General features: G+C 46.1%; 54 protein-coding genes and 1 pseudogene (1 of these 55 running past the window's edge). 28 read left to right on the top strand and 27 right to left on the bottom strand.

Going from position 1 to position 57,671, the window contains the following annotated elements; all coding sequences use genetic code 11:
* The 12 genes from ACFSVM_RS16640 to ACFSVM_RS16585 form a co-directional block, all read right to left on the bottom strand.
* Window positions 1-1,556: the 5' portion of a YIP1 family protein gene (locus ACFSVM_RS16640; protein WP_379263499.1), read on the bottom strand. Its footprint begins 610 nt before the window's first position; only the first 1,556 of its 2,166 coding nucleotides appear in the window; its start codon is at window positions 1,554-1,556; the stop codon falls past the left edge of the window.
* Window positions 1,557-1,576: 20 nt separating this feature from the next.
* Complete coding sequence (locus ACFSVM_RS16635; protein WP_076313362.1) at window positions 1,577-2,491, bottom strand: carbohydrate ABC transporter permease; 915 nt, start codon at window positions 2,489-2,491, stop codon at window positions 1,577-1,579.
* 2 nt (window positions 2,492-2,493) lie between these two features.
* Window positions 2,494-3,474: a carbohydrate ABC transporter permease gene (locus ACFSVM_RS16630; protein WP_090725220.1), complete on the bottom strand. Its 981-nt coding sequence runs from the start codon at window positions 3,472-3,474 to the stop codon at window positions 2,494-2,496.
* Window positions 3,461-6,448, bottom strand: coding sequence for an extracellular solute-binding protein (locus ACFSVM_RS16625; protein ID WP_379263496.1), 2,988 nt, complete (start codon window positions 6,446-6,448; stop codon window positions 3,461-3,463). The genes ACFSVM_RS16630 and ACFSVM_RS16625 overlap by 14 nt, the downstream gene beginning before the upstream one ends.
* Before the next feature lie 24 nt (window positions 6,449-6,472).
* On the bottom strand, window positions 6,473-7,588 hold the full coding sequence (locus tag ACFSVM_RS16620) for an ABC transporter ATP-binding protein (protein WP_379263494.1): 1,116 nt from the start codon (window positions 7,586-7,588) through the stop codon (window positions 6,473-6,475).
* Between the two features lie 237 nt (window positions 7,589-7,825).
* Window positions 7,826-8,506, bottom strand: a complete 681-nt coding sequence (locus ACFSVM_RS16615) for a DUF4166 domain-containing protein (protein WP_090725216.1) — start codon at window positions 8,504-8,506, stop codon at window positions 7,826-7,828.
* A gap of 16 nt (window positions 8,507-8,522) precedes the next feature.
* Entirely contained in the window at window positions 8,523-9,428 is a 906-nt protein-coding gene (locus tag ACFSVM_RS16610) for a DoxX-like family protein (RefSeq protein ID WP_379263491.1), read from the bottom strand.
* 262 nt (window positions 9,429-9,690) lie between these two features.
* Window positions 9,691-13,563: an S-layer homology domain-containing protein gene (locus ACFSVM_RS16605; protein WP_379263489.1), complete on the bottom strand. Its 3,873-nt coding sequence runs from the start codon at window positions 13,561-13,563 to the stop codon at window positions 9,691-9,693.
* A 136-nt stretch (window positions 13,564-13,699) separates the two neighbouring features.
* Complete coding sequence (locus tag ACFSVM_RS16600; RefSeq protein ID WP_379263487.1) at window positions 13,700-14,815, bottom strand: response regulator; 1,116 nt, start codon at window positions 14,813-14,815, stop codon at window positions 13,700-13,702.
* A gap of 21 nt (window positions 14,816-14,836) precedes the next feature.
* Complete coding sequence (locus ACFSVM_RS16595; protein WP_379263485.1) at window positions 14,837-17,944, bottom strand: sensor histidine kinase; 3,108 nt, start codon at window positions 17,942-17,944, stop codon at window positions 14,837-14,839.
* Between the two features lie 148 nt (window positions 17,945-18,092).
* Entirely contained in the window at window positions 18,093-18,383 is a 291-nt protein-coding gene (locus ACFSVM_RS16590; RefSeq protein WP_076313371.1) for a DUF6509 family protein, read from the bottom strand.
* Between the two features lie 77 nt (window positions 18,384-18,460).
* The gene (locus tag ACFSVM_RS16585) at window positions 18,461-18,637 is read right to left on the bottom strand and encodes a hypothetical protein (protein ID WP_177178740.1); all 177 of its coding nucleotides are present in this window, start codon (window positions 18,635-18,637) and stop codon (window positions 18,461-18,463) included.
* Window positions 18,638-18,829: 192 nt separating this feature from the next.
* Here ACFSVM_RS16585 and ACFSVM_RS16580 point away from each other — a divergent pair, with 192 nt between their 5' ends.
* The 5 genes from ACFSVM_RS16580 to ACFSVM_RS16560 all read left to right on the top strand — a co-directional run bounded on the left by ACFSVM_RS16580 (window position 18,830) and on the right by ACFSVM_RS16560 (window position 23,758).
* On the top strand, window positions 18,830-19,363 hold the full coding sequence (locus ACFSVM_RS16580) for a GNAT family N-acetyltransferase (RefSeq protein WP_379263482.1): 534 nt from the start codon (window positions 18,830-18,832) through the stop codon (window positions 19,361-19,363).
* Window positions 19,353-20,405: a hypothetical protein gene (locus tag ACFSVM_RS16575; RefSeq protein ID WP_379263480.1), complete on the top strand. Its 1,053-nt coding sequence runs from the start codon at window positions 19,353-19,355 to the stop codon at window positions 20,403-20,405. The genes ACFSVM_RS16580 and ACFSVM_RS16575 overlap by 11 nt, the downstream gene beginning before the upstream one ends.
* Before the next feature lie 129 nt (window positions 20,406-20,534).
* Window positions 20,535-21,617, top strand: a complete 1,083-nt coding sequence (locus ACFSVM_RS16570) for a Gfo/Idh/MocA family protein (protein ID WP_047913214.1) — start codon at window positions 20,535-20,537, stop codon at window positions 21,615-21,617.
* A gap of 49 nt (window positions 21,618-21,666) precedes the next feature.
* Window positions 21,667-22,674, top strand: a complete 1,008-nt coding sequence (locus ACFSVM_RS16565) for a Gfo/Idh/MocA family protein (RefSeq protein WP_379263836.1) — start codon at window positions 21,667-21,669, stop codon at window positions 22,672-22,674.
* A 25-nt stretch (window positions 22,675-22,699) separates the two neighbouring features.
* Window positions 22,700-23,758: a helix-turn-helix domain-containing protein gene (locus ACFSVM_RS16560; protein ID WP_379263477.1), complete on the top strand. Its 1,059-nt coding sequence runs from the start codon at window positions 22,700-22,702 to the stop codon at window positions 23,756-23,758.
* 89 nt (window positions 23,759-23,847) lie between these two features.
* On the opposite strand, the gene ACFSVM_RS16555 is transcribed toward ACFSVM_RS16560, so the two are convergent.
* From ACFSVM_RS16555 to ACFSVM_RS16535, 5 genes are all read right to left on the bottom strand, one after another.
* Window positions 23,848-24,459 carry a flavin reductase family protein gene (locus tag ACFSVM_RS16555; protein ID WP_076313375.1) on the bottom strand — a complete coding sequence of 204 codons (612 nt, stop codon included), beginning with the start codon at window positions 24,457-24,459 and terminating at the stop codon, window positions 23,848-23,850.
* A 33-nt stretch (window positions 24,460-24,492) separates the two neighbouring features.
* The gene (locus ACFSVM_RS16550) at window positions 24,493-24,672 is read right to left on the bottom strand and encodes a hypothetical protein (RefSeq protein ID WP_091158752.1); all 180 of its coding nucleotides are present in this window, start codon (window positions 24,670-24,672) and stop codon (window positions 24,493-24,495) included.
* Between the two features lie 135 nt (window positions 24,673-24,807).
* Complete coding sequence (locus ACFSVM_RS16545) at window positions 24,808-25,068, bottom strand: hypothetical protein (RefSeq protein WP_076313377.1); 261 nt, start codon at window positions 25,066-25,068, stop codon at window positions 24,808-24,810.
* A gap of 56 nt (window positions 25,069-25,124) precedes the next feature.
* Complete coding sequence (locus ACFSVM_RS16540; RefSeq protein ID WP_379263474.1) at window positions 25,125-25,685, bottom strand: shikimate kinase; 561 nt, start codon at window positions 25,683-25,685, stop codon at window positions 25,125-25,127.
* 193 nt (window positions 25,686-25,878) lie between these two features.
* Complete coding sequence (locus ACFSVM_RS16535; RefSeq protein ID WP_379263472.1) at window positions 25,879-26,319, bottom strand: hypothetical protein; 441 nt, start codon at window positions 26,317-26,319, stop codon at window positions 25,879-25,881.
* Window positions 26,320-26,509: 190 nt separating this feature from the next.
* Here ACFSVM_RS16535 and ACFSVM_RS16530 point away from each other — a divergent pair, with 190 nt between their 5' ends.
* Window positions 26,510-27,451: a DMT family transporter gene (locus tag ACFSVM_RS16530; RefSeq protein WP_090725195.1), complete on the top strand. Its 942-nt coding sequence runs from the start codon at window positions 26,510-26,512 to the stop codon at window positions 27,449-27,451.
* Between the two features lie 192 nt (window positions 27,452-27,643).
* Window positions 27,644-28,756 carry a VanZ family protein gene (locus ACFSVM_RS16525; protein ID WP_090725194.1) on the top strand — a complete coding sequence of 371 codons (1,113 nt, stop codon included), beginning with the start codon at window positions 27,644-27,646 and terminating at the stop codon, window positions 28,754-28,756.
* Between the two features lie 84 nt (window positions 28,757-28,840).
* On the opposite strand, the gene ACFSVM_RS16520 is transcribed toward ACFSVM_RS16525, so the two are convergent.
* The 3 genes from ACFSVM_RS16520 to ACFSVM_RS16510 are packed head-to-tail and all read right to left on the bottom strand — an operon-like array spanning window position 28,841 to window position 30,246.
* Window positions 28,841-29,494, bottom strand: coding sequence for a DUF2625 family protein (locus ACFSVM_RS16520; protein WP_076313382.1), 654 nt, complete (start codon window positions 29,492-29,494; stop codon window positions 28,841-28,843).
* A 43-nt stretch (window positions 29,495-29,537) separates the two neighbouring features.
* Window positions 29,538-29,957: a hypothetical protein gene (locus ACFSVM_RS16515; protein ID WP_379263469.1), complete on the bottom strand. Its 420-nt coding sequence runs from the start codon at window positions 29,955-29,957 to the stop codon at window positions 29,538-29,540.
* Window positions 29,866-30,246 carry a suppressor of fused domain protein gene (locus tag ACFSVM_RS16510; protein ID WP_379263467.1) on the bottom strand — a complete coding sequence of 127 codons (381 nt, stop codon included), beginning with the start codon at window positions 30,244-30,246 and terminating at the stop codon, window positions 29,866-29,868. The genes ACFSVM_RS16515 and ACFSVM_RS16510 overlap by 92 nt, the downstream gene beginning before the upstream one ends.
* A 520-nt stretch (window positions 30,247-30,766) precedes the next feature.
* Between ACFSVM_RS16510 and ACFSVM_RS16505 the strand changes: the two genes are divergently transcribed.
* Entirely contained in the window at window positions 30,767-31,612 is an 846-nt protein-coding gene (locus ACFSVM_RS16505) for a sulfurtransferase (protein ID WP_076313384.1), read from the top strand.
* Window positions 31,613-31,666: 54 nt separating this feature from the next.
* On the opposite strand, the gene ACFSVM_RS16500 is transcribed toward ACFSVM_RS16505, so the two are convergent.
* Window positions 31,667-33,283 carry a hypothetical protein gene (locus ACFSVM_RS16500; protein WP_379263464.1) on the bottom strand — a complete coding sequence of 539 codons (1,617 nt, stop codon included), beginning with the start codon at window positions 33,281-33,283 and terminating at the stop codon, window positions 31,667-31,669.
* Window positions 33,267-34,001 (bottom strand): ABC transporter ATP-binding protein, encoded by a 735-nt coding sequence (locus ACFSVM_RS16495; RefSeq protein WP_379263462.1) that lies wholly within the window; start codon window positions 33,999-34,001, stop codon window positions 33,267-33,269. Before ACFSVM_RS16495 ends, ACFSVM_RS16500 begins: the two co-directional genes overlap by 17 nt.
* 173 nt (window positions 34,002-34,174) lie before the next feature.
* Here ACFSVM_RS16495 and ACFSVM_RS16490 point away from each other — a divergent pair, with 173 nt between their 5' ends.
* Window positions 34,175-35,095 carry an aminoglycoside phosphotransferase family protein gene (locus tag ACFSVM_RS16490; RefSeq protein WP_076313387.1) on the top strand — a complete coding sequence of 307 codons (921 nt, stop codon included), beginning with the start codon at window positions 34,175-34,177 and terminating at the stop codon, window positions 35,093-35,095.
* A gap of 50 nt (window positions 35,096-35,145) precedes the next feature.
* Window positions 35,146-35,439 (top strand): RNA polymerase alpha subunit C-terminal domain-containing protein, encoded by a 294-nt coding sequence (locus ACFSVM_RS16485; protein ID WP_076313388.1) that lies wholly within the window; start codon window positions 35,146-35,148, stop codon window positions 35,437-35,439.
* Between the two features lie 43 nt (window positions 35,440-35,482).
* Here the strand turns inward: ACFSVM_RS16485 and ACFSVM_RS16480 are convergent, their stop codons facing one another.
* Both ACFSVM_RS16480 and ACFSVM_RS16475 read right to left on the bottom strand, forming a co-directional pair.
* Window positions 35,483-36,715 carry a molybdopterin-dependent oxidoreductase gene (locus ACFSVM_RS16480; protein ID WP_379263459.1) on the bottom strand — a complete coding sequence of 411 codons (1,233 nt, stop codon included), beginning with the start codon at window positions 36,713-36,715 and terminating at the stop codon, window positions 35,483-35,485.
* 135 nt (window positions 36,716-36,850) lie between these two features.
* The gene (locus tag ACFSVM_RS16475; protein ID WP_090725184.1) at window positions 36,851-37,744 is read right to left on the bottom strand and encodes a LysR family transcriptional regulator; all 894 of its coding nucleotides are present in this window, start codon (window positions 37,742-37,744) and stop codon (window positions 36,851-36,853) included.
* Between the two features lie 107 nt (window positions 37,745-37,851).
* On the opposite strand from ACFSVM_RS16475, the gene ACFSVM_RS16470 reads away from it, so the two are divergent.
* Entirely contained in the window at window positions 37,852-39,135 is a 1,284-nt protein-coding gene (locus ACFSVM_RS16470; protein WP_379263456.1) for an adenylosuccinate synthase, read from the top strand.
* A gap of 70 nt (window positions 39,136-39,205) precedes the next feature.
* On the opposite strand, the gene dapA is transcribed toward ACFSVM_RS16470, so the two are convergent.
* A complete protein-coding gene (gene dapA / locus ACFSVM_RS16465) occupies window positions 39,206-40,084 on the bottom strand; it encodes a 4-hydroxy-tetrahydrodipicolinate synthase (protein WP_076313392.1) in 879 nt (292 codons plus the stop codon).
* Between the two features lie 112 nt (window positions 40,085-40,196).
* Here dapA and ACFSVM_RS16460 point away from each other — a divergent pair, with 112 nt between their 5' ends.
* From ACFSVM_RS16460 to ACFSVM_RS16430, 7 genes are all read left to right on the top strand, one after another.
* Entirely contained in the window at window positions 40,197-41,087 is an 891-nt protein-coding gene (locus tag ACFSVM_RS16460) for a LysR family transcriptional regulator (protein ID WP_076313393.1), read from the top strand.
* A gap of 121 nt (window positions 41,088-41,208) precedes the next feature.
* Window positions 41,209-41,340 (top strand): hypothetical protein, encoded by a 132-nt coding sequence (locus tag ACFSVM_RS16455; protein WP_256209754.1) that lies wholly within the window; start codon window positions 41,209-41,211, stop codon window positions 41,338-41,340.
* Window positions 41,333-43,339, top strand: a complete 2,007-nt coding sequence (locus ACFSVM_RS16450) for an acyltransferase family protein (RefSeq protein ID WP_379263453.1) — start codon at window positions 41,333-41,335, stop codon at window positions 43,337-43,339. The genes ACFSVM_RS16455 and ACFSVM_RS16450 overlap by 8 nt, the downstream gene beginning before the upstream one ends.
* A gap of 248 nt (window positions 43,340-43,587) precedes the next feature.
* A complete protein-coding gene (locus tag ACFSVM_RS16445) occupies window positions 43,588-44,424 on the top strand; it encodes a YitT family protein (protein ID WP_076313395.1) in 837 nt (278 codons plus the stop codon).
* Between the two features lie 226 nt (window positions 44,425-44,650).
* Window positions 44,651-44,986, top strand: a complete 336-nt coding sequence (locus ACFSVM_RS16440) for a PadR family transcriptional regulator (protein ID WP_076313396.1) — start codon at window positions 44,651-44,653, stop codon at window positions 44,984-44,986.
* Between the two features lie 13 nt (window positions 44,987-44,999).
* Window positions 45,000-46,028: a hypothetical protein gene (locus tag ACFSVM_RS16435; RefSeq protein WP_076313397.1), complete on the top strand. Its 1,029-nt coding sequence runs from the start codon at window positions 45,000-45,002 to the stop codon at window positions 46,026-46,028.
* A 215-nt stretch (window positions 46,029-46,243) separates the two neighbouring features.
* A complete protein-coding gene (locus tag ACFSVM_RS16430; RefSeq protein WP_083655899.1) occupies window positions 46,244-47,053 on the top strand; it encodes a VOC family protein in 810 nt (269 codons plus the stop codon).
* Window positions 47,054-47,131: 78 nt separating this feature from the next.
* On the opposite strand, the gene ACFSVM_RS16425 is transcribed toward ACFSVM_RS16430, so the two are convergent.
* Complete coding sequence (locus tag ACFSVM_RS16425; RefSeq protein ID WP_076313398.1) at window positions 47,132-47,899, bottom strand: SDR family NAD(P)-dependent oxidoreductase; 768 nt, start codon at window positions 47,897-47,899, stop codon at window positions 47,132-47,134.
* 360 nt (window positions 47,900-48,259) lie between these two features.
* On the opposite strand from ACFSVM_RS16425, the gene ACFSVM_RS16420 reads away from it, so the two are divergent.
* The 7 genes from ACFSVM_RS16420 (at window position 48,260) to ACFSVM_RS16390 (ending at window position 56,161) form a co-directional block, all read left to right on the top strand.
* Window positions 48,260-48,850 (top strand): TetR/AcrR family transcriptional regulator, encoded by a 591-nt coding sequence (locus ACFSVM_RS16420; protein WP_090725179.1) that lies wholly within the window; start codon window positions 48,260-48,262, stop codon window positions 48,848-48,850.
* 103 nt (window positions 48,851-48,953) lie between these two features.
* The gene (gene fabV / locus ACFSVM_RS16415) at window positions 48,954-50,156 is read left to right on the top strand and encodes an enoyl-ACP reductase FabV (RefSeq protein WP_090725178.1); all 1,203 of its coding nucleotides are present in this window, start codon (window positions 48,954-48,956) and stop codon (window positions 50,154-50,156) included.
* Between the two features lie 317 nt (window positions 50,157-50,473).
* Window positions 50,474-51,322: an ABC transporter permease gene (locus ACFSVM_RS16410; RefSeq protein WP_379263448.1), complete on the top strand. Its 849-nt coding sequence runs from the start codon at window positions 50,474-50,476 to the stop codon at window positions 51,320-51,322.
* Between the two features lie 20 nt (window positions 51,323-51,342).
* On the top strand, window positions 51,343-52,407 hold the full coding sequence (locus ACFSVM_RS16405; protein ID WP_076313401.1) for an aliphatic sulfonate ABC transporter substrate-binding protein: 1,065 nt from the start codon (window positions 51,343-51,345) through the stop codon (window positions 52,405-52,407).
* A gap of 129 nt (window positions 52,408-52,536) precedes the next feature.
* Window positions 52,537-53,421, top strand: coding sequence for an AraC family transcriptional regulator (locus tag ACFSVM_RS16400; protein WP_379263445.1), 885 nt, complete (start codon window positions 52,537-52,539; stop codon window positions 53,419-53,421).
* A 130-nt stretch (window positions 53,422-53,551) separates the two neighbouring features.
* A complete protein-coding gene (locus tag ACFSVM_RS16395; protein ID WP_379263443.1) occupies window positions 53,552-54,838 on the top strand; it encodes a glycoside hydrolase family 27 protein in 1,287 nt (428 codons plus the stop codon).
* A 204-nt stretch (window positions 54,839-55,042) separates the two neighbouring features.
* Window positions 55,043-56,161, top strand: coding sequence for a glycosyltransferase family 4 protein (locus tag ACFSVM_RS16390; protein WP_379263441.1), 1,119 nt, complete (start codon window positions 55,043-55,045; stop codon window positions 56,159-56,161).
* An 11-nt stretch (window positions 56,162-56,172) separates the two neighbouring features.
* Here ACFSVM_RS16390 and ACFSVM_RS16385 read toward each other — a convergent pair whose 3' ends face one another.
* Window positions 56,173-56,535: an HIRAN domain-containing protein gene (locus ACFSVM_RS16385; RefSeq protein ID WP_081872670.1), complete on the bottom strand. Its 363-nt coding sequence runs from the start codon at window positions 56,533-56,535 to the stop codon at window positions 56,173-56,175.
* Between the two features lie 314 nt (window positions 56,536-56,849).
* Here ACFSVM_RS16385 and ACFSVM_RS16380 point away from each other — a divergent pair, with 314 nt between their 5' ends.
* The 3 genes and pseudogenes from ACFSVM_RS16380 to ACFSVM_RS16370 form a co-directional block, all read left to right on the top strand.
* Window positions 56,850-57,068 (top strand): spore coat associated protein CotJA, encoded by a 219-nt coding sequence (locus ACFSVM_RS16380; protein WP_379263438.1) that lies wholly within the window; start codon window positions 56,850-56,852, stop codon window positions 57,066-57,068.
* A gap of 59 nt (window positions 57,069-57,127) precedes the next feature.
* Entirely contained in the window at window positions 57,128-57,394 is a 267-nt protein-coding gene (locus ACFSVM_RS16375) for a spore coat protein CotJB (RefSeq protein ID WP_076313406.1), read from the top strand.
* A gap of 23 nt (window positions 57,395-57,417) precedes the next feature.
* Window positions 57,418-57,612, top strand: a pseudogene (locus tag ACFSVM_RS16370) (manganese catalase family protein); the annotation flags it as partial.
* Window positions 57,613-57,671: the final 59 nt, after the last annotated feature.

Genomic DNA, 57,671 nt, shown 5'->3' with positions numbered 1-57,671 from the left:
AACAGCACATACCTGGTAGCCATTCGGTCTGAGAAGCCTTCGATCATCCGAGGTGTTCTTCCTCTAGCCAGTCGATTGACAAGGAACATGAGAACCGCTGCAACGACGAGCAGCGTAGCAAAGAAGGAGAATCGGGCATGGAACCACTGCAGCCGGATCTGCCAGAAGGACTCTGAATACCCTGTGTCGTTACCCGCGGCTTTGAACAGCCTCGCGGCCTCCTCGTAGTCACCCTTCTTGTACGCCACCTGAGCCAAACCTAGAATGGCCGGCAAATACTGTTCATTCAGACGCAGGACTTCCTTCCAGGGCTCTTCACTATCCAGATATCTGCCCTCCTGGGTTAAGCGGTTTGCCTCATGCACCATTGCCCCGAACTCTGACAGACGATAGGCTTGCAGCATGCTTTCCTGACTGTCGAGCACATATATTTCACCTTTGGAATTCATATCAATCGCCACAGGAGTCTTAATTAATCCAAGCTGGGAAGAAGCAGCGGATGAAGGTCCGCCGAAGTAAAAGAGCAGATTCCCATTCGCATCATACTGGCTCAAATAGGTGTAATAGGAATCAATGACTGTAAAATTCCCCTCCGGATCGACTGCCACATCGACAAGCTGGGGAGGGGTTGTAATACCGCCAACATAACGTATGTCATACCAGTTATACTCCCCGAAGCTCTGCTTCGCTGTCCCGAATTTATTGTACTGGGCAAGAATATTCTCACCCTGAAAATTCAGCTTCTTAATCTGCTCGGCTTCAACCGCAGCACCGTTCGTTACGGTATAGATGAACCCTCCGTCATCAATCGCAAGATTGTTCACAGCTGGAGGAATTTTGCTTGTTTCATTTTCATACATTTCCCGTGTGTAAAGAGCTCTTTTTAAGGAATCTATGAAGGAAAAAGGAGCTGAATTGGCTCCATAAAATCTTTGAAATTCCCCATCCGGGTGAAGCTGCACCAGCCCGTAATAGCCGCCCATCGTGACAATATAAATGTATCCTCGCTTGTCTGCTGCCACCTTGATGGGATCAAATTTCAGCTCCTCCGGTACATTGCCGGATTCAGGACGCTTATATTCCTTCAGCAGCTCGCCTGAAGATGACAATCGAACAACGCGTTTATTGCCCGTATCCGCGATGAGAAGATCCCCCTTGTCATCTACAAATACACCTTGAGGCGCATTCAGCGGATTCTCTGCCAGCTCATAATACCTTTGAAAATTTCCGTCTTTATCAAATTTCACGATCCGATTGTTACCCGTATCTGCCACATAAATTTCATCAGACGCACTGATATAGACATCCGAAGGCTTCTGCATCGGTGAAGCCACGTATTGTCCCGGATGGTCTGGATCGGGTGCCGCGAGATCCTTGCCTATCATTTTGAAAGGGGTGTATGCCGGCTGGGTATCCATCTGATGTCCATAGCTGTCTTTTGTAAAAGTTCCATAGGTTACGTCGGCCCATGCTGTATGCGGAAGCTGCATCGCAGCCAGAATCAGTGCCACAGTAACGACAGACAGCCATACACGTAGTCCACAGTTAAACTTCATACCGATCCTCCTTTCCTTCGCTACTTGATGCCGGAGTGCGACATCGTGGCAATCACCTTGCGCTGGAAAAATAGAAACATAATCAGTGTAGGCAAGAACATGATGAGTGCAGCTGCTGCCGCTGCCGTCTGTCTGGCAACCGAGTTGGCAAGGTTCTGGGTAAGCGTCGACAGAAAGAACGGAAATGTCTTCATCGCATCGTCCTGCATGAACAGCGTTGATGTAGATACATCACTCCAGATGGACTGGAAGGAGAGGATGGCAACGGTGGCACAGGCTGGAAGTGTAATCGGAATAATGATCCTTGCGAAGATTGTGAACTCCCTTGCGCCGTCCATTTTACCTGCTTCAATCAGTTCATTCGGAACCTGATCCATAAACTGCTTCATCAGAAAAACACCTACGGTGCTCGCAATATGAGGCAGAATGTGTGCCCAATACGTATTCATAATACCGAGATTTGCGACAACCACATATCTGGGAATATTAATGGCCTCCTGCACAAACATCAGGGACACAACGATAATGGAGAACAACAGCTTGTGGCCCGGAAATTTGTGCTTTGAGAGCGGATAAGCGCAGAGAGCGCTTACAATAACGACGCTGCCTGTTCCGATGACACCCACAACGATGCTGTTAAACAAATATCGCGAAGCAGGAATGACGGCATCCCGGGTCATCACGAACAGCTCGGTAAAGTTACTCAAGGTCGGCTGCCGGACAAAAATATTCGGAGGGAAAATAAACAGCTCCGAGTACGGCTTAAGCGCATGGTTTATGATGTAAATAATCGGTACCAGCATCAACACAGCGAATATACCGAGCAGAAGCGTCAAGATCAGCTGCGTCCTGTCCATACGCCGAAGCCAGGATTTGCGGTTCATGACAGGCCGTTTAGCTGAATTCTGAGATCCATCCTTTGCGGCATGGTCCATATTCATTCCCCCTTCGTACCAAACAATCTCCAGCTGAGCCTGTTGAATATATAGATTGTAATGAGCAGAACAACGGACAGGGCTGCTGCATAGCCCATCTCAAACCGGACCAGCCCATAATCATCAATGTGATTGACGAGGGTATGCCCTGCATATTCAGGCGTCGGCTTGGTCTGCGACAGCTGTTCACCAATGGCCCCCGCCTTGAACGCAGATACAATCGCCATGACGGAAGCAAACAGCATTTGCGGCCGCATGTAAGGAATCGTAATATACCAGATTTCCTGCAATCTGCTCTTGATTCCGTCAAGCCGCCCGGCCTCATAGAGCGTCTCATCGACGTTCAGAATCCCGGCCAGCATCGCGAGGAAGCCTACGCCCATACTGGACCACAAGGTGACGATAATCATGGAATTCATCAGGTAGGCCGGATCAAGCACCCATAGCTGCGGTTCATCAATGATGCCGAGCTTAAGTAAGAAGCTGTTCAAGTAGCCGATGCGATCTCCGGACAGCAGCGGCTGCCATATGATCTGCATCACCACGCCTCCGGTTAACGAGGGAGCATAGATCGCCAGCACGAACCACAGCCGAATCTTGTCTGGAATCTGAGCGATCAGCCAGGCGAGAATAAAGGATAGAATCAAGCCGCCTGGTCCGACCAGCACCGCAAATTTGATCGTGTTCGGAAATGCGTGCTTCAGAAATAAGGTATCCTGTGAAAAAATATATTCGTAGTTATCCCAGCCGATAAACTTCGGGAATTGGATGGTGTTGAAATCTGTGAAGCTAAGCCCAAACGCAGCCAGCACAGGCAGCAGAATAAAGAGTATAAAGGCAATGACAAAGGGAGAAATGAATAGGTAAGAAAGCCGATATTTCCATATCTCTCTGAAAAGCCCTGCAATACGCTTGCGGCTGGTTTTTTGCTGTTTCGCTGGCGGTGTTACTGACTTAGAGAGCTCTGCCTCATGGGTTGACATACCTATCCACTCCCTTCCAAGGCTCTGTCACCTGCGGTGGATCGTAAGTATCGACAATGCTGCCTTGCTCATCGATATAATCAAATTCCCGTGCTTTACGCCAAATCTCACGATCCATGCCGAGAATGCCCTCTTCAAGCGCATCGCGGTAATTTTGTCCGCTCAGCACGGTTCGGTTCCAAGCATTCATGACTTCACGCGGGATAAAATAGGAGCCTGGTATGTTAGCCATATCCTTGTACCAGCGCCACTGCTCCAGCATGACCGCAAGCTCCTCCTCGTTCCAAGGCAGTCCTGTAAAGGCTTCAAGATTCGCTGTATTCCAGCGAAACGCTACTCCGTAGAATCCTTCCAGATCATTCCCGAATCGCTGCTGCGTCTCACTCGACAGCCACCACTGTAGAAACTGCCAGGCTTCCTCTTTAAGATGGCTGTTTGAGAAGATCGCTGCCGCGGTCTGATTACCACCTGTCCAGCGCTCTACTTCTCCATGCTCACTCTCTGTTCCCGGCAGCGGCGCCATTCCCCACCAGCCATCCAGCTCCGGTGCCGCTACACGCATCTGCAAATAAAAGTTGAAATCAGCGATCCCGATCGGCATATCTCCATCGCGGAAATGCTGGTAGAAGCTTGGGACTTGCTGCTCAATACCATAGACGGTAAACAGGTCGGTCATGAGCTTGAAGCCGGTAAACGCCTCCGGTGAATCAAGTGCTGTCTTCATTCCATCCGCCGTATAAAACTCAGCACCATACTGATATAGGAAGGTCATATAATCGTTATACGGAATGTGAAAGTTATATCCATTTTGCTGCAAGGTTGGCAGCATCTCGATCACTTCTTCCCATGTATCGGGCACGCCAAGCCCCAGCTTCTGTAGAATATCCTTGCGATAATAGAGCACCTGAAACCGCTGGGTTTCGGGGAGTGCATAATAGCCGTCAGCAAAATAGTAGGGCAGTGTAGAGCCCGGTGAGTACTGCTCGAATAAGTCATCAAACCCCGGATAATCCGACAAGTCCTCTACTGCCCCGCGAATGGCCAATTCGATCGGCCTTCCTTCCGTCATCCCCAGCGCAATATCCGGAGATTTACCGGCCGCATTCGCCATCACCAGTAGATTTTCATCTGGAAGAAGATCCACTTGAACTTCAATGCCGGTCTCCGGAGTAAAATATTGATCCGCCATCTCCTGTATCAGATTGACATAGTCACGACCATAGTTGACCCATATATTCAGCACCTCTTCCTCACTGGACGACAGCCTGTTGTCTGAACTAAAGGAATGAAAGAATGAAGAGACATTTCTTAACGTCTTCTCTCCCCAATTCGCTTCCATTCTCGGAAACGCTGTGCCTGCCGGCGCAATATATAACTTGTCGAGTGCCATGGGTGCAGCCGTAAGGCTCGATGTGATGGAGGCAACCCGGGAAGATATGAGGCTGAGATCCTCCAGCTTGTAAGGTAGGTCATTTGGATAACGAAGAATATCCTCTATATCGGTTATGGCTGTAGCCAAGGATTGTAAATTTGCATCGGCTTCGCCATTCACTTCAAGCAGCATGGTCTCCATACGTTCCAGGCGCTGTTTAATCTCCTCTGTCCTTGTAATGAGCTCCGGAAAATTCTCTTTGATCCTCCACGTTCGAGCTGTATCTTCTACTCCTCCGGTAATCGTGTTGATATTTTCCGATAAGTCCCTAATCCGTGCGAGTACTTGTTCCTGCTCATTAAGCACCGGGCTGTAAGGAGCATAGGTAGCAGCCAGAGTGAGGGTATGCTCCCCTTTTTCAAGGTATATTTCGTAAGGCTCTTCCACTGATTGACCAATCACGAGCCCCTGCCAGCTTGTAGAATAAGAGATCGGGTACGCCAGCAGTTCTTCGAAGGGCACCTTCCCGTCAATCATGATCTTGCGATACACCTTTTTGCTCGATTGGTAGCCTTGATAGGCTCTGATCCCGAGGTTATACCGTCCACTGTCCGGTACCGTGAAGCTCCAGGTTATTGCGCCGCCGCCATTCTGCCAGCGTGTTCCGCCAATCGCATTAAAAATCAGCTTATTGTCGGCATCCGGTGACATAAGCGGGTCCTGATCTGTCATCACTTGAATGGCTACATCATTTTTGGCCTGCATATGCTCGGCCTCGATGACGATGACCTCGCTTCCGCTCGCATTCCCGTTGTTCTCCGGCAGGGTCGTCTGGAACTCCTCATAAGAAGGTATGGTTGTCGGCGGGACAAGCTCAATCTGATCGATAACGATAGGCGCAAAGGATTGAAGACGCAGCGTGTGTTTGCCTTCGGTCAGCTTCCACTTCAGCGGCAGAGAACTGGTACCCTCCGCATCCTGAAATGACTGTCTCATCCACTGATTCTGTTCAATTGGTCTTGGTCTGATATGATTTCCCTTCTCATCCTTCTTGAAAGGGAGCTCATCCCTGAACATTCTTGCAAACTCAATCGCCCTTGCCTCATTGAACACATATTCACCGTCAAAGGATACAGCCATCGTTGTCGGCCGGTAGCTCTGATAAACAGCGTCCTCATCAATCAAGGCGTGATAAGACAGCACCATTTCATACATTCCTTCGGCAGGAACTTCAATCTCATACTCGATCCATTCTGTCCGGTTATTGTTCCAGATCAGCACCTCCTCCTTGCCAGCGTAAGAGCCTGTAGTTACACTAGCCCCTTCGGATTGGCCTGAGAGACGTGTGCCGGGTACAAGAATGGACTCACGAGCAGGCCGAGCTCCTTCTTCCTCCCATGTACGAGCAACGTCCACATAATAGGGTTCGAATGCGCTTTCAATTGTGGAATTGACAGGAGGATCTCCCTCTTCCTCCGAACCTTGCAAGGCATCCGCAGCAGAGGCAGGCCGAGTGACAGAAGAGCTTGCGTACGGAAAGGTGCCCGCAAACAGCATGACTCCAAGCAGAAGAATAAGGAAAATATAGCGGATATGCTTCATATTGCACCTCTCTTTTCCTGTATATCAGCTGAACCTTTCGCCCGTCGTTTTATCGAAAAATAATGCCTTGTTCATATCCATCGCCAGCCGCATCTCTGTCAGCTCTTCCACATGCTCTCTCGGGTTCACCCTGGCAATCAGATCCTTGTCAGTTCCAATATCGACATATAAGTAGCGATCGGCACCCATGAGTTCACTGAACTGATGGGTACCTTGGAAAACAGCATTTGGAAAGGTCTCGAACATGATGGGTTCTATGCTTATATTCTCCGGCCTGATCCCGAGGATCACGTACTTATCGACCCGGTTTCGCTTCCTCAAGGGAACAGCAGTGCTCTCGGGAATCACGAGACGATGCCTTCGCGTCTGAAATTCGAGCTGATTGTCCGCTTCTACAATTTTTCCTTCTATAAAATTCATCTGTGGCGAACCGATAAATCCTGCAACGAACATATTCTGCGGATCATTGTATATCAGCTCCGGTGAATCCACCTGCTGGATAATGCCGTCCTTCAGTACAATAATTCGGCTGCCCATCGTCATCGCTTCTGTCTGATCATGGGTTACATATATAGTTGTCACTCCGAGCTGTTTATGAAGCTTGATAATTTCTGTCCGCATATGAACTCTGAGCTTGGCATCCAGATTGGACAACGGCTCATCCATGAGGAACACCTGCGGATTGCGCACGATTGACCGGCCAAGGGCTACACGCTGGCGCTGCCCGCCGGACAGCTCCTTCGGCTTGCGGTCAAGATACGATTCTATCTCGAGAATTCTCGCTGCCCTCTTCACTGCCAAATCAATATCATGCTTTGGCATTTTGCGAAGCCTCAGTCCAAACGCGATATTCTCATATACAGACATGTTCGGATACAGTGCATAGTTCTGGAACACCATGGAGATGTCTCTGTCTTTTGGCGGCAGCTGATTCACCATTTCGTCATCGATCCAGATCTCGCCCTCCGAGATTTCCTCCAGCCCGGCAAGCATCCGAAGCGTCGTCGATTTGCCGCATCCTGATGGTCCAACAAACACGATGAATTCTCTGTCCGCTACTTCCAGATGAAAATCCTGTACGACGGGCTGCTGATCTTTGCCATATCTTTTGTACACATGGTTAAACAGGATTCGTGCCATCACCCTTCTCCTCTCGTTTCATCCTCCATTTTCACTATGGGCTCCAGGCGGGCTTTCCTGCAATTCCATTATTTTGTATCTGTGAATAAACACTCTAATTTCGCTATTCGGTGTAGTTCGGATTGTTTCTGCTAGCCGATCAACCATTTGTATACATGACTAACCGATACCGTATTTCTAGGTTCTCCGTAAAAAAAGAATGCGCTGAATTCACGCATCCTTTTGCTTGGAGATTCGCTATTCCCGCTTTTCCTCACGAACTGGCTTCACATGGGAAGGAATGTGGTCTTCGAGCACAGGGATATAGGCAGTATCGAAGCTTCCACTGTATCCGAATAACGGACCCCAGGTATCATTTGTAACCTTCACATCAATCCGATATTTATCCATTGAATCATCGTACCACTCCCTCACATCGGCTGTTCCAGAGAACAGCATGGGAAAGCGGAATCCGATGATCCCTTCATAAAAACGCTGCTCACTAGAACGGAGTCTCAAGCCTCCTTCCTCATCCACAGCCAGGTCAATGTCCACTGCCAGGTGCTGATGCGTACCTAAGTAATCCACAACCCTGTTCCGCTGACAGCTGTAAATCATGGTGGCATCGAATCTGCGGCGTTGATTACCAAAATCGTAGGTTCGAATCCAAGTCACGGTTTCTCGTCCAAATTGATCCTGATAAGCATAATTCTCGATCGTAAACGGCACATTCGTCCCCTTCTGAGGAAACATAATATTTCGCCAGGTGCCGATATAAAGAAAAGGAAGAGTGTACATTCGCCCGTACCATACGGAATCCATAACTCCTGTCCCGATTGAAGCGATTCCGCTTGAGCTGTTAAACCCAAACCGCTTCTGAATTCGGGGATGGAGCTTCTCAAAATCAGTTCCTAATGCTGTCCGATAGATGGAATCCATCGCTTGTTCTCCTCTCTCATGGCTGCTTGCGGATACAGTGCTTTGCTGATGGAAGATGTGCGAGTGTCATACAGCCGATCCAGGCAAGCAAACAAACCGCCATATTTAAAGTGGCTGGATTAAACGGTGCAAGGAAGACGGATATATCTGAGATCGCTGCACCAATAGCGAGAAGCAGCATGGCTGCAATGTTGAATATATAAAGCGCCTTTTCCCTGTGAAGTAAGAGGCATAAGATCCCAGCAGCAATTTCAAGCATCCCCACCACCTGCAGCAAGAGCACCGCATTCGCCTCCGAACCGATGACCCCCTTCAACAGGGCAAGCTCCTGAGCATCCTGTGTGAGCAGCTTCGGGACCAATCCATGATAAATCCAGGTAAACATCAGACCAAAGGTAACGATCGCATGAATAAGCAGCTGCCGATAAGATACTTTCGGAGGGATTCCTTTTTCAAGCCAAATCTTAAGAACATCAAAGCTGAGTGCTGTCGCCCAGCCCATCAGTGGCCTGAATATCATACGATCAAACCATTTTCCCAGGAAATAAAATCGTGTCTTGTAATCGTACCGAGTTAAAAACCGGACCCCCTGATCCTCTTGTATATACCGCCAATATCCTCCACCGGACTGTATAAGCGAGATTGCCTGATCCGAGGAAAATTGCAGGGCCGACATACGTTCTTGGTCTTGATACTTCCCTGGCGTGGTTACACCTTCCCCTTCTATTCGAAGCCCGAATCCGATATTTGTGACGTAGCGAAAACGCTGCTTCTCCTCTTCATCCTGTTTCGGAATGTACTCAATCCTGGAAAATCGCAGGTCCCATTCCTCATGCTTTGCCGGGTCTTGTGTGGCTCTCCAAATCGATTCCATCTCTGTATGAATGAACGTTTCAACATAAATCGGCTGATGATCAGACACGGTAATGCCTCCTCTTCGAATTTCGTAATATGAAGTATGAGAATTAAATCACAATGTGATTTATATTATAGACGCTGCAATAAAGTGAAAAGTTTCCTTTTTGAATCAATTTCATAATACCTTTAGCTGCTTCAATCAAGAGTATATATTCTTTCAATTCTACCTTTTTAATGATTGATGAAATTGATTCTTTTATACAAAAAAAGAGTTCTCCGCAACAGGCCTCACCTGAAGCAAGAGAAACTCTTTTACATACAGCTAGTTAAATTAGTTCAGATTTCTGCAGCAGCCGCTCTACAATCGCTGCAACTTCAGCTCTCGTCATGTTGGCTTTTGGAGCAAGCTTCGTCTCACTTCTGCCATTAATTACGCCTGCTTGTACACTCTTTGCAATGCTCATACTTGCCCAATTTGACGCGTCTGGTGCATCCACGAAAGTATCAAGCTGAGAAGTATCCGCTGGCAGTGTAGAATGCAGCTCCGTCAGCTCCATTGCCTTCGCAATGATGACCATCGCCTGCTCACGAGTAATATGTTCATTCGGACGGAAGGTGCCGTCTCCAAAACCTTGTATAAGTCCAAATTCCGCTGCTGTTATTACAGCACTGTTATACCAGTCTGACATAGCTACATCCGTAAAGGATGATGGTTGATTATCACGCCCTAGTCCTAATCCGCGAACAACAATTGCCGCAAATTCTGCTCGGGTGATGTTCTGATCAGGATTGAACAGGGAGCTTCCTACTCCATCCACTACCATTCTTGATCCCATATTATTTACAGCAGCTTGTGCCCAGTGACCTTCTACATCACTGAATTCAGTAGGATTCCAAATGACAGAATAGGAATGACCACTCGTCAAACTATTAATCAGCGCATAATACTTACTGTTAATCTGCGTGACTTTGGTTGGTACGTGACGTACCGAGCCATCTGCATCAACGATGACGCCCGTCGTGATCTTGCTTACGTCTACTCCATCCGGAATAGCGATCATCCGAGTAACAAATTGATTAAATTCAGATATTTCAATGGTCTGATGACCATAAGTGGCACTTACGGAAAAATCAACAGCAGGTGTAATCAAAGTGAATCTGCCGTTTACCGCTGCATTCTCGATCACCTTAAGCATTTCACGATTGGTCGCTGCGACCTTCACTTCAATTCGAATATCCTGAAGTGCTGCGGCTCCAAACCCCTTCGAAATTTCATCAACTCGGATTGCATCTGCAGGCAGAATATATGCTGCATTTGCTGTCTTGATTTCGAGCTTGGTCTCCATCTTCTCCAGATTTTTGACCGTTTGCCCGGTTAGTTCACCGATCAGTACATCGGATTCCTTATGAGCGGTAATGGATAAGACTGAACTTGAATCTTCACCTGCAAGCTTATCCTTTAGTTTCTGATCATCTAAAGCTACTTTGGTTACGCTTTGACCATTTTGCTCGCTCGTTGATACCGTTCCAATATCCTCTGCCTTGCCGTTCACCAGGATCTCGGCTTCTTTTTGTGGTGCTGGTGCCGGTACTGGAGCTGGAGCCAGAGCTGGGATGTTTGTTTCGTCTTCGCTTGGCGGTGCAACTGGTACTAACGGTGTCACTGGCTCCGATTCAAGCGAGTGCTCACTGCTTCCTTTGTCATTAATAGCTGTCACCGTAAAGGTGTAGCTCGTCCCGTTATCCAAGCCTGTCACTGTAATTGGGCTAGTTGTTCCATACACCTTATGGTTTCCTGGCATGACGGTAACCTCATAACCCGTAATCGGGCTGCCTCCATCATCCACAGGAGGAGTAAAGGTAATGATCGCCTGACGATTGCCTGATGTGGCTGTTATATTTGTCGGTACTCCAGGAACCGTCATCGGTGTTGCAGTAACCGGTAAGGATGGAGCACTATCACTGCCCGTATTCGTTGCCTTCAGTACAAAATAATAGGCTTTACCATTCGTTAATCCTGTAATGGTATGACTGTAGACTGAATCTGTTACGGTAGCTACTTCGTTATCGATCGCATCCGGCGATTCACTCATGAACACTTTATATCCCGTTGCCTCGTCTACTCCGTTCCAAGTCAAGGTCACTTCGCCATTGCCAGCTGCAGGCTCAAGCAAGGTTGGTGCTCCTGGAGCAGGCGGTATTGGTGTAACACTTGCAGATGACATCGAAGATAAGGAGTCTCCGGCACGGTTGGTCGCTACCACGGTGAAGGTGTAGGCTGTTCCGTTGTCCAAGCCCGTTACTTTAATCGGACTGCCCGTACCACTCGCCGTAATACCTCCTGGCTGTGCAATTACCGTGTAATTCGTAATCGGGCTTCCTCCATTGTCCGCAGGCGCTGTAAAGTTAACCGTCGCTTCACCATCACCTGGAATGGCCGTTACATTCTCAGGTGTACCTGGCTTGTCCGCTACATTGACTGTCGCTGTATCTGTATGCCAGCCGTTCACTGTCGTTACCGTAATGACGGCTGTTCCCGGACCAACCGGGGTCACAACTCCGTCAGAATCCACTGTAGCAACACTGTGGTTATCCGATGTCCACATGATATCTTTATTTGAAGCGTTCTCCGGAGATACAGAAGCCACGAGCGTCTCTGCGTCCCCTCCTACTATAAAGTCAAGACTGTCCTTGTTTAGTACGACATTCGTAACTGTAATCGTATTGTTTATAATAACGTTCAGATCATAACTTCTTTGAACCGTTCCGTCATTAACAGCAATCGTTAGCGTTGTTCTTCCATATTGGTCAGGCAATGGCGTTATGATTATCGTTCTTTCTTCTCCAGTGCCCTCAATAACCACATTCTCATTAGGAACGATGGAAGAATTAGACGATGAGACTGTGACTGTAAGTGAATCACCGTCTACATCCGTTACCTTAAACGCTCTTCTTACAGAGCGATTCATATCTGTCGTTACTGCACCAACAAAACCCTCGGCTTGCTTGTGTGTTGCGTTCACTATTGTTCCATCTTTTCCTGGAGGCGTACTGATGGCATGAGGACTTCCTTGATCCAGCTTGTAATGAGCAACTAAACCCGGCTCCCATCCGGTCAATTTAGCATTCATGCCGCTAATGATTTCTTCCCTGCTCTTGGCCTTGCTCCAGAAGCTTACATCTTTCATTCCGCCGTAATAATAACCATCTTGACCCCAACCACTTTTGCCTAGCCAGTGATTATGGCGAAGTCTGCCTCCGATCGAGCTTAAATCTGCAGCTCCGGAAGCCTTAAGTTCACCGTCCCAATAGATATACGCTTTCTTCTCGTACTGACTGTATACCAGTGCAACATGAACCCATTGATTTTGCGGAAAAATCGCTGTCGTAGCAATATTGTTTACTGCCCCGATAGCAGGCCCATTCGAACCGTTATAAGCAGAGAAGTTCATCTTTCCATTGTCAAAACCTACAAATATATTGTCACTTCCAGGACCATTGGAGGATTCGAAAAATCTCATCCAAGTATTAAACTGATCCACCTTAAGATATCCTTCGACTGTGAAGGAATCGGCGTAAATCGAATTGATGCTGGATGGAAGCACAACGTACTTTCCGTTACCATTTAGATTAAGATATTCTCCTCCATCTGCCTCCGTGAGATAAGGCTCATCGTTTACCGGAGTGACACTAATGGATGTCGAACCCTGCTCCGCACTGAATGCAGAAGTACCAGAGGTATCGATATTTTTATCAAATGAATTGTAACCTTGCGTTGTATCCCACAGCTTATAGTCAATACTCGCTTTACCATGCCAATTGGGATTTGGCTTAAAACGAATTTGATCCGAGCTCGACAGCAGAATATAAGCCATTCCACCATCTACTTTCTCAATATTGTACCAATAACCCGTAACTGTATTGTAATACTCCCATGTTCCATTAGAGCTGTCCGTACCCATTACAGCAATTCCGGTAGTTTCAGAATTATAGACCTTTCCAGACAAAAGAGATGCGATGAAAAAAGTCTGACTATTAGTATCCTCCACAATCGGGTGAAGCACCGTCTCTCTATCATCCGTACTCCAACCCATGCCTGCTACTTGGGCCAAGGCACTCCCACTGTAACCAGTCCCCGATACCGCAATACCAACTGATAGTGTCGTACTTACGGCGATTTTCACAAATTTTCGGTTCATTTATTTCTTCCCCTCTATTACTAATTACTCAATTCGACATAATTCTCCTAAATTATACATTTATGCAATAAACAAAAAATAAACAAGTAAAAAGGACCTAGGATAATAGACTTATCGCTTAAGGTCCTTATTTGCATCAATACACAATGGAGTTGATTAGATTTTTAATAGAGGCTAACGGTTCGGTTCCTAGTTCTGTTCGATATAAATCTTCTAGATTCTGATAAAAACGGAGCGCTTCCTTCTCCCTCCCCAGCTCTAAGTAGACTTTTATTAATTCTCCGCCAATATCCTCGCGAAAAGCGTCTATTTTGATAATTTCCTCATAAAAGTATAGAGAACGCTCGCTTTGGTCTGTTTGTCTATAGTATTTGGCGGCGTATTCAAGCATTTTTATATAGTCCTGCTCAAGCTCTAACCCCCAGCTGCTCGCCCATTCGTATGTTTTTCCTTTTAGAAATGTTCCGGTATACAGCTTCATGGCTGACTCTACTTGCTCAATTTCAAAAATGCGATTATTGCTTTGCTGTTTCATTAAACGATCAAACTCATATATGTCACAGGACAAATACCTTTCATCAATACGAATCTCATTTCTAGTTGCTTGGATAACGGATGCTCCCTTGTAGCAGCCATTAATAGCTTGACGAATGTAGTACAAGGTGGAATTCAGATTTTTCCACGCTTTTTCAGGCTCAAAATTTTTCCACAAGGTATCTATAATTTCTTCTCGGCTGACTGTTCTTTTGTGCAGCAAAAAAGCAAACAATTCTTCCGTCTTGGGGCTTCTCATCTTAACCCATTCTTTTTGATGACTACTTTGATATATTTTAAAACCGTCAAACATTTCAACCTTCAAGAATAGCTCTAAGGACTCTGCAGGCAAGGTCTTTTCTCGAACCTTAGTTGAAACGGTTTTCCGGATTTTGTTTAAAGTCATCTCTACCCGCTGTGCCGTGACTGGCTTTAACAAATAATCAAGCGCATTGATTTCGAAGGCTTGCACGGCATAATCATCGTATCCGGTTACGAAAACGACCTCTATAGATTCATGGTGATGCTTCAGATACTTAGATAGCTCCATTCCATTTAATTCAGGCATGGATATATCCAAGAATACGATGTCCACATGATTTGCTTCTATATATTGAAGGGCATCCTTAGAATTTAAATAAGTACGTGAAATCTCTATTTCCTCATGATCCGTCAGCAGCCTTTTTAATCGATTAATAGAGAGCTCTTCATCGTCCACAATAACAGCTTGCAGCATTAGTTAATAACTCCTTCTCATGTAATCCGGATGGGCCGGAATATGGAACATAATTTGTGTCCCGACTCCCTCCGCGCTGTTAACCTCAAAGTCGATACCGTAGATCAATTTGATTCGCTGACCTATATTCCACAGGCCTACACCTTTTGTCTCCGTCTGAGGAGATAGAATCTCCTGGAGCTTCTTCTCACTCATCCCACAGCCATTGTCGGATACGGAAATGAACATCATATGATCCTCCTGCTTCCTCACCATCACATTCACAATTCCTCCACTCGAGCTCGACATCAACCCATGTCTGATTGCATTCTCGACTAATGGCTGCAGGATGAGGGGTGGAATTTGAATAAATGGATCCGCGTCAATGTCATACTCTACTTGAATTCGATTGCCAAACCTTGCTCTTTCAATATGGACATAAGCTTCAACCAATGCTAATTCTTTCTCAAGCGTAGTGAACGAATCCAGCTGTTTAAAATCAAAGCTGTTTCTTAAATAACTGGAAAGATGAAGCACCAAATCTTCCGCCTGAGAAGGCTCAACGATACATAGCTCAGCTATCGAGTTTAAGGCGTTATATAAGAAATGAGGCTTAATTTGTGAACGTAAAAAAGCAATCTCTGCGTCCTTCGCATGTTTTACAGCAGCTTTCATTTTGGTAAGGTTGTTGACCCTAGCGAGCAGTTCCTCTGTCTCAAATGGCTTCCCGACGTAATCGTTCGCACCGTTATCTACAGCAATTCTCATATCTTCCGCCTTATTTCTTGCTGTTAGCATTAATACTGGCAGCTCAAATAGCGTATATCTTTCTCGAATTTTTGTTAGTACCTCATAACCGCTCATATCAGCCATCACAATATCCAAAATAACAAGATAGAAGCCTTGGTTTTTATCCAGTTCCTGCAGCGCCTGATGTCCATTATGGACCGCAACAATCGAATAACCCTTCAGCTTCAAAGCATTGATTATGGATTGCATATTCGCCAAGTCGTCCTCGACGACCAATATGGGTTCTTTAATTTCACCTTCCAGATATAACGGATATTGAACTTGTAGGTTTAATGACTCATGAGCCTCATCATTATGTTCCTTTGATGCTGTATTCCACTCCACTGAATCTATACCCGTCTGCGGTAGAGTAAAGGTAAAAACAGATCCTTCTCCTATCGCAGATTCCACTCGAATTCGGCCCCCGTGCAGTTCAACGAGCTTCTTAGTAATACTCAGACCGATGCCTATACCGCTTCGATCGTATTTGGAGGATGATTCAATCTGCTCGTAAGCTTGAAATACAAACCGCTCCATACCAGGAGCAATGCCAATTCCGGTATCTCTAACATGAATGACGACCGTATTTCGATGCATCTCAGCACTTATTTTAACTTCACCAACGTCTGTATACTTCATTGCATTTCCAATCAGATTGTGCAGAATTTGCAGTAATCGATCAGGATCAGCATAAATATCGGGGAAGGCTTCCGAAATGCTATTTATGAGACGGACGGGCTTGTTCCCGAGTACAAACATTTGCAATTTGATAACCGCATCTACAGAGGCTCTCAGATTCATCTTTTTCTTATGAAGTGTTATATCTCCATTCTTCATCTTGGAGTAATCCAACAAATCGTTAACCAGCATGGTTAATCTTCTACCGCTGTTCTTAACAATGGTTAGATTTTGAACTTGCTGTTCGTTAAGAGGTCCTTCAACACGCTTAATGATAGAATCCGTGATACCCACAATTGCACCGAGCGGTGTTTTTAGCTCATGAGATGTATTTATTAAGAAGTCATCCTTGATTTTATCAAGCTTAACCAGCTTGTTCTTCATCTCTTTCATTTCCTGATATGCTGTAAAAAAACGAAGCACTACAAGAAATATCATAATGATATTAAAAATAACAATGTATAATTGCCCGAGCCACAACTCTTCTTTTAGCGAAAATGCAAACAAGAGCAGGTCTAATGAATAGAGATTTATGGTTAACATCCCCATAAACAACAACATAGAATTTATCCGATGATTGGCCGTACTTTTAACGTATAGGGCTCCTGCCCTTACCAGCATCCACAGAAGAAGAAATTCGTAAAATACAATCACATATACTTGAAGTAGAGTATAGCTCTGGATCGGAAGAAGCACGATGAGCAGTGTAAAGATACCAAGGACGGTGATCGCTATTTTCGTAGCTCTTCGTGAAATAATATTCTGATGCAGCTGATTGAAGAGGAAAACAAGTACGATAAAGTAGGTCATCGAGCTGATATCCTTTATTTTGTAGATCCATTCAAAGGAAAAGCTTGAACCAAACAGTAATAAGACCCTTTCCCCTACCAGCCCCTGATAGATAGAAAATAGTAAGCATATCAAGGAAAATAGAAGTAATGAATAATCCTTTTTTCCATTCAGCCATGCAGCTATGAAGCATACGGCGTATATGACCGCAAGTGTAACCAGGATCGCAATTAAACTGAACTCACGAACAGTCAACTGCTGTTGATGCTTCATCATATGGTTCAGCTCACCAAAATAAAGGGAAGAGGGAATTCCAGCATTAATATAATCGTAATTTGCTACATGGACTATAATTTCTATATCATCACCAGTGGTTGAAAATCCGCCGATCTGTGGGATATTGCCTGCTGTATAGTCTGTACTGCGCTGAGAGGGCTTCCCATCAGACAGGAGCTTCTCTCCGTTTATATAAATATCACTTGAAAAGCGAATATTCGTTTTTTTTAAGGCAAAAACCATATCATCAGGAACATTGCTCAGCACCATCCGATAAGTCGCATACCCATAAGCAGGTAGAGGTTTATCGTTAATGCGGCTCTCGGTCCAATCGGAGGGTACCTCCATTATCATTCTGGAAACAGAGTCTGATGCGCCATGCCTGAAGAAGGAAGGGGGAAGCAACTCATTCCAATAAAACTCCCATTCACCATCCAATTTAATTCTGCTGTGCTGCTCCGGATCCCATGCCGCCAGGTCCATCACTCCGTTATGCACTTGTAATTCTTGACGTGCTTCTTTACTGATAAGAATAGATACAGGAATCAAAGAAAATAAGATAAAAGCAATCGTAGAAATCGTTAACCATCGTTTATACAAAAAGTCCGCTCCTTCAACCATCATGTCACCTATTTATCGGCAATTAAAGAGCTTTGAATTAACAAAAAAAAGAGCTCCCTTCGATAGCAGCACTGCTGCTTATCAAAAGAAACTCTACCTATTCACATTACCGGCTTGCTCTTCCTGACTAGATTTCTGCCAGCTTCTCCTTACAGAACGCATCAAGCGAAGCAAGCTCATCCTCTTCCAGATCAAAATCCAAATATTGATCTGTGACACTCTCGTACAGCTCATATTTAACGATACCGGAATCTGCATCACTCGTTCTATAAATCACTCGAATGTACACTCCATTCTCAGAGTACAGCTCGTCATCTTCCTCTACGTCAAGATCAATATGGAATTCATAACGAGTCCCCGTCAGAATGCCAAACGGATCTTTAACCTCTTCAAATCTATAGCTTCTCATTTCAAGCATTGCTGCTGCTCATCCTCTCTACCTTATGACGCTTTATTATATCAGGACACACCTGAAATCGTAAGGGCCAATCCTTCTTATTCATTCTTTTCGCTTTCATGCGATAAATATACGGGCTTAAGATTATTTTTGCAAGAAGAATGCGGGTTCTTCTGTTCATCTATGTAATCCATCACTTTCTCTTGATTCATTCCTAGCTGCTCCATAATCTTCTCAATATCAACACGAATGGGATAACGATCACGGTTATGCAACTGCCCTTCGCCTCCTCTATTAGATCTTCAAATATCTTCATTGTTCCTAATGAATGACTCTTCACAGTATACGAGCTCAAACTGACAACAGTGTGTCACTATATTCTGCTGGAAATTTGAATTTACTACAGTCTTTTTCCTCAATCTCCGATATACTTTAAATATGACAACACGCCAGCAGGAGGAAGAAAGATGTATAGAAAAGTCGGCACTCAGCAAGAACTCGATATTTTTTATCATATTAAAAAAACAAGCTGGGATGAGAAAGGGTTTGAAATGGAATATGCCGAGCCCCATTCAGAGCAATTTCTTTTTTATATAGATGAGAAACCCGGGGGAACCTTTCAATTTACCCCTTATGCATACTCAAGACCTTTTATTAGAAATAAATTTGATAATATTGTATTGGACGGGATGAATCTCGTGGAGGTTGATAGTTTTGCTGTATTGCCAGCCTATCGCGGCAAGCTTGGAAGAGAAATTGTCAGCTTCCTGATTCACTATGCCAAGGAACATCAGTACACCCATGCCATTGGAATGGCAGATCCTTACGTATTTGAGTTATTTAACCAAACGTATCGGATCAGAACGATCCAGGTGCAAGAAGCAGAGTGGTTTAAAGGAGCTTTTGCTATTCCCGCTCTCTTTCATTTACAGGAAGTGTATGAACAAGCTGAGCATGACTGGTATAGTCCACCCGAGGAATGGAAAGCGGGTGTTTTTTGACGTGGACGAGCATTACTTACTAAGGAAGAGAAACAACTGGGTCGTTGCTGTATTTGCTACGGTCATCACTGTCGTACAAATGCTTAATTTTGCACTCGGCATCCCGCTGAGGTTTGTACTTACGGTGGAGGGGATCATATTTCTTGTGCTCGTGCCGATGACGATTGTAGCCAGCTATTCAAAATTTGAAGAGCAGCTTACACCTTATATGAAGTATTTTAATATGATCATCATCGGTATATTTATGTTCATGATTAATCATATTGATCCACATATGATCAACATCATGACGATGTATTTCTATGTCGCCATCATGGGAATTTACCAGGATCGGTTTATTAATCTGATGACAACGCTGATTACGTTGGCAATTCTATGCTACTATTTCTTCACCCAAGGTGAATTCATATTTCATTCGACAAACGTGAACGATCTCCTGTATTACATCGTTACTTTTTGCTTTGTGTCCGTTTCTAATATTATGCAGGCGAAGTTCAACAATAACTTACAGCTTGAGAACCGAAGCAAGACGCAAAAAGTGCTCGAAGCCAAGCAGGCGATGGAGGATATGCTGTCCCGATTAACAGAATCGGTTCAATCGATTCGTGAATATCAGACCAATCTGAATGCCACCGTTGACACGACCAACCAGCGTTCTGTCGAGATCGTCTCCTCCATCGAGAACATTTTATATTCGTATGAAGTGCAGAATGAGAACTCGGTCTCGCACCGTCAACAGATGATTCTAATATGTGAGAAGGTAGAAGCCATGAATGCAGAGCTCGTGAAGCTGCGCACAGCAGGAGAAGACAGTCCTCTGTTATTGAGCTACGAGCTTCTCATGACGGAATTAAAGGATATGCTGCAGGTCGCCAAAGAAAGGGCTGAGAACACAGCTGATATCACTGAACAAAATAAAAGCAGTCTTAAAGATGTACTCGACCTCGTATCGACCCAACAGCAGGAAATAACGAACTTATCGGAAGGCTTCAATAAGCTTGAGAAGCAGATGAGCAGGATGAATCGTAAAAATCAGGTCTGATGTCGTGATTTTGCACTCTTTTATGTCATAATCTTGGAATATCCCCGCGGATGGCTGTCATGCTAAAATGTTCCCGAAACGAATCTCATATCTTCTCCATCATAGGCAGAATAAGGAGGCCATTTTCTCGTGGACAAACAGATCAGAACAGCCATCATCGGCTGCGGCGGTATTGCATTTGGGAAGCATTTACCAAGCCTAAGCAAGATCAAGGAAACAGGTATTGTCGCATTTTGTGACCTCATACCGGAACGGGCAGAAAAGGCAAGAGCAGAGTATGGATTACCGGAAGCAAAGGTTTATACCGATTACACAGAGCTGCTGCAGGATGAGTCGATTGAGGTTGTACATGTATTGACGGCAAACGATACACATGCTGAAATCTCTATTGCCGCACTAAGAGCCGGAAAGCATGTCATGTGTGAGAAGCCGATGGCTAAACTCGCTGATGATGCCAAGCGAATGACGGCTGCAGCCAAGGAATCGGGCAAGAAGCTGACGATCGGCTATAATAACCGTTTCCGTTCAGATAGCTTGACCTTGAAGAAGATTGTACAGGACGGAACACTCGGCGACATTTATTACGCCAAAGCCCATGCCATTAGAAGACGCGGAGTTCCTACATGGGGTGTATTTCTTGACGAAGAGAAACAAGGCGGCGGACCACTGATCGATATTGGGACTCATGCGCTTGATCTCACGCTATGGCTGATGGATAACTACGAACCGAGCGTCGTCCTCGGCAGATCCTTCCATAAGCTGTCCTCCAAGGAAAATGCCGCAAATGCCTGGGGACCATGGGATCCAGCCAAATTCAATGTTGAAGATTCTGCTGTCGGTCTCATTGTGATGAAGAACGGTGCTACCATTTCGCTGGAGGCTAGCTGGGCTCTGAATATTATGGATGTTCAGGAAGCCAAGACAACCCTATGCGGAACCGAAGGCGGTGCTGATATGGTAAATGGCCTGCGGATCAATGGCGAAACCCATGGCAAGCTGTACCTGAACCAGATCTCACTGGATGCCAAAGGCGCAGACTTCTATGAAGGCCAATCCGATTCTGCACCTGATCTTGAAATGCGCAGCTGGTATGATGCCATTCTGCATGATACCGAGCCGCTGGTTACACCGGAACAAGCCTGTGTCGTATCAGAGATCCTAGAGGCCATATATGAATCGAGCAGAACAGGCAAAGCCATTTATTTTGAATAGTCTTAACTTACAATAATACAATGGAAGCGAGGACGAAACGATGAGTAAAATGCTAAGGCTTGCAATTCTCGGTTACTGGCATGTCCATGCAAATGATTATGCATCGCAGGCAGATGCCCATCCTCTGACTGAAGTTACAGCCATATGGGATGAGGATGTCGAACGCGGACGTGCAGAAGCAGCTAAACGCGGTGTTCCATTCTATGAGAACCTGGACCAACTGCTTGCAAGTCCAGATATCGACGGTGTTATTGTTGTTACGAGCACAGCTATTCACCATGATGTCATAACCCGTGCTGCAAAAGCGAAAAAGCACATATTCACTGAAAAAGTGATTGCGCTTACAACGGAAGAATGTACGGATATCCTCCAATGTGTGCAGAAGGAGAAGGTGACTCTCACTGTTTCCCTGCCACGACTGTATGAGCCTTATACCCTTAAGGCAATGGAGATTATCGAGAGCGGCAGGTTAGGGCAGCTTACTCTTGTCCGTACCCGGCTATCTCATAATGGAGCGATACCGCAAGGTGCTAACCGTCAAGGCTGGCTGCCCGAACGTTTCTTTAACTACAAGGAGACAGGCGGCGGTGCGATGACAGATCTCGGATGTCATCCGATGTATTTGGCCAATCTGTTTCTGGGTATGCCGGAGCAGGTTTACGCCAGTTACGGCTATGTGACCGGCAAAGAAGTCGAAGATAATGCCGTAGTCCAACTTCGCTATGCGAATGGAGCTCTTGGCGTTGTCGAAGCCGGGTTTGTCAACCGTCATTCCCCATTTTCCTTCGAGATTCATGGTACAGAAGGCAGCCTTCTCTACTCAGATCATAATCGCGAGCTGTTATACCGGGCAGCCGATGATGAGGGATGGCAAACAGCAGAACTGCCTGATGCAGACCCAAGTGCCTTTGAGCAGTGGGTAAGTCATATCGAAGCTGGCACGGTGTTTGAAGCGAATTTGGTTATGGGCTCTCAGCTGACGCAGCTGATGGAAGCCTCCAATCGTTCTGCCCGAAGCGGAGTGTCAGAGAAGCTGACCACCAAGCTTCCAATCTAAACCCTAACGCAAGGAGGCATGCAAGATGGAACGGAATGAATCCAGCCTGTCTTACCCCTATGAACTGATGAATGAACAACGCCATGCACTGGAGCAGCTGAATGTAGACTTTTGCTGGGGAAATTACGGGATCCGGGTCGTTCAGTTCCATCTGATCACCTTTCCGGCGGGTAAGATCATTGAGTTTCATAAGCATTCTAACGAATATGAATTCCATTTTATACCAAGAGGTAAGGGCAAGGTTATTCTGGAGGAGCAGGAATACAAGCTGTCGGAAGGAATGATGTATCTAACGGGCCCTCACGTGATGCATTATCAAGAAGCTGCTCCTGATGAGGCCATGGAGGAGCTGTGTCTTCGAATTGAAATTGTTCCGCTTCGGCCTGCTGCTACATACAAGGACTCCCCTATGGAACAAGGCTATTGGAGTACGGGAATTCAGGAAGAATACAAAGAGGCCGAAGCTTGTATAAGTCAGCTAAGCTCGCTTCCCAAGATCCCGACGACGGATCGGTTTAAAGCGATGGAATGCTTTCTAACCGCCTATACTGCTTGGTATCGGAATGAACCCGGTTTATTTACGCTGATGAAGCAAGCCGTTATCAATATTATGCTTCGTACGGCCAGAGCCTATTTTCCTCAGCCCGGACGTTCACTCCCGTCCAGAGATATGGGACGTCATCGGTACCTGCTAGCCGAACAATTTATGAAGGATAACTATATGGAGCCGCTCACCGTGGAGCTCGTTGCAGATCGGATACATCTTAGCGCCCGTCAACTGCAGCGAATATTGAAGGAATACGGCGGAGGGACCTTTACCGAGATGCTGGAATCCATTCGTTTGTCTCATATCTGCAAACGGCTGACCACAAGCGACAGTACGATAGATGAGATTGCAGAAGAAACCGGTTATTCCAGTGCTAATTACCTCCATGCCGTATTTAAGCGAGTCTATCGAATGACGCCTATGGAATACCGTAAAACCATGAGAATCAGGAAGCTGCAAGCCAATACGGAGGTAACTTCAGCCCCAGCCCCAGCCTCAGCTAACAGATTTTTCGAGCGGGAAAGCTCACTCCTATAAGTATTGAATGAAATCGAGGCCGATTGAGGCTTCCCAGGTGAATCTCCCCTTTTACATGACAAGATGCTGAAGACAAGCTTTGGATGATATTATTCAGGCCGCTGTAATGAGAAGAACTCCCCCAATTTGCTGTAATCATTACCTGCTAGTCTTGATACCGGGCGTAAATCCTTCATCCGAATCTTACCCTCATAATAGAGCTCATCACTCACATGAAAATGTACGACTCGTCCAATCAACAGATCGCATCCAGGCACATTTTTCTCCCCACCGAGAGGTATGGAATGCTCCAGCACGCACTCCATCCGTATTCTGGACTCCGCAATGCCGGGAACTTCAATCTGAACACTATCTGCGAGGGTCAAATTCGTCAGAGCGATCTCACTCTGATTCTCAGGCAGATTAGCCGCCGTCTTATTAATCTCCTCGATATACGTCTCATCTGAAATATGTACGACAAATTCTCCACGTTCATTGGCATTACGGGCCGTGTCCTTCATCTGGCCGTCCTTGCGCTGCACAGAGATCGATATCATGGGTGGATTGGATGTGACGATATTAAAATAGCTGTATGGAGCAGCATTCAGCACACCATTTTTGGATAATGTCGTTACAAAAGCAACCGGCCGCGGAATAATGCTGCCTGTCAGCAGCTTATAATTCTCACGCTCACTTTGCTCACTAGGATTAATGGATACCATTCGCTTCCTCTCCTATCGCTTTATACAAATTCTTTACACGTGGTAGCTGCCGCTCGGCTGATCAATAACCCATTCCAGCATCATGATCATGTCCTCCAAACGAAGCACCTGTACATTAGCTGCCGCTTCTTCAGCGGACATCCGGCTCTTCATCATATCCAGCTGACGTTTCAGTTCATTTAATTTGCGTTTGACTTGGTCTTCTGATCTCATGTTGATTTCTCCTTAAAATAACATTAATCTCTCCCCATTAGAGTACCATTCATAGGTGTCCATTTCCAAGAGTGCCCCTTCTTGCACTTCTTACAACAGAATCAGCTTCTCTTCATCCATTCTGCTGCACAGTTATCAGCTGGAAGGAGTAAAGAGCTTAATGATTTGTTTATCAAAACAGCCCCAAAGAACGAGGGCCACCCCCGCTAGTATCAGAGCAACTGACAAATTTCTAGGTAAAACTGCCCCTGATTCTACAAGTGCAGTGCCAAATTTACCCGGCGGAGTCGACCATCCACCTAAGCTCTCGGCATAAATGGCTGTTGAAATACGAATTCCTGTATATAATATTGTTCCGCTCATTAGCAGAATACCTCCGCTAATTATTCTCTTCATGCTGTGCACATCCTTCACGGTTTACCTGAGACATATTCATTTTGCATTTCAGTGTTTTATAATTGAAATGCTTCTTTAATCCGCTGCGCGGTTTCCTCCGGGCTCAGCTCGGTATTGTCAATTCTTATGTAATGCTCCTTCTTGATCTCCCCTTCCAAGGAATTCAGCCGATGGCGTTCCATCGTTCGAAGCAAATCCCGTTCAGAGAATTCAATATCCCGTTTGGTCGGTTTATGCTCAAGTCGATTGGGTGTTTTGTTGCGTTCGAGCCTTGCCTCCACATCGGCTTCCAGCTCTACGTAATACACGGTTCCTCCTCTGGACTCAAAAATCTGGCTGATCTCCTCGATATAAGCCCAATCCTCAGGAAAATCAAATCCCCACACATAAGTGAACATAAGACCTGGCATATCACTCTTGGACACCTCTTCAAAAATCTCTCTGCGAAATAGACCCACCAGCCGCTTCCCTGAAGGGGTTCCATAGCTAAAAAAGCGGGATACCAGATCAATCGTCATATGATTATGAAACAGCTTCAGGTCTGTAATCTTCTCGAGTTCCTGCCCTACGGTCATTTTCCCGACTGCCTGGGGCCCAAAGATAATAACAAACTTCATACCGAAACTCACCTTCATTTCCCCGAATATTTCAATCCATATTATTCCATATGATTCACGGAGGCAAGAAGAATTTCAAATATAAAAAAACGCCAGGCATAAGCCTGACGTTCTTTGAATTGTTCCCTATCGCTTTATGTAACCGCATTCATAAATAATCCCACCCATACGCAATACACAAGCTCCCCCTCACTTAGTCCACCTTCTTCTTGTCTGTCATTTCCACCTCATGAAGTATGAGCTGCCTTACATCCGGCAAATTATCGAATGTTTTAACCGTATACTTCAGCTCCATTTGTGTTCCACTGCGCAAATGCTCCAATTTCTCCATCAGGCCTTCTTCCAGCTGAAAAGCTGCAGCCTCACCATCTATTTTAAACTCAGCCGTATGGGGGTCAGCGAGACCTGTATAAATCGCCGTTTCTTCTATTATATTCTCTTCAGCTTGTTCCTTTTGTGTTACGGCTTGCGTCTCGACAATGGTTCCGCGGACGATTGGCTCTGCAGTGCTTGTCGCCTCCAGACTTGCCGCCGCTTCTGCTGCTGCAGTCTGTTCTGCCGAAGTAATGGCTGCAGTCAGCAGCAAGATCGTTACACTTAAGGTGGCTGTTGTTTGTCGGTTTCTTTTTTTCATCCGAGTTACCTCCAATTGAAATCGCCTTACTGTTCATTACACGTATCCCATTCTTGTTAATCAGCTGATCATTCGGTTCAGGGTCTCTGCTGCCAATGAAATGCTATTCCTAATTACCAGCTGCTCCGGTATAATGTGTATGTTTGAGTTAAGCTTAAGCAAAATACATACACCACAGGAGTATACGATCATGTCTAGCACTAAAAGTTCCTTTAGTAAATACGAAATGCTGTATATTATCGGTATCATTGCCATCTCATTCTCTTCCATCTTTGTTCGCTGGTCGGATGCAGAAGTATCTGTTATTGCAATGTACCGTCTATTTCTCACCAATTTGCTCATGGCTCCTCTGCTGTATAAATACCGTCATGATATCGTTCGGCTGACCAAAAAAGAGTGGCTGTACCTTGCCGCTTCAGGCCTAATGCTGGGTCTCCACTTTCTCTTATGGATGGGCTCGCTCCGGCTCACCACTGTCGCCAGTTCAACCGTTATTCTCACACTGGAGCCCATTCTTGTAATGCTCGGGTCCATGTGGCTGTTCAGTATTCGTCCCAATAAAGTCATGCTCATTGGAATGGGGATGGCAGTAATCGGCTCCGTCGTCATCGGTGCAGGGGATTTCCAGATATCCGGGGATGCACTGCTCGGAGATTTGCTGTCTTTTCTGGGAACGATTGCGGTAGCTGTGCACATGCTGTTTGGACAGCATCTTAGAAAAAACATCAGTGCTTATGTATATAACTTCTGGGTATTTTTATTCGCTGGTTCAGCTCTTGCCGCCTATAATGGGATCAATCAAATTCCCTTTACCGGGTATGATGCAAGAGAATGGGGCATATTTCTCCTGCTTGCGATCGTCCCTACCCTGTTCGGACACTATCTGTTCAACTGGCTGCTCAAAGTGATGAATGCCACAACCGTATCCATGTCTGTGCTCGGCGAGCCGGTGTTTGCTTCCATTCTTGCCTGGATGCTGCTCGGTGAGGCACTGACCGGCATCCAGCTGATTGCAGGATTTATCATTCTGCTTGGCGTCTGGATCTTCCTGAGATATGGCAAAAACAACATCCACGGTGAAGAAGAGCTGCTGCCTCCGGTTCAACAGAAACCAAGCACATCGGAAGTGTAATGGTTCAACTACAATGGCTATAGTTTCTTTGTTAAAAATAATGAGCCAGAGTCTCCAAGCTGAGACTCTGGCTCATTTTTTATCAATATCCAGTGATATGAATAAAATGTAACAATTGCATACCGACTTTTAGGGTAAAATATCATGATTCGTCCATTTAATATGACTTAATTTACATAGGTAGGTGTATTCATGTTTCATTCGTATTTGTTTCCGATCTCCTACGCCTTCATGACCTTTCCTGTAGCCGCCTTGTTTTTTACACTTCCTTTTCTTATTGTGCAGTATCGAAAACACGGCTACATTAATAAGGTTAGGGCGATTATGCTGTATCTGTTGCTGCTTTATTTAATGAACGCTTATTTCCTTGTTCTTCTGCCGCTGCCGGCGGCGAGGCATAATGAACCCTTAGCCGGTATTCCATATCAGCTCATCCCGTTTAATTTCATACATGACATCCTCAAAGAAACCAATGTTTCAGCCCAGGATGTCAGCACTTACTGGAAACTGCTTACGGAAAGGGCCTTTCTTCAGGTTGTCTTTAATATCGTTCTGACCGTACCTTTTGGCCTCTTTCTGCGTTACTATTTCCGAACAAGCTGGATCCGTGGGATCCTGTTGTGCTTCCTCCTCTCGTTATCCTTCGAGATAACTCAGCTGACAGGCATATTCGGTTTCTATGATCATCCCTACCGCGTATTTGATGTAGATGATCTGATTATGAACACGCTTGGCGGCATGATTGGATTCCTGCTTGCAGAGTGGTTCTCAGGATTGCTGCCTCGAATTGAGCACCTTGATAAAGAAGTCGATATTGCTGGAAAACGCGTGTCCTATACTAGACGTGCAGTAGCGCTCTTATTTGATGGGTTCATCTGCTTGATCTTGTTCAATATCGCTACCATTCTGGATGTACCTGCTGCCTTCTGGATCGTTACGGGATTGTATTTCATGGTGTTTCCTTTTCTGAATAAGGGAAGAACCTTTGGTAAATGGCTTGTCCGCATTCATTTGACAGGAGAGGCGGGAAGGCTGAAGCTTACCGGTCTTATGATCAGATATGGGCTGCTGTACTGGATATTTTTCGGCTTAAACCTGATGATTGTAACGGCGAGTCTTCCTTCCTATGGAAGTACGCTGTTTGCTTTTGTCATCTTCGTCATGGATCTCTGGTTTGCCATTCATGTGCTGCGCCGGTTCTTTAGCAAAAAACCAATGCTATTATACGAACAGCTCAGCGGTACGAAGCATCAGATTACTTGGCAGAGACCGACACCTGAGCTTGCACAGAAGCCTGCTGAATAATGTAAATCATATTCAAAGCCGCCTCGTGGCGGCTTTTTGTTCATGAAGCAATCCAACTTCTATATGGATGTTTCCTCGGATCAACTAGATATCCAAAACGATATTCCATGCTTCAATAACCGAGGTCTTCACTTTGCTGCTGCCGGCTCCGCTTCCTTCCTCTGTCCAAAGGGGGGGATAATAGGTAAACACCTCACCTGGCTGAAGCCGAATTGACTCCTCCTGCCACCCCTTCCAGCGAAAGGTCTCATAGTACTGGGCTAGATCCCCGTCAGCGAGCCAGCTAACAAAACCAGAATAAGCAAGCTCCGTCGATTCCCACTCCAGTGTATCCGGCGCATAATAATAGATGTGTCCGTCATTTCCGAAACGACCGATATTTAAACTGAAAAAACCGCCCGCCGCATCGTATGCTACAAGCAGCATTCCTTCGAGAGCCGGAACGCCTTCGCGATCGAGAAGTCCATTCCAGAACGGAAGACTGCCATATATACCGTCACCGCCTGCACCGAGCAAGGTAATCCAGCCATAATCAAACAGAATGCCTGCCGTTTCGTAAGCAACTGCACCAAGGTAGGATTTGGTGCTAACCTGCAAACGATATAGCGTGTCTGCTCCTGTATCATGCTCTGCGGGAATGATCACACTCTTGTTTTTACCCTGGCTTAGCATATTCTCGAGCTCTTCCCAAGCATGGTCCTCTTTGTTAAGCAACTCCTGAATCTTTAAATATCCCATCATTCTCCCTCCTTTGAATCTAAAACCATCTAAGCTCTTTTCATTAACCGATAGTTTCAACAATGCTGCCTTCACGATCCCGGATTAAAGTCTTTATAATGTTCAAAACAATATTTACGGATGAAAAAATTGGAACCGAGCCTTCTTTAGGTACAAGCTTATGTGTAAACTCTGCTGCTGCCTGCTCATTCAGAGTAATGGTGATGTGACTCTCTTCTTCTTTACAACCCGCTATATCCCCTGGCTCGAACACAATCTGAATATTTTGGCTTAACAGTCTCAGCGTCCTGCCTTTTAATATCCGGCCTTGAAGCAGCTTGCCAACGATATCAGCCTGCTTCGCTCCGATGATTAATTTGGCCGGAGTCTTTCTAAACATCTTCCTTTCTGACGGCATCCAGTCCAGTGTATCTACGAACAGGAAGCCGGTGCTCGAGCCTTCCTCCGCGAGTCCTGTGTTCACAGCATCGGCCACCTCTTGGGGATAGATCGGTTATGTAGTAAGGCATGTGGGCAGCACCTGCTGACAGTACACCAGGTGTATTCCATGTCATCATGGCGTCCAGCTCGTCCCCCGTTATACCTGTCATTTGAATAAAATCCACTCTTCCATTAGGCGTCTCGATGGGTGAAAGCTCCGGATCAGGAGTAAATGCGAGGGCCGTGAGCAAGGTATCCGCACCCAAGCAAATAGGTCCATTCGCATCCCAGCCGGGTGCTTGATCCAGCTGTTCATTTAGCTCTTCGTTCATTTCTCACTCATCTTCTCATTGACCTCCTGCATCTTCTCCTGTAATTCATCCACTGTCTAATTATCTATTATAAATGGATTTGGACTGCCTATTGCTGTATATGGCAAATTTGAGCATTATTTACTACATAAAATACCGAGACAAAGTCAACCCTCAAATATGAAACTCATGTCAAACGTCAAGTAGGATTTTTGTTAGATTGGAGCAATGTTCTGGTGGAATCGATGTTTATCGTCATACGAGGGCTTCAATAGTTAGAAATATCCTCAACTCAGATCCATTCAACTTTTTCATAAAATGCATGAATACGAAATACTTCTGCTTACTTCTTCCTGGTCCACCTCCTACTCAGGGCTTTTGAGGAATAAATAATATTGGCTTCGAGGCACTTATTTAAGGAGATTCATATTCCACATTCGGATTGGCGATGAACTCTATATAAAGTAAAATACAGCTAGACCCGATGCATTTGCATATATTATGTATTAACCAACATTCCAATAAAGAGCGGTGATGAGCTATGAAATTTATCGTATCCATGAAATGGGTGCTAGCCCGAATGTATGAACCGGACGTCGCGATTGTCGATTGCCGTTTTGCTCTGGGTCAACCAGAGACGGGCAGACAAGCCTTTAACGAAAGCCATATACCAGGGGCCGTATATTTTGATCTGGAGCAGGATCTGTCTTCACCCTTGCATGAAAAAGGATACGGCGGACGACATCCACTGCCTGATGTAGAGCAGCTGGTTGACCGCATTCGTAAGGCAGGAATCAGTAACGAGACCCGAATTATTGCTTACGATGACCAAGGCGGTGCGATGGCGTCAAGATTCTGGTGGCTGATGCGCTATCTCGGTCATGAGCAGGTATATATTATGGATGAGGGATTTGCGGCATGGCAGGCTGCGAGCTTTCCCGTCACTGCCGATGTACCGATTCGGATTCCGGCATCCTACACCCCACATCTCCAGTCTCACCTGCTGGCTGATCTAGAAGAAGTGCGGAAGGCTTCCACCACTGGATCTGCTATGTTAATCGACTCACGTGAATACCCGAGATACCTGGGAGAGGTAGAGCCGCTGGATAAGAAGGCAGGTCATATACCAAGCGCTGCCTCCTATTTCTGGAAGGATAACCTTCAGGAAGGATCGACTAAATTCAAGTCAGCTGAGGAGTTAAGCAAACGGTTTGAAGCAGTGTCCAAAGATCAAGATATTATTGTATATTGCGGCTCCGGCGTTACGGCTTGTCCCAATGTACTAGCGTTAACAGAAGCAGGATATGAGAATGTGAAGCTGTATGCAGGGAGCTGGAGCGACTGGATCAGCTATGAGGAGAACCCGGTAGCTACGGGAAAAGAATAATGTGCAAGAACCCGCATGGGACGCGGGTTCTTCTTTATTTTCAGACGAATCTATTCACTTCACCCGAAACGTGCGCGGAGCATACTTGCGAACCAAGGGCAGAGCAAACACAAGATAGAGCAGGGCTATAACAGCCGTACTTATTGAAAAAACAACCGGATCTGGTCTTAAGCTGATCGATAGGACAAAGACGCCTGACACAATCCAGCTAAAGAGATAAAAAAACGGATTTTTCGTATTCAGCTCTGTCGTGTACGGCTGGAATATATAGTACAAAAACAAGTGATGTACGGAGAAAAATATGGCGAGTGATAATGTGCTTACCCACAGAAATACATAGTCGGCTGTTGTTGTTAACCCTCCGGCAGCGACAGCCGCCAGCGTCAGCACCAAGGCAAGTGCGGCTGCGAGGAGCAGGTTCATGCCCAGTATCTTAATAAGGCGGATCCGAAAGTGCTTCGACGCATCCTGTCGGTAGAAGCTTTGCCGCAGCAGCTTCAGATCACAGTGGAAAAACAGCACTTTGCACAGTTGTTCCCCAACAGTCAAATAGGCCATGATGAGGATAAGACCCGGAAGGAATACCCCTATGCTAGAAGCTGCGGCAGCCATCGGCTCTCGGTATAGAAATCCCGCAAGGATCAAGGCCGTCCCGAGGGCAGCAACGATGGCCAAACGCTTATACAGCGGCCGCCGGATCAAGCTTTTGTGTCTCGAGAAGAAGATCGCATGAATATAATCGTACCCCTCTTTTTCCTCGAATGTCCTCCTGCTCTCGTTCGTCCCTTCTAGATCGTAATCACTTTCCTTCGCCTTGACGGATGTTTGCTGCGCATCCGCCATCATCCGGCCCAGGTCAAGCAGCGGGTCATCCCGCTTCGTCGCCGCGTCTACCGCATCCGTATAGTCCAGTCGCCAGAAGAGAACAACACTCGCAATGCCTCCCAGCAAAATACAAATGACGTATAAAGGCACAGCCGAAGTTAACATTGCTCCCCAAGCCAGAGCCCATTCAAACAGTAATGGCGCATATGCTGCGATGTATCCAATGAAAATGACGGTCCAAACGATAACGTTGTTCTTGATCAATACATTCCCGGTTCGCTGAAACAACCAGTAATGAAAATATTCCCATACGATCCGCCACATTACAGCAGCAGCCGTGAGGAGAATGCCTTGCAGCATCGGTGCACCAAGCAGCGAGGAAAAAAGGAGCACCGCTGTCAGCAGATAGATAAATAAGGTAACGTATTTATAGCTGAGCGTCGACCGCATATATCGTGTAGCCGGAAGCCGCAACAGCTTGACCGCGATGTATTTGCTCCGCTTCGGTTCAAGTATTCTGGCATTCGATACTCCAGCAATGATAAATGTGATAATGAAGAAAATATGCCAAAAGATGTCCAGCTGACGCTCTATAGGCAGCTCTTGGCCCAAGGTGAACACCGGAAAATAAACGACAAGGCCGACATACAGCATACTGGTCAAGAATCCCCACACAATAGACAGCAGCAGTGCAGCAATGGCTACTGCCTTCTTCACACCCACTCTGGAATAGACATTGTCACTAACCAGACCACCGATGAGCGGAAGCCGCTGAACATAATAGATCAATCGGTTTGCAATAGAGGATACTTGAAGATGAAGAATCGTATTAAGTGTTCGGAGCATCCGGTCTCTCCTCCCCATCCGCATCATCCTGCAGCAGGTCGATAACGCTCTGTTCGAAGCCAGGACTGCCAAGCAGTTCTTTCGGTACCGAAGACAATTGCCCTTTGTTTAAGATGACTAGTTCATCACAAAGATCGGAGGCCAGCTGCAAAATATGCGTAGAGAAGATCAGAATATGATCCTTCTTCATCGACCGCAGTAAATTTTTCATCTCCAGTGCGACAATCACGTCAAACGAGGTCAACGGTTCGTCCAGCAGGATCACCGGCGGCTTCGTAATGAGAAATAGCAGCATCTGAATTTTATTCTTCATCCCGTGGGAATAGTTCTTAATAAGTCGATGCCGATCCTCCGTTGTAATTCTCATCATCTCGAAGTAGTCGTCGATCTGGGTATCCGCCTGCAGCTTATCCCTGTTAATATCCAAGAAGAACTTGACGAATTCGTATCCCGTCAGGAACTCAGGCAATATAGGCAAGGAGTAGACATATCCGATATCATCCTCTTTCAGCTCACGGCGGGTACCATTATCCAGCAGCCATGCATTACCGCCATCAAGCTTGGTTTCCCCGCTCAAGCCATTAAAAAGAGTCGTTTTCCCAGCACCATTTCGTCCGAGAAGACCGTAAATCTTACCTTGTTCGAACGTAAATCCGGTGTTTTGCAGTACGTTCTTCTTTCCGAAGCTTTTGACAATATTCTCTAAGACTAATTCCACGTGTGAGATCTCCTCCTTATTTCCATCTATTTTTGTTAATACGAGCCTAAGAGCGTGAGGTGTCGCAATATTTTGAATTAAGCTGCTGCTTGTCGGATTGGAGAAGCTTGCTTTCGTAATTCTGCTGAACTAATATATGTAAACGTAAGATAGAGAATAGGGAGTGATTCAAAATGAGCTATAACTTTAAGTCAGACGAAGCCGCAAAGATTAAAGACCACTTTGGTGAACACGTTTATGAAAAAGTCCAACAATATCTCGGCATCTACGCAGATATGTGGTCCCTGTCTTCATTTGAGTTCATTCCTTCCTACTCGGCCAACCTGGTGTTCAAATGCGAGTCCGCCCTCTACGGCAGTTCCATACTAAAGATCGGGAACCCTACTGCCGCAGAAACGTTAACCGAATTCAGCACTCTGGAGGAATACAAGGGAAGGCCATTCTGCAAGGTTTACGATATCGATCGTGAACACTGCATTATTTTGGAAGAGCGTATTGAGCCTGGCTATACTTTAAGAAAAGAGAGCTCGCTTGAGCGAAGACTTGCCGTTTTCTGTTCCCTGTACACAGACCTCCATGTTGAACCCGCTGACGCTGAGATATACCCAACCTATCTTACGTGGGTGAATCGAATTACGAGTTATATGAGCCAGCGGCAGGATGCCGAAGAGCTCTATTTGCATATGAAGAAGGCCCAGGAGATTTGCATCTCACTCTCTTCTCAATATTCAAAAAAACGGCTTCTGCATGGCGACTTTCATCATGACAATATTTTGCTGGGTAGTCATGGACAATATAAGATTATCGATCCGAAGGGCGTCATTGGCGATCCGATCTTTGACACTCCCCGATTTATCTTGAATGAATTCGAAGAGGAGGTCACTCCAGCGCTATATAACAAGATTAACAATATCATTAACACACTGGAGAAGGAGCTTCTTATTCCGGGTGAGGTCTTGCGGCAATGCCTCTATGTAGAAACTGCGATGGGAAACTGTTGGAGTGTACAAAGTGGTGCTCTCCCGGAAGAATTTCCGAAGCTGTTAAGCTATGTCGCTTTTGCTAAAAGCATATTGGATACGCAGACTCTTTGACGGTAGTTGCTATTGTGACAGATATAATCTTGTAGGAGGACATTAAATGAATGGAAACATCAAATCAAAGTCTGAGAACCTGCAGCAAAGGTCACCAATATTATAAAAGCAGTGATTGTCCGACATGCCCCACCTGTGAGAGGGAGAGAAAACCCGCCGGCGGGTTCCTCTCCCTGCTATCTGCACCGGCAAGACGGGCACTGGAGCACCATGGAATTACTACCTTGGAGCAGCTGTCCACCTACAGTGAAAAAGAGATTTTAAAATTTCACGGTATGGGGCCCGCATCACTGCCCAAGCTTAGAGCTGCTCTGGAGGAGACTGGCTTAACTTTTAGACGATAAAGATAAAGACTATAGCATGGCTTCGATAGGCTACAGCTTATTATTAGCTGTTCTTAACCCAAGCATCATTCGAATAGCCCCGCTCTTCCCAGTAGCCGACATGCTCACCCTCAATCAACTCGATCCGGGTCAGCCATTTGACCGATTTATAAGCATACATCTTCGGTACAATGAGTCTGACCGGACCACCGAGGTCGCTGGGGATGGGGTTTCCGTCATGCAGGACAGCGACCATCACATCATCCAGATCTGCCTGCTCCAGCGTCAGCGTATCTGTATAGACACCGTCTCCCGAATAGAACTTTACCGTCTGCGCTGACTGCTGCACCCCGGCCTGCTTCAGCAGGTCTTTTAGCCGTATGCCCTCCCAGGTATTGTTGTAGACTGACCAGCCTGTTACGCAGTGAAAGTCACTTACCTGTACCGTACGCTTAAGCTGAACAAACTCCTCCCAGCTCCAGCTTAAGCGGTTATCCACCTTACCATCAATGGTGAAGGACCAGTTCTCGTTGGTGAAGACAGGTATTTTCGTTACGGTATATATCCGGAAATTCCCCTCCGCTCCCCCACCCATGGGATGCTGAGACGCTGAGTGCGGTACTGGTGTAGGAATAAGTTTGTTCTCGTTCTGTTTAAGCAGATTTTCCATCGAATTACTCCCGCCAAAGCTGCCAAGCCATTTTAGGAAGGACGGAGTCAGCGTTACGATTAACCCGATGCCAATGACTCCACCGATAAAAGCTCTTCTCGTGTATATAGGCTGTGGGGCCGCAGGATGAAGCTGGTTCTCCATACGCCCCTGTTTGATCGTACGTCGCGCGGGCTCCTTGAACCATTTTAATCTAGTAATGGAGTGATAGATGATATAGGGAAGACCAATCCAGGTCAGCACATCATGAACAATCAACGCTGCATTGGATACATCAGGTCCTACCTGCTTGAACTGCCACAGCAGCACGCCTGAGATAAACCAGCCTGTAAGAAGCACCAGTACGATAACGACGTTTAACCGCTGCCAAGGCTTTTGCTTCAGCTGTTCCCAGTGCTTCCCTGCAAGCAGCAGATAATAGAGAACAGGAAGAATAGACGCCACACCAACCATGATATGGAGCGTTTTGATCCATACCCGTCCTTCTCCCAGTAAACTCCGCCAAAATCCGCCGATAAGGATCAAACCAGTCAAAGCCAGTACAAATACGATCCAGCCATTCCAAGTATGTAATGAAACCAGCTTTTTGCCATAACCTTTGCGAAGCTGCTTAAGCCAAGTCCTCATTCTTTGCTCCCCCCAACTATTATGCTGCCGGCAAATTTTCATTTTAGTTAATTATAACGCTGTTCATCTCATTACCTACCATTAATTCACCTATATATCCATAGACGAAGGAGATATTTGTTAATATAAATGAGTTTATTTCGAAAAATGATCCGGCAGCAGGGAGAGAAAAGAGCGGGATGCAGCGGACAACGGCACGCCACGCAGTGTAGCAACACCGACGTGCCTTTTAGGTATAGGAACTGCTAACGGAATTTCCACCAGCGATCCCTCTCTTAGTTCATTTATTACAAAATCCCGTATAACAAAGGCAAGTCCAAAATCTCTTAGGGCGAATTGAAGGAGCAAATCTATACTGCCAAGCTCAATCTCCGGGATAATCTGCATATCGTGTGCAGCCGCATAATCGTCGATATATTTGCGTGTACTCGCTCCTTTTTCCAGCATGAGAATCGGATATTGCTCCAGTTCTTCGCCAGTAAAAATGGTGTTACCCAAGTGGGAATACCCCTTCCCGCCAACGAGACAATCTTGAATAGCGGAGCTTTCTCTCACTTCAACCTGTTTATCCATTACGGGGAGACTAACGATGCCAAAGTCGATCCGCCCTTCCTTCAGCAGCTGAATCGTCTCGGGTGTCGTCCGATTCGTCACATGAATGCGAATGTTAGGGTACTCCGCCCTGTAACGGTCAAGGTATGGAAGCAAATAATATTTGCATAACGTATCGCTGGCCCCGATATGAATTTCACCTTTATCCAGATTGTGCATTTCTGCAATCGCCTTTTCCCCCATATTCACATTAATAAATGCCTGTTCGATATAGCCAAGCAGCACTTCTCCTTCGGTCGTAAGCTGAACTCCTCTTGAGGTTCTAAAAAACAGCGATCCTCCAAGCTGCTCCTCCATTTGTTTGAGGGTATGGCTGACCGCCGGCTGAGTAATGTGCAGTAGCGCCGCAGCTCGGGTCAGGCTTCCTGTCTTCGCTACCTGGTAAAAAACACGATACCACTCCAAATTAACATTCATTACATTACCCCTCTTTATATCAACTATTAGTAATATTACTTTTTCTTATATAACGAATGAAATTATAATAGTCTCTGGATGTAATTACAAATGGGGAGGCAATACAATTGACAGTTACCGCGATCGTGGGTGCAAATTGGGGAGATGAGGGCAAAGGGAAGATGACGGATGTATTATCCGCTGTCTCTTCGTATGTCGTTCGCTTTCAAGGCGGGAGTAATGCAGGACATACCATTATTAATCACTACGGAAAATTCGCTCTGCACATGCTGCCTTCAGGGGTGTTCTACCCGAGTGTAACGAATATCATCGGTCCGGGAACGGCACTGGACACCGGCATGTTACAGAAGGAATTGCAAATGCTCAAGGATAAAGGGGTACCCGCACCAACACTATACGTTTCCGAACGAGCACAGGTCGTGCTGAGTATTCACCGTCTGTTCGATGAGCTTGAAGAGGAGCGTCTGGGTACACGCGGATTCGGTTCGACGAAGAGAGGAATTGCCCCGTTCTATGCAGACAAGTATGCGAAGCTTGGCATTCAGGTCTCCGATTTGTTCGATGAAGTGCGTCTTAGAGAGCGGGTGGAGAGACTACTCGAGCCCAAGAACCTCATGCTTCAGCATTATTATAACCGTGAACCAATCCATCCAGAGGTTCTTATGGAGCAGCTTAAAGAGGAGGCAGAATTTCTAGCTCCATATGTCAAGAACACAACTGAGGTTCTGCAAAAGGCTAACCTTGACGGAGAATCCATTTTACTGGAAGGACAGCTTGGAGCACTGCGTGATCCTGATCACGGGATTTATCCATACTCCACTTCTTCTTCAACCCTGTCCGGTTATGCTCCTGTCGGTGCCGGACTTCCGGCATCCTCCATCAGCAGAGTCATTGCCGTAGTCAAGGCTTATTCCAGCTGTGTAGGTGCTGGTCCCTTCGTATCGGAGATTCAAGGTCAAGAAGCAGATGAACTGCGCGGACTTGGCGGTGATTCCGGCGAGTTTGGTGCGACGACCGGAAGACCAAGACGGATGGGCTGGTTTGATGTGGTCGCGACGAAGTACGGTTGTTCCATCCAGAATGCAACAGAGGTATGCCTCACCAATCTTGATGTACTCGGTTATCTGGATGAGATCCCGGTGTGCACCGCATACGAGCTGGAAGATGGCAGTACAACTCAAGCTTTTCCGGTGACAAGCAAGCTGAATGGAGCGAAACCCGTCATCTCTACTCTGCCAGGCTGGAAATGCGATATTTCTCAAATTCGCGAATTTGATGATTTGCCGAAGGAAGCCATTGCATATGTGGAATTTATTGAAGCAAGTATTGGCGTAAACATCACAACCATCTCTGTAGGGCCAAGACGCGAACAGGTTATTGAACGAAGATAACTACTCTTCTATGTTCTCAAAAAAAAGGGGTACAGCCTCTCCTAGGCTGCACCCCTTTTACGCGTTTAAGTTAAATATGCTTCTTGATTTCTGCCTTCAATGGATCAGAAATCGGAAGCAGAGGCAGGCGAACCGAGTCAGACTCGATCCAGCCGAGCTCAGATAAGATCCATTTCAGCGGAGCCGGGTTCGGCTCTTGCTCGAACAACAGACGGATCATAGGAACCAGCTCATCAAACTGCTTCTTCGATTCGGAGATCTCACCGCTCATGTACCGATTGTATACATCAATGAATGTCGCCGTATTCAGGTTGGCTGATGCCAGCATCCCTCCACTTGCCCCTTGGCTCAGAGAAGCGTGGAACAGAAGATCCTCGCCGCAGAGCACCGGCTTCGATCCATACCGAGACAGCTCTGAGACCAGCTCTACACCGCCCGAGCTGTCTTTCAATCCGATGACCTGCGGGATATCAAGGATTTCTCTTATTGTATCCACGGATAACCGGATTCCCGTTCGGCCTGGAATTTCATAAGCAATCACAGGGACGCCAGCTTCCGCTATTTTACTAAAATGTGCTACAACTCCCTTGCCGGTCGGCTTGTTGTAGTATGGAGTTACTACAAGGACTGCATCTGCGCCCAGCTCTCCTGCACGCTCTGTCCGCTTAAGCGATGAGAGTGTGTCATTGGTTCCGGTGCCAATGACAATGGGAACCGTTTTATTCAGTTGCTTCATTACAATCTTCGCTATTTCGACTTGGCTCGTGACCTCTTCCCAGCTGGTCGTTGGACACTCTCCAGTCGTTCCGTTGATGACAAGGCCATTAATATCATGGACCAAAAGGTGCTTTAAGTAGGATTCAAATGAGGCTAGATCAAGGGTATGATTAGTTTGGAATGGAGTAACGACAGGTACGTAGATGCCTTTCAAGTTTTGCTCGCTTAACATGTTACAGCTGCCTCCAATACGTTGTATTTATTTTAATTTATCATAGCGTGCAGCATCACTGTTATCTATAATAGTTGATATGTGTTATCAATATTATTGATGAGGTGGGCTCATGGATTTTATATATCTCAAAACATTTCGGCAGGTCGCCCTGCGTCAAAGCTTCACCCGAGCGGCAGAAGAGCTCGGCTATGCCCAATCCAGCGTCACGACCCAGATTCAGAAGCTGGAGAAGGAATACAATGTCAAATTGTTTGAACGCCACGGCAAAACACTTCGTCTCACTTCGTCCGGTGAAGAGCTCCTGAAGATTGCCGTCCAGATTATCGAGCTGTACGATCAGTCCAAAGAAAAGCTGGCCATGCAAGGCGGCGGGACTTTATCTATCGGTACAATTGATTCCATCGCCTCCTATTTCCTACCACAGGTCATTCAGACGATACGGGAGTCTTACCCCGAGATGAATATAAGGCTGCAAGCCGATCGTGAGGATTATATCCTGGATCAGGTTAAGGAAGGGGAATTCGATATCGGGCTGATTCTCGGAAATACACTGCCGGAACCAACCCTAAACACGATTGTGATCAGAGAAGAGCCGCTTGTACTCGTCTCGAGTCCAAAGAACCCCCTACTACAGTTGACCCAGATTAAAATTAACGATCTGAAGCATACGGACTGGTTTATGGCGGAAGCCAGCTGCAATTATCGGATTATGCTGGAAAAGGTACTGCGAGCACATGGCATCCCTTTCAATGTCCGCTTGGAGCTGGGTAACCCGGAAGCCATTAAACGCTGTGTCATGGCAGGTGACGGGATTGCGCTGCTGCCTGAGATGGTTGTACGAGATGAGATACAGAGACAGGAGCTGAGTGTCCTTCCTTTTGCTCATTCGGACATCAAGCTGTATATGTATTTGGTGATTCATCCTAAGAAGTGGATATCAAACAGCCTGATGGAATTTATTTCCCTCTTGAAGCCAGATCAGGAGCTGATATCATTATAATTCTGGTCTCATTTTTGACTTCAACAATGTGACCTGTACTTTACCTTTTTGTCATTTCCTTATTTTGCTGTAGTGTTAGTATTAACCTATTGAAATTGTTTGTGAAAGGAAAGGTTTTCGCATGTTCCAAATGACCACTTACTTGACTCCACACACCCAGACGTTTGTGAATATGAGCTATGCGGAGATGACTCCGTGTCCAGACCAGAATCTGCAGCATGTGTGCAAGGCTGAGGTGAAATCTCATGCCTAAATCGATAAAAACAGGCTCCCGGTATATGCCGGGGCTGGATGGACTCAGAGCCTTGGCGCTGATTGGCGTTATGTGCTACCATTGGGGGCTTGATGAAGCTCCTGGTGGATTTCTAGGTGTCAGCATTTTCTTTGTATTATCCGGCTATTTAATTACGAACATCCTCGCCATAGAGTGGCATCATCATGGGAGAATTGATCTGAAGCAATTCTGGTATAGGAGGTTCAGGCGACTTCTGCCCGCGATGCTGATCATGCTCCTTATGACCGTGGTGTGGATGACCTTATTTGATACTTCTCGGCTCGCTTCCTTGCGTTATGACGTTGTTGCTGCCGTTACATACATAAGCAATTGGCAATTTATTTTCCAGGATATATCCTACTTCGAATCGTTTGGTCCGCCCTCTCCGCTTGGACATATGTGGTCCCTGGCCGTAGAAGAGCAGTTCTACCTCCTATGGCCGCTTCTTATGCTGGTTGGACTCAAATGGTTTCCAAAACGAGGCCAGATGTTTGTATTTATTTGTACGCTGGCTGCATTGTCGGCGCTTCTCATGGCCCTGCTTCATGAGCCGGGTTCGGATCCAAGCCGAGTCTATTTCGGAACAGATACCCGGGCATTCGGGCTGCTGTCCGGTGCTGCCCTTGCCATTGTGTGGCCCAGCTACAAGTTATCTGGCAGAGTCCAGAGGGTGGCACAGCTGGGTCTGGATCTAACAGGCATAGGTGCGCTGCTGCTCGTCCTATATATGATGTGGAGCACTGACCGCTACGCGTCATGGCTGTATAACGGGGGGATGCTCCTCTTCTCGATTGCAGCAGCTGTTCTAGTAGCCGTTCTGGCGCACCCGGCTTCCCTGCTTGCCAAAATCCTTGGAGCAGGACCCCTGCGCTGGATCGGGATTCGATCCTATGGCATCTATTTGTGGCATTATCCTGTACTGATTCTGACGAGTCCCGGAGGGAATCCGGAAGGAATCGGAGCTTTTTATACCTTTCTGCAGGTCGCTGCAAGCGTCATTCTGGCCTCTCTGTCCTGGAAGTACATTGAACAACCGATACGTGAAGGCGCTCTTCGTGTATGGTGGCAGGATGTACGGCATCCGAAGCGTCGAAGCTGTGTATTTACACCAAGACGTCTTGCTGTCTATTGCAGCTCACTTCTGTTCATCGGCATCTTTTGTATCGGAATGACGATGAATATATCGGATGCGAAGAAACAAGAAGCAAACGGAGTCTTCTCTGAATTTCCTTCTCCGGAGAATGCAGGAGAGCCGGCCCCTGAGCAACAACAGGAAAAGGAAATTGTTCCGGATGAAGAGCAGACAGATGGAGAGCAGCCAAGTGCTGAAGAACCCAATGGGGGAGAGCTCGATGCTGAAGAGCCCAATGCTAAAGAACCTAACGCTGGAGAATCCAATGGCGAAGCTGCAACAGATTCAGATCCAGAGAAGAACGCGGACAATGATACTGAAAAGGATACAGCCCCGGAGGATATAAAAGATACACCGGCAGATCATCAAGTGAAGCCGATGTCCGGCGCTTCCATTACGGCCATTGGTGATTCAGTAATGGTCGGAGTAACTCCCTGTCTGGAGAAGCTGCTCCCGGGTATAACTGTGGATGCAGAGATCGGAAGACAGATGAGCCATGCAGCTGATCTACTCCCGGCACTTGAAGCGAAGGATCGTCTATCCGGCACCGTCATTATTGGACTTGGCACGAATGGTGCTTTTTCGGAGAAGAGCCTGACCTCCCTGCTGGACTCTCTTCAATCCGCCGAACAAGTCCTTCTCGTGAACACGAGAGTACCCAAGGATTGGGAGGAGAACGTAAACAAGATGCTGTCCAAGATCGGAAGCAAATATTCGAATACGACAATCATCGATTGGCACGAAGCCAGCAAGGATCATCCCGAATATTTTAGAGAAGATGGTGTTCACCTGGAGCCTGCGGGTGCTGAAGCTTATACTCGTCTAATTATGAGTGTACTTGGTTAAATGAAGATATTTTGAAATCATCCTTACCATACAAATTATGTTTACAAATCAGGGGTCTGCCCCCTATAATAAGATAGTAATTGACCAACAGTACGTGATTGGTGTCTGATTTATCTCTTAAAAGAGCTGCGCAATCTTACAGATTTGCATCAAGCGATTAAAGGATTTTTCCTCCTTTAATCGCTTTTTTTGTGTGATTGAATTCATTTCCAAGTTTTTTAATGCATTAGATTCATGGAGGGTTTGTTATGAAAAAAAGAATGTATGATATGGTCATGCTGCTTGCAGGAGCATTTATCTTCGCGCTAGCAGTCAATTTGTTTGTCATTCCCAATGATTTCGGAGAAGGCGGCGTTACGGGGATTTCAATCGTTCTCTATTATTTGTTTCAGTGGTCGCCTGCCCTGGTCGGCTTCGTCATCAACGGCATTCTGCTCGTGATCGGCTACAAGCTGCTCGACAAGCAGACAACCTATTACACCATTATTGTCGTTGCGTTTAATTCCTTGTTCCTGTACTGGACTGAGGACTGGTCGATTCCGGCTGACGAGCCGGTACTGAATGCCATATTTGCCGGACTGCTCGCTGGTCTCGGTATCGGACTAATTATACGTGTTGGCGGGACCACGGCCGGGACAACGATCCTGGCACGTCTAGCTAACAAATATCTGGATTGGAACATTAGTTACGCGCTGCTCTTTTTCGATATTATTGTGGCGATACTCTCCATCTTTGTCATCGGTATTGAGAATTTCATGTTCACCATCCTGATCCTATATATCGGTACCAAAGCGATGGATTTCATTATTGAAGGGCTCAATCCGAAAAAAGCCGTTACCATCGTGTCAGCCAAGCATAATGCAATTGCTTCGAAGGTGACCGATATTATGGACCGTGGTGTATCCGTGCTTCGAGGCTACGGCTACTACACCGGTCAGGAGAAGGAAATTCTGTATATCGTGATCAGCAAGCAGGAAGTGTCGATGCTGAAGAAAATTGTAAAATCCGAGGATCCCTCCGCTTTTGTAACGATTCACGATGTTCGTGACGTATTCGGAGAAGGGTTTATTGATATTTCCAAATAAATAAGTATAACATCCTGACAGCCGCGCTGAATAAGCGCGGTTTTTTTAGTTCCTAATGGATACAACGTTTTACGTCGGTTAAAGTCAATTCTCCGCTTCTTGTGAACATTTTTAAAGAAATATGATTATAAGACTAGCTTTCAGCCAATAATTTAAAATAAATATTATTTTGCTATGTACAATAGTGTGTGTCATACAGTATAATGTGATCAGGAGTTGATGATAAATGAATGATGTAACAGAAACGATACAGAATTTACTAAGCGAACTTAGACGAGGAAGCATCATTATCGCCGTACTCAGCCAGTTGTCAGAACCGCAATACGGTTATTCGCTCGTCAGTGTGCTCGAGGACAAAGGGCTGTCTGTTGATCCCGGCACACTATATCCCTTGCTTCGCAGACTAGAGAAACAAGAGCTTCTAATGAGCAGCTGGGATACGAATGAAACCCGTCCCCGGAAGTACTATACCATTACTCCGTTCGGTCAGGACGTCTATGATGGAGTATGCCGGGAATGGTTGTCACTGACTGAGAGTATGAAGAACATTATTGAAACCTAAGGAGGATAAGAAAATGGAACTTATTGAGCGTTATGTGTACGCAGTCACACAGAGACTGCCCGAGAAACTTAGAGCAGACATATCGAAGGAGCTGCATGGACTGATTGAAGATATGCTGGAGGAACACGCTGCATCAGATGAAATTACAGACCAACAGGTAGAGAGCGTACTGAAAGAACTGGGACATCCGGAGGTGATGGCTGCAAGATACGCGGGCGAACGCTATCTCATTGGTCCAGCGTTGTATTCTAGTTACATGACCGTCATGAAAGTTGTTCTTGCTTCTTTGTTGATCGCACTCAGTATATTCACCATAATTGAAGCCATCATGACGCCTGGCCATATTTTGGACCACTTCACCCATCTCCTCGTTGATATTTTCATCTCTATTTCTCAAGCCATCGCATGGGTTACGGTCATATTTGCACTCATTGAATACAGGCAGCGGAGAAAATCGACTTCACCAAACAACGAAAATTCGATGAAAGAATGGAATCCGAAAGATCTGCAGGCTTTGCCTGATCACGGTACAGAGATCAAAAAGTCAGACCCGATTGCCAGTATCATTTTCATTACTTTGTTTACGGCACTGTTTGCCTTAAATGTGGAGTTACTTGCTGTGTACCGAATTAGTGATCAGGGCTTCTTCTCCATTCCGTTCATCAGCTCAGCCGGAATTGAGAAGTATGTACCTTTCATCTGGCTGTTAGGAGCCGTAGGCATTTTGGGGGAAATATTTAAACTGATTCTCCGCAAAAAGACGACTTCTCTTCTCGCCTACCATATATTGTTCAGTGTGCTCTCATTTGTCCTCGCCTGGATTATGCTTCAGGATACTTCGTTCTGGAATGCATCATTCATTAGTCAACTGGAAGCCGCGGGCCTTATTATTCCCGGAGAAGAAAGCCATGAGATCGTCTCCAGCCTATGGTCAGGACTAAGTCAGAACTTGATCTATCTTATAGCCATCATCAGCCTAGTCGACTTGGGAAGCGAAATCTACAAATGGAGCCGCAGCAAAAAGTTCACAGGCCGTGCATAAGCACGGTTTTTTCTATATTCTATAAGATTAGTGCGCCGTTCAAACTGTAGGAAGCAAAGGTTACGACGGATTCGTTATCGGCATTGTTAATTGATTTTTTTTACCATTTCAAGCGGTTATGAGCAGGAATTAATATCCAGTAGGCGAATAATATTCCCTGTCAGATTCTCAAGGCATATCGGCATCTCTCATATTCGATAAGGAGTTGATTCTACTTGAGCAATTATCACACGGCACACACGCAAAATGTCATTAAACCGATAGAAAACCAGATAACCAGCCTGTTTGTTCATGTTTCAGATGTACGAAGAGCAACTGAGTGGTACAGTCAATTGCTGGGCCTTCCAATTAGGGAAGATCGTCTGAGCTCGGGACCTGTGTATTGGTTTGATCTGCCGGAGGCTCACCTGATTCTGGACTCCAACACCGAGAATCGAAAAAATCCGGAGTGGCGTGAAGAGATGAAGCCTCGCTTCATGCTCGCCTGCAGCAATATCGATGCGGCTTACGAACATGCTGAGCAGCAGGCTGCGACATACTCCAAGCCCTATCATCATGGCCCAATGGCTTATTTCAACTTCAGTGACTCCGATGGAAATACACTCATGGTAAGCCGTAATACGGATTCCACTGAGACAGACGCATGGAACCCCGCTGATGGTGTCAGTCCAATCCTTCCCCGAATTGGTGGTGTCTTTGTCGATGTCACCGATATGAAGTCCGCTGTCCGCTGGTATACAGCGCTGTTCAGTCTGCCTTATGACGACAAGAACACGGATGGACCCATTTACAGCGTTCCTATGACAAGCGGGCCGGTACTGCTTCTGGATCAGCATCGCTCTTTGCGCCAGGAAGATTTTACAGAGCTCTTCTACTTCGAAACAAACGACATAGAGGCCTCCTATCAATACGTCCTGGATCAAGGCTTTCAAGTGGCAGGTGAACCGAATCACTTCGAGGATTTATCCGAATTTGCCGTAATTGATCCAGATGGAAACCGCATCGTTATAGCATGTATGAAATAATAATTAGAATTTTGTTCCTGAACAGCAAAAAAAGAGCCTGAAACCATAATGGTTCAGGCTCTTGAATATTCTGCCTTATTATTGACCGACCATACCGCCGTCAACGGTGTATAGAGATGCTGTAACGAAGGAAGCTTCATCAGACAGCAGGAAGTTCATTACCGCTGCCACTTCTTCCGGCTTGCCGTAACGGCCCATCGGAGTAGCAGCTTCGTTCGCTTTTTTGTACTCTTCAGCTGCACCGGAGTTTGCTTCGATCTGCTCCATCATACGTGTTGCAATCGTACCTGGAAGAACCGCATTGACACGGATTCCGAATGAAGCCAGCTCATTAGCTGCTACACGAGTAAGACCAATGACAGCATGCTTGGACATAATGTAAGGAGACATACCTGGAGCTCCCATGAGGCCTGCTAGAGATGAAGTATTCAGGATTGCGCCTGAATTTTGTTCTTTCATCACTGGAATGACATATTTCAGACCAAGGAATACCCCACGAACATTGACGTTATATACGAGGTCAAGGGCTTGTACACTCATCTCATCGATTGTTGCTGTAGGACCCTCAATACCCGCATTGTTTGCAAAATAGTCAACAGTGCCAAACTTCTCAACGGCTTTGTTCACATAATTTTGCACATCTTCTTCTTTGGACACATCGGCTGCAACAGCCAGAGAGTTGGAATCGTTAAGACCCAAATCTGCAATCGTTGCTTTAATTGCTTCTTCTTTGAGGTCAACGAGAACTACGTTAATGTTGCGCTCTGCCAAACGACGTACCAGTTCTTTACCAATACCGCCTGCTGCTCCTGTAACAATGGCTGTTTTTGCTTGTGATTGACTCATTGTATATTCGCTTCCTTTTCTATGAAATAATAGCTGCAGCATCCACGAAGGATGGCATACAGTTGTAAAGCTTGAATCTTTTAGTTAGTAACTCACTTCCTGTTTATCGTACACCTCTCTAAAAAGAAGGACAATAATCAGTATTCACAAAATTGTCATCTAATCGACACATAAAATTTAACTGTTAAATTTACAATTAGAAATTGGACACGCACGTTCCACATGTTCAATTTCTCGTAATTTGGGAACCACGAAGACTTACGATATAATAATTAACAGCGTAATCCATCTCACACTACCTTTTAATATGTTATGAAACGGATTTAATTATGTACGAATAGGATAGGAGTCTACAGGTAAATGGAAGATACGAACGACAGAAGAAGCAAACGAACACGGCTTGCCCTTAAAGTCGCTTTTATCGAGCTGGTGCTTGAAAAAGGATACGAGGCTACCACGATAATGGACATTGCCAGCCGTGCAGACTACAATCGTGGAACATTTTATAACCACTATATAGATAAAGAGGATTTGCTTAGAGATATCAAAGGAGAGTTTTTGCAAGGGGTTTCAATCGCTTTGCTTGCTCCTTATCAAGGTATGGAGCGGGTTGATGCGGACAAGATTTACCCTTCTACGCTACGTCTATTGGAGCATATTGAGCATCACAAGGATCAGTTCAAAGCCCTTCTCTCTGTCAGCAACGATCTGTCATACGATATCTACAATCTACTGAAAGATGCCATGAGGAATGATATGCATATTGTGATGGACGATTCCTCAAGAACAATAGACTATGAGATCATGCTCAGCTACCGCATGTCAGCTTTTGTAGGTGTTATTATGTACTGGGCAGAAACCGACTTTAAATACTCAGCCAGCTATATGGCAGAGCAGGTGATGATTCAAACGAATCAAAATCTGAATTACATTGAGTTCAAGAATCGATGAAGAAGGTTTTACTTTCTTGAAAAATTGTTACAATAGGGTGTGGCTGATCTAGATATCAGGCCAAGATATGTCTAACGAAGTGAAAGTGAGGAATATTACGAATATGATTATAAAACCTAGAACACGCGGCTTTATATGTACAACCGCACATCCAGTAGGATGCGCACGGCAGGTGGAGGAGCAGATTAAATATGTACAGGCTCAGCCGCAAATTAATGGTGGACCGAAGAACGTACTTGTACTTGGTGCTTCTACAGGCTACGGCCTGTCCTCCCGCATCGTTGCTGCCTTTGGTGCAGGTGCGAACACGATCGGAGTATACCGTCCAAGTGCAGGAAGTGAGAAAAGAACGGCTTCTGCGGGCTGGTACAACTCCGCTGCATTTGAACAGGCTGCAAACGCCGCTGGACTTAAATCATACAGCGTGAACGGAGATGCCTTCACAGATGAAACAAAACAAAAAACAGTAGAGGTCATTCGTGAGCAATTGGGACAGGTTGATCTTGTCATATACAGTGTAGCTGCGCCAAGACGCCAGGACCCTGCTACCGGTGAAATGGTTAACTCTGTGCTCAAACCGATCGGAGAAGCGTTCACGAACAAAACGGTTAACTTCCATACCGGTGAAGTCACAGAAGTCACCATTGAGCCTGCAACTGAGGAAGAAGTGCGTAACACCGTAACGGTAATGGGCGGTGATGATTGGAAGCTGTGGATTAAGGCTCTGAAGGACGGAGGAGTTCTGGCAGACCATGCCACGACTATTGCCTATTCCTATATCGGCTCTGAAATTACCCGTTCTATTTACCGTGAAGGATCCATCGGTAAGGCGAAGGATCATCTGGAGGCGACAGCACATCAGCTGAACGAGGAGCTGTCCAGTACGGGCGGACGAGCTTATGTTGCTGTAAGTAAGGCGCTAGTGACCCAGTCCAGCTCGGCAATCCCGATCGTTCCTCTGTATGTATCTGCGTTGTACAAGGTGATGAAGGAAAAAGGATTGCATGAAGGTACCATTGAACAGATGTACCGCTTATTTGCAGATCGTCTGTATCATGGCGAGCCAGCTCTGGTTGATGATGCAGGACGTATTCGTATCGATGATTGGGAGCTGCAAGAAGATGTACAGGAAGAGGTTCTTCGCATCTGGTCTGAGGTCAACAGTGACAACATCTATGACATTTCAGACCTGAAGGGATACAACCAAGAGTTCTTCCAGCTGTTTGGATTCGAGATGGATGGTGTCGACTATGAGAGCGATGTAAATCCAGACGTCCAAATACCTGGTGCCTACAAAGTAGAATAAGCTCGCAAGTGCTTTGTAACCCACAACCGGCCCCTCTGGATCATGATCCAGGGGCTTTTTTTGCATGCCGATTCCATATCGATGTATAGCAAGTGATGAATTTCATATGAAAATAAGGATTGACATGCTCCATATCCATTGGTATGATTTACCTCAATAACATATCAATTCGATGGGAATTATATGATTTGACATTGATCTCACCGTCTACCGTACAAACGGAGGCATTTTCGATATATGAAGATGCCTCTTTTTTGTACCCATTTTTCCCCACACACTGTATGTCCCATCATCCACCCCACTAAGGAGGTCAGCTTATGATTGAGCAAGGAAAGTCTTTAGGCACCAAAATAAAGCCTGCAGCCACAAGCAATAAGCACTCTAAGGCTAAAGCTTCAAGAACAAGTCATCTCAGCTCCATTCTGTTAGGCTTTCTCGTTCCAGGCTCCATTCTGATTCTATGGCAGATCGCAGGAGGCTTAGGTTGGATCTCAAGCACCATGCTCCCTACCCCGCTGCAAATTGCCTTATCCTTCAGAGACCTGATCATCTCGGGCGAGCTGTTTGGTCACATGCAAATCAGTATCGCTAGAGCAGCAAGCGGTTTTCTGTTGGGTGCTGGGCTAGGTCTCTTATTCGGGACCCTTGTCGGTTTCCTGCGCCGGTTCGAGCAGACCTTAGACCCCACCTTTCAAATGCTGCGCATGATCCCCCATTTGGCACTCACTCCGTTATTTATTCTATGGTTCGGTTTTGGGGAGACCTCCAAAATATTGCTTATTGCCAAAGGCGCCTTTTTCCCGATGTATGTAAATACCTTTCTAGGTATTCGCGGAGTCGATCTTAAGCTGTTTGAGGTTGCGAAGGTGCTTGAGTTCAGTCATTTCAAGCAGTTGATCCGGCTCGTGTTGCCCGCTGCACTGCCTAACATCCTGCTAGGGCTTCGTTTATCTCTCGGCGTTGCTTGGCTGGGACTTGTTGTGGCTGAACTGATGGGCTCAAGTGAGGGAATCGGATACATGATACAGGATGCACGTCAATTCACACAGACGTCTGTGGTTTTTGTCGGTATTATCATCTTTGCCGCGGTAGGAAAAATCACGGATTCCTTCGTCCGGTATTTAGAAAGAAAGCTGCTTCGCTGGCGGGACAGCTTCAATGGATAAATGAGAGGAGCTTGATAACGATGTCTGAACAATTTAAGAAAAAACGACGCAGTATCACATTCATACTTGCAGCGCTCATGGTCCTGCTCATACTGAATGGTTGTGCCAATCAAGGCGGCAATGCTGCAGATGTGGCAGGAGCCGTCAGCCCCGGAGATAAAGTTGTCATCAATATTGGAGTTCAAGGAGCCACTGGCATTTTCTCCTATGCAAGAGACACGAAGGCATTTGAAAAAGCTTTTGAAAAGGTCGGTGCCGAGGTAAGATGGCATGAGTTCGCGAGCGGCCCACCCCATTTTGAAGCACTCGCATCAGGCAGACTGGATTTTGGCAGTACAGGCGGTACGCCTGTCATTGCAGGTCAGACCGGTGGGATCGACTTTAAAGCGATAGCTGTCACCGGTGATGGTAAGAAAGGAAATGCCATTCTCGTGCCTGAGGGCAGTGATATCCAGCGCATTGAAGATTTGAAAGGCAAGAAAATTGCCGTTGCCAAAGGCAGCAGTGCCTACAATTTCTTATTCCAGGTCATTAATACCGTGGGACTTACCGGAGATGACATCGAGCTGATCCAGCTTCAGCCGGATGAAGCAAGGCCTGCCCTCGACTCCAAAGCAGTCGACGCATGGTCTGTCTGGGAGCCCTATGTAACAACAGCCACCACGCAGACAGGTGCGCAGGTTCTTGTTGACGGAGAACAATTGAACATATTGGCACCCGGTTTTCTCATCGCACGTACCGACTTTATTGAGGCTCATCCGGAGCTGACGGTTACTTTTCTCAAAACCTACGAACAGGTAAGGCAGTATTATGAGAGTCATACCCAGGAGGTTGCTGCCCATTTTGGACAAACCAAGAATGTGGACGCAGACATGCTGGTGAAGATTCTGGATAACAACACCTCTCTGCTATCTCCCATTACACCTGAATTTGCAGAGGCACATCAGGAACAGGCAGACTTCCTCTATTCCATTGATGCGATCGACAAACAGCTCGACACTTCCTTAGTCCTTGAGAACAAATATATTGAACAAGCGCTTAAGGAGCTTGATGAAGAAGGAAAGCCAGAAACAGATACAAATTAAAGAGTTAATCGCATCTCGTTCAGCCCCATTGGTTTTCTTCTTCCATTCCCTTAAAATAGGATCATGTATGTTCACCCCTGCATGTTGAAGAGTGCAGGGGTATTTCCATGACAATAATGGAGGCACTTGATGAAAACAGATAAACCTTACGGCATCTATGGGTTTCGTTTCACGGAAGCTCTACAGTATCCTTTCTGCTACCTCTATGCGGTTGGCTTCGATAAGATCAATCATACGGATTACTACTGGAATGGGCTCGAGCGTACGGACGGTCCGTTATTCCTGATTCAATACACCACTGAGGGCCAAGGTATGTTCCGATTAAATGAACAAGCCTTCGAAATGACTTCTGGCAGTGCTTTTTTAGCGGAAATTCCGGGTACTCACGAGTATTATTGGAGTGAAGGAAATGAACCGTGGGAATTTTATTTCTTGTTAATTCGTCCTGCCTTGATTGCCCCGTTCTGGGAAGAAATAAAGCAAAAGCTCGGCAGCGTCCCCTCTCTTCCTCCGGTAAGCCGTCCGGTAAAGTTGCTGCGTGAAATATATACAGAAGCAAGAGCTGGTCGAATTACAGATCCTTACCATGCATCCTCACTGGTCTATCAATTTATACTCGAGCTCAGCAGATATGCGAGCCATGAGCACAAGCATCGAGACGGCTGGCCGGACAGCATCCGGCTTGCTGTAGATTATCTCGAGTCCAATTACGACCAGATCATCAGCCTGGATCAGCTTGCAAGTGAACTGCACATCTCCAAGTATCACTTACTCCGGCTCTTCTCTCGTACGGTGGGTATGACTCCAAATGAATATCTAAACAAAATCAGACTCGAAAGGGCAGTGGAACTGCTCAGAAGACCTGATTTGAGTGTTGCACAGGTCGCTGAAGCAGCAGGTTTTTCGAGCAGCAGCTATTTCATTCGAGTCTTTCATCACAAAACGGGACATACCCCAGGATCTTTCCGTGAACGAGACCACCGGTTAAATTATGACCGCCTCTTCTTTGATTAGAGCAATATTTTACTATTAAACACGTTTTATTATTATAGATTTCGGTACTTCCTGCCTTCTACAATATTGAATAAGAGCTATTTTTTATTATTTAGATTTCAATACATGAGAGGCAAAGGAGAAGATCAATATGTCACATCGAGATTATGCCAAGACACCGCCTATGGGCTGGAACAGCTGGGATTGTTACGGAGCAGCAGTCACGGAAGCCGAGATCAGAGGCAATGCGGAATATATGGCCAAGCACTTAAAGCCTTATGGCTGGGAATACGTCGTTGTCGATATACAGTGGTATGAGCCGCATGCCAATTCATCCATCTACCGGAAATTTGTCCCGCTTGAAATGGATGAATATTCACGTCTGATGCCGGCCGTCAATCGCTTCCCTTCTGCACAGGGCGGAGCTGGCTTCAAACCGCTCGCAGACTATGTACACAGCCTAGGACTCAAATTCGGAATTCATATCATGCGGGGAATTCCCAGACAAGCTGCTCACGCGGCAACGAAGATTAAGGGCTCCGAGCAGAATGCAAGAGATATCGCCCATCCGAACTCCATCTGTCCCTGGAATACGGATATGTACGGTGTCGATGCTTCCCAGGAAGGGGCAGCTGCCTACTATCGATCACTGTTTGAATTGTATGCCGAATGGGGCGTTGATTTCGTTAAAGTCGATGATATTGCGGCTTCCCGCCTGTACGACCCTCACCTGCCGGAGATCCAGTTAATTCATGATGCCATTGAACACTGTGGGCGTGAAATGGTACTCAGTCTCTCGCCGGGTCCTGCCCAAATAGAGCATGCCGATTATCTGGAACAGTACGCCAACATGTGGCGAATGACCGATGATTTCTGGGATCATTGGAGCCTGCTGCTGGATATGTTCGACCGCTGCAAGGCCTGGGAAGGACGTCCTGGTCCCGGCAATTGGCCGGATTGTGATATGCTGCCACTTGGTCATATTGGAATTCGCTCAGTGGATGGCGGAGGAAGTGACCGATGGACTCGATTTACCAAAGACGAGCAGATTACGATGATGACCTTATGGTCTATCTTTCGCTCACCGCTTATGTTTGGCGGGGAACTGCGCGACAACGATGACTGGACATTATCCCTGATCACGAATCAAGAAGTACTTCATATGCATCAGCACAGTCAGGATGCCAGACAGATTAGCCGTACAGAGCATAGCATCGTATGGTCCGCACAGGAAGGTGACAATATCGTTTATGCTGCATTGTTTAACATCGGGGAAACGGCGAATGAAATCGTCGTTAGTCTCAACGCGTTGGGTATTCAGGGTCAGGATGTAGAGCTTGTGGATCTGTGGAGTGGAAGTGGGACACGTTCTGAGAGCGGAGTCATTAAAGCGAAAGTTCCCGCCCATGGTGCGGTATTATACCGAATCTCCTTTTAAATAAGAAACAATTCACACACGAAAAAACCGTGCTCCCTATGACTTATGAGGGGTACGGTTTTCTTACTGTCCCTTGGAATTCGCTCTGATATCTGCCCGATTTGCTAACTCCTCATTACCTGGCAGCATATATATAACTCAGGATTGAGCCATATCTCTTCGACTCGTTTTTATAGAGATGACAAACGGAAAGGAGCATTATACATGCATATAGTGATGGTTAGCCCTGAGCAATTCCCCCTGCCGGGAAGCGGTTCTGTAGAAATCTGCATGCTCGCCATCGCCAGGGAGCTCTCGGTACACCATCAAATTACGATAATTAGCAAATTAACACCGCAGCTTCCTATTGAGACATCTATGAATGATCATCTCGTCATCAAAAGAGTACCCGCTCTCAGTAGAAAGGATTATGCAGAGGAGGTAATTAAGTGCATCCAAACGCTGGATCATGTGGATCTCATTCAAGTAGATAACCGTCCCCGCTGCATGGCAAAGATTAAACTGGCTTTTCCGGATAAACCCGTAGCTCTCTTTCTCCACTCCTTGACCTTTGTCCCAAAGTCCGCTTCGATCTCTTCCCTTCTACAAAAAGCCGATCTTATTATCGCAAACAGCCGCTCTTTGAAAAGACGGATTATAAGCCGATTCTCTCTATCCTCCGATCGCATCATAACGATACCTTTGGGCGTCGATATTCATCGCTTCAAGCCTCTAACTATGGAAGAAAAACAAGTTCATATGAAGCGCTATGGTATATCCCGAGATCGTTTTAATGTACTGTTTGTTGGCAGAGTCATCCCTCAAAAAGGAATTCCGGTTATCCTGCGGGCCCTCTATCGAATACAGCCTTCCATCAGGACCCGGCTCATCATTGCCGGCAAGAGCAAGAACGCAGCCTATCCTGCGCGACTTAAACAGCTTGCCAAAGCACTACGAATTGAGCTCCTTTTTCTAGGTGAAATTCAGCATGAACAAATCCACCAGCTGTACCCGCTTGCAGACTGCATTGTATGCCCTTCTCAGAAGCATGAAGCGTTTGGACTGGTTAACGTAGAGGCGCTGGCTTCCGGTATCCCGGTCATTGCTTCCAAAAATGGAGGAATCCGTGAAATCATCGAAGATGGTCATGACGGATTTTTAGTTACACATTATAAGAATCCGCTTGGCTTTGCTAATCGGCTTGCTAGGCTTGCTAAGCACCCTGAGCTGGCTCAGTCCATGGGAGCAAACGGGAGAGAGAAAGCACTGCTCCATTATACCTGGCAAGCAACAGCTTCGCGGCTGGAAGCCACCTACCAGCACTTAACGGGCAACGAAGGATAAGGCTTCAATCTCTAGATCCTTTCGGATGTTCGATACATAATGAAGACTTCCTTCTCTTCCGCCCCTGGCATAGAGGTCACTTCTCTAAGCTCGATAATCGCCATATCTTGAAAAATAAACTGTACTATACCCAGTGTCTGCTGTTTGAAGGTATCGTAAATTCTTCCTGCGCTGCAGCAGCCTCTAGGTACGATCTCCGGACTATTTGCTATATAACCGATTTGTCCATGAGGAGGCAGAACAACGCGAATCGCTTCAGAGTCGGACAAGTTATCTGGATCTTTAATTAGAAAAACAGGCTCTCCTACTCGTAATTTAGAGGAGTACCGATGGTTCTTCATATCTGTTATTGCGGCATAAACTTTTTTATGCACGTAAATACCTCCTTTGCTCGTAGTAGTCAATGATAAGTTTATCGGTAACCGTTTTAGGTTTTTTTACAGAAAAAACAAAACTTTTGAACTATTTTATAAAAATATAAATCGAAAATACGGACCTTAAGACCTGATATTATATAACAGATGCGGAGTTTGTATTTCATATTTTATCGTATTACCATGTTAAACTTTCGCAAATACGCAAATAGTTCAATCCTTTTTATTATACGTATGTGGACAAAACTGACTGGCATATACATCTTACAGATTCCATTGCTCTCTACTTTAGAGAAAGGTGTTGATCAAGCTTCATGAATTCTTCCCACACACAGTTTAAACCGTATGAGCCCTTTGTTGGTCCGTTTGATCCGTGCCCTCCGATTCGTGTGAAATACTACAGCACACCGCCCAATCTATATCTAGGATTTCAGCCGCCTAACCTGCCTCAGTTCAGTGCATTTGACGCATTGAAATACGGTACCTTGTGGAAAGCACTATATAGCCCGTATGATCCGCCAAAGAGCAAGTAACTAGAGCAACTCTTGCACTGGACCCGAGTAACAACCTGATAAGAAAGGGGCGAGTAGATGTGAACCATACGGTTGACGAGAACTATTACAAATTGCTGCACGAGCTGCAGGCGCTGGATTTTGTGCTTGTCGAGTTGACCTTATATTTGGATACGCATCCTGATGATGCTGCCGCACTTGAGCAGTTCAATTTGTATGCCAAAACGAGAAGAGAGCTGGCCGATCAGTTTGAGGCTCTGTACGGTCCCTTGCTTCAATACGGTCAAAGCGGAGCACAGCAGTCTTCCTGGCAATGGGCCAAATCCCCTTGGCCATGGCAAGTCTAACGTAAAGGAGGCAAATTCATACCATGTGGGTATACGATAAAAAACTGCAATATCCTGTTCGCGTAAGCAAATGCGATCCCATGATGGCCAAATTTCTGCTTGAGCAATACGGAGGTGCTGACGGAGAACTGGCTGCAGCGCTGCGTTACTTGAATCAGCGGTACACCATTCCCGACAAAGTCATCGGACTGCTGACGGATATCGGAACTGAAGAATACGATCCAACAGGTAGTAGGTGATAAAAAGCCCTAACTACAAAGGGCTTTTTCCTTTTTCT

The sequence above is a fragment of the Paenibacillus shunpengii genome, from assembly GCF_042684905.1.
In the GTDB taxonomy this organism is placed as follows: domain Bacteria; phylum Bacillota; class Bacilli; order Paenibacillales; family Paenibacillaceae; genus Paenibacillus; species Paenibacillus shunpengii.
The sequence above is the reverse complement of the archived record's forward strand: the minus strand, read 5'-3'. Positions and strand labels throughout refer to the sequence as shown.

What these genes read in the sequence shown, in the direction of transcription:
- ACFSVM_RS16635 (WP_076313362.1), bottom strand. Translation starts at nt 2,491, where the DNA reads ATGGACCATGCCGCAAAGGATGGATCTCAGAATTCAGCTAAACGGCCT.
- ACFSVM_RS16630 (WP_090725220.1), bottom strand. Translation starts at nt 3,474, where the DNA reads ATGTCAACCCATGAGGCAGAGCTCTCTAAGTCAGTAACACCGCCAGCG.
- ACFSVM_RS16625 (WP_379263496.1), bottom strand. Translation starts at nt 6,448, where the DNA reads ATGAAGCATATCCGCTATATTTTCCTTATTCTTCTGCTTGGAGTCATG.
- ACFSVM_RS16620 (WP_379263494.1), bottom strand. Translation starts at nt 7,588, where the DNA reads ATGGCACGAATCCTGTTTAACCATGTGTACAAAAGATATGGCAAAGAT.
- ACFSVM_RS16615 (WP_090725216.1), bottom strand. Translation starts at nt 8,506, where the DNA reads ATGGATTCCATCTATCGGACAGCATTAGGAACTGATTTTGAGAAGCTC.
- ACFSVM_RS16605 (WP_379263489.1), bottom strand. Translation starts at nt 13,563, where the DNA reads ATGAACCGAAAATTTGTGAAAATCGCCGTAAGTACGACACTATCAGTT.
- ACFSVM_RS16590 (WP_076313371.1), bottom strand. Translation starts at nt 18,383, where the DNA reads ATGCTTGAAATGAGAAGCTATAGATTTGAAGAGGTTAAAGATCCGTTT.
- ACFSVM_RS16580 (WP_379263482.1), top strand. Translation starts at nt 18,830, where the DNA reads ATGTATAGAAAAGTCGGCACTCAGCAAGAACTCGATATTTTTTATCAT.
- ACFSVM_RS16565 (WP_379263836.1), top strand. Translation starts at nt 21,667, where the DNA reads ATGCTAAGGCTTGCAATTCTCGGTTACTGGCATGTCCATGCAAATGAT.
- ACFSVM_RS16560 (WP_379263477.1), top strand. Translation starts at nt 22,700, where the DNA reads ATGGAACGGAATGAATCCAGCCTGTCTTACCCCTATGAACTGATGAAT.
- ACFSVM_RS16555 (WP_076313375.1), bottom strand. Translation starts at nt 24,459, where the DNA reads ATGGTATCCATTAATCCTAGTGAGCAAAGTGAGCGTGAGAATTATAAG.
- ACFSVM_RS16550 (WP_091158752.1), bottom strand. Translation starts at nt 24,672, where the DNA reads ATGAGATCAGAAGACCAAGTCAAACGCAAATTAAATGAACTGAAACGT.
- ACFSVM_RS16545 (WP_076313377.1), bottom strand. Translation starts at nt 25,068, where the DNA reads ATGAAGAGAATAATTAGCGGAGGTATTCTGCTAATGAGCGGAACAATA.
- ACFSVM_RS16540 (WP_379263474.1), bottom strand. Translation starts at nt 25,685, where the DNA reads ATGAAGTTTGTTATTATCTTTGGGCCCCAGGCAGTCGGGAAAATGACC.
- ACFSVM_RS16535 (WP_379263472.1), bottom strand. Translation starts at nt 26,319, where the DNA reads ATGAAAAAAAGAAACCGACAAACAACAGCCACCTTAAGTGTAACGATC.
- ACFSVM_RS16530 (WP_090725195.1), top strand. Translation starts at nt 26,510, where the DNA reads ATGTCTAGCACTAAAAGTTCCTTTAGTAAATACGAAATGCTGTATATT.
- ACFSVM_RS16525 (WP_090725194.1), top strand. Translation starts at nt 27,644, where the DNA reads ATGTTTCATTCGTATTTGTTTCCGATCTCCTACGCCTTCATGACCTTT.
- ACFSVM_RS16520 (WP_076313382.1), bottom strand. Translation starts at nt 29,494, where the DNA reads ATGGGATATTTAAAGATTCAGGAGTTGCTTAACAAAGAGGACCATGCT.
- ACFSVM_RS16510 (WP_379263467.1), bottom strand. Translation starts at nt 30,246, where the DNA reads ATGAACGAAGAGCTAAATGAACAGCTGGATCAAGCACCCGGCTGGGAT.
- ACFSVM_RS16505 (WP_076313384.1), top strand. Translation starts at nt 30,767, where the DNA reads ATGAAATTTATCGTATCCATGAAATGGGTGCTAGCCCGAATGTATGAA.
- ACFSVM_RS16500 (WP_379263464.1), bottom strand. Translation starts at nt 33,283, where the DNA reads ATGCTCCGAACACTTAATACGATTCTTCATCTTCAAGTATCCTCTATT.
- ACFSVM_RS16490 (WP_076313387.1), top strand. Translation starts at nt 34,175, where the DNA reads ATGAGCTATAACTTTAAGTCAGACGAAGCCGCAAAGATTAAAGACCAC.
- ACFSVM_RS16485 (WP_076313388.1), top strand. Translation starts at nt 35,146, where the DNA reads ATGGAAACATCAAATCAAAGTCTGAGAACCTGCAGCAAAGGTCACCAA.
- ACFSVM_RS16480 (WP_379263459.1), bottom strand. Translation starts at nt 36,715, where the DNA reads ATGAGGACTTGGCTTAAGCAGCTTCGCAAAGGTTATGGCAAAAAGCTG.
- ACFSVM_RS16475 (WP_090725184.1), bottom strand. Translation starts at nt 37,744, where the DNA reads ATGAATGTTAATTTGGAGTGGTATCGTGTTTTTTACCAGGTAGCGAAG.
- dapA (WP_076313392.1), bottom strand. Translation starts at nt 40,084, where the DNA reads ATGTTAAGCGAGCAAAACTTGAAAGGCATCTACGTACCTGTCGTTACT.
- ACFSVM_RS16460 (WP_076313393.1), top strand. Translation starts at nt 40,197, where the DNA reads ATGGATTTTATATATCTCAAAACATTTCGGCAGGTCGCCCTGCGTCAA.
- ACFSVM_RS16455 (WP_256209754.1), top strand. Translation starts at nt 41,209, where the DNA reads ATGTTCCAAATGACCACTTACTTGACTCCACACACCCAGACGTTTGTG.
- ACFSVM_RS16450 (WP_379263453.1), top strand. Translation starts at nt 41,333, where the DNA reads ATGCCTAAATCGATAAAAACAGGCTCCCGGTATATGCCGGGGCTGGAT.
- ACFSVM_RS16445 (WP_076313395.1), top strand. Translation starts at nt 43,588, where the DNA reads ATGAAAAAAAGAATGTATGATATGGTCATGCTGCTTGCAGGAGCATTT.
- ACFSVM_RS16440 (WP_076313396.1), top strand. Translation starts at nt 44,651, where the DNA reads ATGAATGATGTAACAGAAACGATACAGAATTTACTAAGCGAACTTAGA.
- ACFSVM_RS16435 (WP_076313397.1), top strand. Translation starts at nt 45,000, where the DNA reads ATGGAACTTATTGAGCGTTATGTGTACGCAGTCACACAGAGACTGCCC.
- ACFSVM_RS16425 (WP_076313398.1), bottom strand. Translation starts at nt 47,899, where the DNA reads ATGAGTCAATCACAAGCAAAAACAGCCATTGTTACAGGAGCAGCAGGC.
- ACFSVM_RS16420 (WP_090725179.1), top strand. Translation starts at nt 48,260, where the DNA reads ATGGAAGATACGAACGACAGAAGAAGCAAACGAACACGGCTTGCCCTT.
- fabV (WP_090725178.1), top strand. Translation starts at nt 48,954, where the DNA reads ATGATTATAAAACCTAGAACACGCGGCTTTATATGTACAACCGCACAT.
- ACFSVM_RS16410 (WP_379263448.1), top strand. Translation starts at nt 50,474, where the DNA reads ATGATTGAGCAAGGAAAGTCTTTAGGCACCAAAATAAAGCCTGCAGCC.
- ACFSVM_RS16405 (WP_076313401.1), top strand. Translation starts at nt 51,343, where the DNA reads ATGTCTGAACAATTTAAGAAAAAACGACGCAGTATCACATTCATACTT.
- ACFSVM_RS16400 (WP_379263445.1), top strand. Translation starts at nt 52,537, where the DNA reads ATGAAAACAGATAAACCTTACGGCATCTATGGGTTTCGTTTCACGGAA.
- ACFSVM_RS16395 (WP_379263443.1), top strand. Translation starts at nt 53,552, where the DNA reads ATGTCACATCGAGATTATGCCAAGACACCGCCTATGGGCTGGAACAGC.
- ACFSVM_RS16390 (WP_379263441.1), top strand. Translation starts at nt 55,043, where the DNA reads ATGCATATAGTGATGGTTAGCCCTGAGCAATTCCCCCTGCCGGGAAGC.
- ACFSVM_RS16380 (WP_379263438.1), top strand. Translation starts at nt 56,850, where the DNA reads ATGAATTCTTCCCACACACAGTTTAAACCGTATGAGCCCTTTGTTGGT.